The organism is Terriglobales bacterium (assembly GCA_035624455.1).
GTDB lineage: Bacteria > Acidobacteriota > Terriglobia > Terriglobales > Acidobacteriaceae > DASPRM01.
Genome location: DASPRM010000053.1, coordinates 1 through 44,184, shown reverse-complemented (window position 1 = coordinate 44,184; position 44,184 = coordinate 1). Strand labels below are relative to the sequence as shown.

The 44,184-nt window shown below is 59.1% G+C and carries 29 protein-coding genes; 17 read left to right on the top strand and 12 right to left on the bottom strand.

What is annotated here, in order from left to right; translation table 11 throughout:
- Positions 1–519 (bottom strand): aldo/keto reductase (locus VEG30_06160; protein HXZ79496.1); only part of this gene is annotated, 519 nt, incomplete at its 3' end.
- A gap of 104 nt (positions 520–623) precedes the next feature.
- On the opposite strand from VEG30_06160, the gene VEG30_06155 reads away from it, so the two are divergent.
- Positions 624–2,846 (top strand): sigma 54-interacting transcriptional regulator, encoded by a 2,223-nt coding sequence (locus tag VEG30_06155; protein HXZ79495.1) that lies wholly within the window; start codon positions 624–626, stop codon positions 2,844–2,846.
- A gap of 55 nt (positions 2,847–2,901) precedes the next feature.
- Here the strand turns inward: VEG30_06155 and VEG30_06150 are convergent, their stop codons facing one another.
- Genes VEG30_06150 through VEG30_06140 form a run of 3 tightly spaced genes read right to left on the bottom strand, consistent with a single transcriptional unit; the run spans position 2,902 to position 8,915 of the window.
- Positions 2,902–4,419, bottom strand: coding sequence for an efflux transporter outer membrane subunit (locus VEG30_06150; GenBank protein HXZ79494.1), 1,518 nt, complete (start codon positions 4,417–4,419; stop codon positions 2,902–2,904).
- Positions 4,416–5,708: an efflux RND transporter periplasmic adaptor subunit gene (locus VEG30_06145; protein HXZ79493.1), complete on the bottom strand. Its 1,293-nt coding sequence runs from the start codon at positions 5,706–5,708 to the stop codon at positions 4,416–4,418. Before VEG30_06145 ends, VEG30_06150 begins: the two co-directional genes overlap by 4 nt.
- A 33-nt stretch (positions 5,709–5,741) precedes the next feature.
- A complete protein-coding gene (locus tag VEG30_06140; protein ID HXZ79492.1) occupies positions 5,742–8,915 on the bottom strand; it encodes an efflux RND transporter permease subunit in 3,174 nt (1,057 codons plus the stop codon).
- 603 nt (positions 8,916–9,518) lie between these two features.
- Here VEG30_06140 and VEG30_06135 point away from each other — a divergent pair.
- Positions 9,519–11,192: an AarF/UbiB family protein gene (locus VEG30_06135; GenBank protein ID HXZ79491.1), complete on the top strand. Its 1,674-nt coding sequence runs from the start codon at positions 9,519–9,521 to the stop codon at positions 11,190–11,192.
- Positions 11,193–11,230: 38 nt separating this feature from the next.
- On the opposite strand, the gene VEG30_06130 is transcribed toward VEG30_06135, so the two are convergent.
- Both VEG30_06130 and VEG30_06125 read right to left on the bottom strand, forming a co-directional pair.
- A complete protein-coding gene (locus VEG30_06130; protein ID HXZ79490.1) occupies positions 11,231–11,971 on the bottom strand; it encodes an alpha/beta fold hydrolase in 741 nt (246 codons plus the stop codon).
- Positions 11,972–12,204: 233 nt separating this feature from the next.
- On the bottom strand, positions 12,205–13,134 hold the full coding sequence (locus tag VEG30_06125; GenBank protein HXZ79489.1) for a hypothetical protein: 930 nt from the start codon (positions 13,132–13,134) through the stop codon (positions 12,205–12,207).
- 115 nt (positions 13,135–13,249) lie between these two features.
- On the opposite strand from VEG30_06125, the gene VEG30_06120 reads away from it, so the two are divergent.
- A complete protein-coding gene (locus VEG30_06120; GenBank protein ID HXZ79488.1) occupies positions 13,250–13,777 on the top strand; it encodes a polyhydroxyalkanoate synthesis regulator DNA-binding domain-containing protein in 528 nt (175 codons plus the stop codon).
- A gap of 1 nt (position 13,778) precedes the next feature.
- Here the strand turns inward: VEG30_06120 and VEG30_06115 are convergent, their stop codons facing one another.
- Both VEG30_06115 and VEG30_06110 read right to left on the bottom strand, forming a co-directional pair.
- Entirely contained in the window at positions 13,779–14,273 is a 495-nt protein-coding gene (locus VEG30_06115; protein HXZ79487.1) for a hypothetical protein, read from the bottom strand.
- On the bottom strand, positions 14,270–15,988 hold the full coding sequence (locus tag VEG30_06110; protein ID HXZ79486.1) for a GMC family oxidoreductase: 1,719 nt from the start codon (positions 15,986–15,988) through the stop codon (positions 14,270–14,272). Before VEG30_06110 ends, VEG30_06115 begins: the two co-directional genes overlap by 4 nt.
- A 74-nt stretch (positions 15,989–16,062) precedes the next feature.
- Between VEG30_06110 and VEG30_06105 the strand changes: the two genes are divergently transcribed.
- Positions 16,063–16,533 (top strand): hypothetical protein, encoded by a 471-nt coding sequence (locus tag VEG30_06105; protein HXZ79485.1) that lies wholly within the window; start codon positions 16,063–16,065, stop codon positions 16,531–16,533.
- 47 nt (positions 16,534–16,580) lie between these two features.
- Here VEG30_06105 and VEG30_06100 read toward each other — a convergent pair whose 3' ends face one another.
- Complete coding sequence (locus VEG30_06100; protein HXZ79484.1) at positions 16,581–16,829, bottom strand: hypothetical protein; 249 nt, start codon at positions 16,827–16,829, stop codon at positions 16,581–16,583.
- A gap of 45 nt (positions 16,830–16,874) precedes the next feature.
- A complete protein-coding gene (locus tag VEG30_06095; protein ID HXZ79483.1) occupies positions 16,875–17,267 on the bottom strand; it encodes a hypothetical protein in 393 nt (130 codons plus the stop codon).
- A 426-nt stretch (positions 17,268–17,693) separates the two neighbouring features.
- Here VEG30_06095 and VEG30_06090 point away from each other — a divergent pair, with 426 nt between their 5' ends.
- The 12 genes from VEG30_06090 (at position 17,694) to ligD (ending at position 41,330) form a co-directional block, all read left to right on the top strand.
- Positions 17,694–18,140: a hypothetical protein gene (locus VEG30_06090; GenBank protein ID HXZ79482.1), complete on the top strand. Its 447-nt coding sequence runs from the start codon at positions 17,694–17,696 to the stop codon at positions 18,138–18,140.
- A 95-nt stretch (positions 18,141–18,235) separates the two neighbouring features.
- Positions 18,236–20,911, top strand: a complete 2,676-nt coding sequence (adhE, locus tag VEG30_06085) for a bifunctional acetaldehyde-CoA/alcohol dehydrogenase (protein ID HXZ79481.1) — start codon at positions 18,236–18,238, stop codon at positions 20,909–20,911.
- Between the two features lie 27 nt (positions 20,912–20,938).
- Positions 20,939–21,235 (top strand): STAS domain-containing protein, encoded by a 297-nt coding sequence (locus VEG30_06080; GenBank protein ID HXZ79480.1) that lies wholly within the window; start codon positions 20,939–20,941, stop codon positions 21,233–21,235.
- Position 21,236: 1 nt separating this feature from the next.
- Entirely contained in the window at positions 21,237–22,805 is a 1,569-nt protein-coding gene (locus VEG30_06075) for a wax ester/triacylglycerol synthase family O-acyltransferase (protein HXZ79479.1), read from the top strand.
- Positions 22,806–22,833: 28 nt separating this feature from the next.
- Positions 22,834–24,912: a (Fe-S)-binding protein gene (locus VEG30_06070; GenBank protein HXZ79478.1), complete on the top strand. Its 2,079-nt coding sequence runs from the start codon at positions 22,834–22,836 to the stop codon at positions 24,910–24,912.
- 20 nt (positions 24,913–24,932) lie between these two features.
- A complete protein-coding gene (locus VEG30_06065) occupies positions 24,933–25,724 on the top strand; it encodes an electron transfer flavoprotein subunit beta/FixA family protein (protein ID HXZ79477.1) in 792 nt (263 codons plus the stop codon).
- A complete protein-coding gene (locus VEG30_06060) occupies positions 25,724–26,710 on the top strand; it encodes an electron transfer flavoprotein subunit alpha/FixB family protein (GenBank protein HXZ79476.1) in 987 nt (328 codons plus the stop codon). The genes VEG30_06065 and VEG30_06060 overlap by 1 nt, the downstream gene beginning before the upstream one ends.
- 11 nt (positions 26,711–26,721) lie before the next feature.
- A complete protein-coding gene (locus VEG30_06055; protein ID HXZ79475.1) occupies positions 26,722–28,395 on the top strand; it encodes an acyl-CoA dehydrogenase family protein in 1,674 nt (557 codons plus the stop codon).
- 78 nt (positions 28,396–28,473) lie between these two features.
- On the top strand, positions 28,474–37,530 hold the full coding sequence (locus VEG30_06050) for an SDR family oxidoreductase (protein HXZ79474.1): 9,057 nt from the start codon (positions 28,474–28,476) through the stop codon (positions 37,528–37,530).
- Positions 37,531–37,557: 27 nt separating this feature from the next.
- Positions 37,558–38,313, top strand: coding sequence for a 4'-phosphopantetheinyl transferase superfamily protein (locus tag VEG30_06045; protein ID HXZ79473.1), 756 nt, complete (start codon positions 37,558–37,560; stop codon positions 38,311–38,313).
- A gap of 297 nt (positions 38,314–38,610) precedes the next feature.
- Complete coding sequence (locus VEG30_06040; protein HXZ79472.1) at positions 38,611–39,111, top strand: VOC family protein; 501 nt, start codon at positions 38,611–38,613, stop codon at positions 39,109–39,111.
- A gap of 242 nt (positions 39,112–39,353) precedes the next feature.
- Positions 39,354–41,330 carry a non-homologous end-joining DNA ligase gene (gene ligD, locus VEG30_06035; GenBank protein ID HXZ79471.1) on the top strand — a complete coding sequence of 659 codons (1,977 nt, stop codon included), beginning with the start codon at positions 39,354–39,356 and terminating at the stop codon, positions 41,328–41,330.
- Here the strand turns inward: ligD and VEG30_06030 are convergent.
- Positions 41,321–41,899 carry a hypothetical protein gene (locus VEG30_06030; GenBank protein ID HXZ79470.1) on the bottom strand — a complete coding sequence of 193 codons (579 nt, stop codon included), beginning with the start codon at positions 41,897–41,899 and terminating at the stop codon, positions 41,321–41,323. The genes ligD and VEG30_06030 overlap by 10 nt on opposite strands.
- Before the next feature lie 475 nt (positions 41,900–42,374).
- Between VEG30_06030 and VEG30_06025 the strand changes: the two genes are divergently transcribed.
- On the top strand, positions 42,375–43,322 hold the full coding sequence (locus tag VEG30_06025; protein ID HXZ79469.1) for a tetratricopeptide repeat protein: 948 nt from the start codon (positions 42,375–42,377) through the stop codon (positions 43,320–43,322).
- A 48-nt stretch (positions 43,323–43,370) separates the two neighbouring features.
- Here VEG30_06025 and VEG30_06020 read toward each other — a convergent pair.
- Positions 43,371–44,184: hypothetical protein (locus tag VEG30_06020; protein HXZ79468.1), on the bottom strand; the 814-nt coding region annotated here is incomplete at its 5' end.

The window sequence follows — 44,184 nt, the reverse complement described above, 5'->3', positions numbered from 1 at the left end:
CGGCGCAATCGTCTGCGCACGCTTCATTTGCTGCACATTAAAATTCGCTACCCCGATCCAGCGCACCTTGCCTTGCTCTTGCAGTCGCGCCAGCTCGCCCCAACCTTCTTCGATCTCGCTGTCCGGGTTCGGCCAATGAATCTGATAAAGGTCGATGACATCGACTTTCAATCGCCGCAGGCTGGCCTCGCATTCACGACGAATGGAATCAGCCTTTAGGGAGTGACCAATGGTTCCGCTGCCATCCCATACCATCGAGCATTTCGTGAACACATATGGACGAGACGCTCGTCCTTCTAGCGCCCGGGCAACGATCTGCTCCGAGTGCCCTAACCCATAAACGGCGGCGGTATCAATCCAGTTGATGCCGCGGTCCAGGGCTTCGTGGATGGCGGCAATAGAATCCTGATCGTCCTGCGGCCCCCAGGCAAACTCCCAGCCACCTCCGCCCATCGCCCACGCTCCAACCCCAACTCGCGTAATCTCCAGATCGCTATTTCCCAGCCTTTGTTTCTCCATGTTTCAGTACCTCCCCGCTCGCAATCATTTCCATTGCAACTGCTTTTCCAGTTAGAAACTCCGCCGCCATAGCCGGTAAACCTCCGGTAAATTCATCAGCTTAAGTGAATCCCGCGGCTTTGCCCGCGCGTCACATACATATGGCCTGGCAGGCGAAAGTCGAAACCTCGACAGCTTCCGACACCCCCGGCTTCAATCTCCAATCCCAGGACCTGAGAGGCAAACGCCTCGAGCAGATTCCTCCGATCACAAGTGATCCGGGAAAGATCGGCGCGGTAGCAGTTCACCGCTATGCTGAGCTTTTGGAAATCTCCAAGGCAGTCGCTTACCACCGCGATCTGGGCGAGCTATTTCAAAACCTGGCCCGCCATCTCCACTCGGTGGTCGATTTCCATTATCTAAGTGTGGTGTTGCACGACCCGCTGCGGAACGTCATGCGTATGCACGTCGTGGAGGCGGATGGGCTGGGCGATTTGCGTCCGGGGATGGAATTTTCGATTGATGAATCACCGTCTGGCTGGGTCTGGAACAACCAGCGCCCGTTGTTTGTTCCTGATATCGATCGGGAAATTCGTTTTGCCCGGCCCATACGTATCCTGCGGGAATACGGCGTTCGTTCTTTCTCTAGTTTCCCTTTGACCACGCCGCGACGCCGCCTGGGCGCATATACCCTTGGCAGCAGCCAACCCGATGCCTGCAGCGATTCTGATTTGGAGTTTCCGCTGCTCGTCGCCGAGCAGGTTGCCCTGGCCGTGGAAAATGCCTTGAACTATCAGGAAGCCACAGAGTTGCAGCGTCAAGTGACTCGCGAGCGCGACCATCTCAAGCTGCTGTTAGACGTCAATAACGCCGTGGTCTCCAACCTTTCTCCATCCGAATTGGCGCGCGCAATTCCCGCCAAAGTGCGGACAGCGATGCAGTGTGATGCCGCCTGCCTATCACTTCCCGACAGTGAGGGAACTCACTTGCAAATCCTGGGATTGGATTATCCCGATGCCCGCGGCTTCCTGCACGAAGACATGGTGCTTCCCATCGACGGTTCCAGTCCGGGCACGGCTTACAGCACGGGGCGGCCTCTGGTCTGGGGCAGCGCGCCTACTACTCTGTCCTTGATTGCTATGGAGGCAAATGCGGCGGAAGGCTTCCAGTCCGGATGCTTTTTGCCTCTGGTTCGCCGTAATCGCAAGTTGGGCGTCCTGCACTTACTCGATCGCAAAGCCAATGCCTTTGCCGAGCAGGATGTCGACTTCCTTTGCCAGGTCGCCACCCAGGTGGCAATTGCTGTTGAGAATGCCTTGGAGTACGGAGAGCTCAGCCAGTCACGGGAACGGTTAGCCAGCGAGCGGCTCTACCTGCGAGATGAAATCCGCACCGAACACAATTTCGAAGAAATCGTGGGTGAGAGTGCCATCCTGAAGCGCGTACTGAAGCAGGCCGAAACCGTTGCTCCCGCGCAATCCACCGTTCTCATACAGGGAGAAACTGGAACTGGCAAAGAGCTGATCGCGCGCGCCATTCACAACCTGAGCTCGCGGCGCGATCACATCTTCGTAAAGCTCAATTGTGCTGCTATTCCTTCTGGCCTGCTGGAGAGCGAGCTCTTCGGACATGAAAAAGGAGCTTTCACGGGCGCTATTACTCAAAAGATCGGCCGATTCGAACTGGCCAACACCGGCACGTTATTCCTTGATGAAATCGGCGACATTCCACTCGAGCTGCAGCCCAAGCTTCTGCGCGTTTTGCAAGAGCAGGAATTTGAGCGCCTGGGCAGTAACCGATCGCTTCGGGTCGATGTCAGGCTGATTGCCGCTACCAACCAGGACTTGGCCCGCATGGTGGAACAGAATCAGTTCCGCGCCGACCTTTACTATCGCCTGAATGTGTTCCCCATCAAGATGCCGGCACTGCGGGAGCGCGCCGTCGATATTCCGCACCTGGTCAAGCATTTCGTAGCCGTATATTCGGAGCAGATGAACAAAAAAATCGAGTACGTGCCGGAGGAAGTGCTGGAGGCCCTGGTTCATTACGAGTGGCCTGGAAATATTCGCGAGCTGCAAAACCTGATTGAGCGAGCGGTGATTCTATCTTCCGGTCCGGAACTGCATGTTCCGCTCGGCGAACTCAAGCCGATACACAAGAAGGCACCAGGAAAGACGAAGACTTTCGGGACGCTGGAAGAAGCGGAGCGGGAGCACATCACCGAAGTCTTGCGCGACACTCAATGGGTATTAGGCGGCAATGACGGCGCCGCCGCCCGTTTGGGAGTTCCCCGAACCACTCTGATCTACAAAATGCGGCGGCTGGGAATTCCGCGCCAACCGGAATAGATCATCAATAGATCATCGTACTCTCAAGGAATTCTGCTCTAGGTTGAGCTGCGTCTCACTTGGCTGCCGATTGTGTCGAGGTTCTTCCGGGAGCTTGCCTGCGGCTTACCTCGGTGAACGTGGGCAGCTGCGACGCATCCCAACCCCCTCCCAGAGCCTTGATTAGCAGAACAGCAGCCGTCATCCTGCGCCCCAGGATCTGAACCGCCACCCGCTCGTCGGATAGTGCTGTACTCTGGGACGTGAGTACTTCCAGATAGGTGGTGACACCACCGGTGTAGCGAGTCATCGATTGATTCAGCAATTTCTGCGCGGCTGCCACCGCTCCTTCCTGGGTCTTGCCTTCGTCCTCGAGGATTCGTTGCGCCGCCAGGTTGTCTTCCACTTCCTGAAAAGCTGTAAGCACAGTCTGCCGGTATGCCGCTGCGCTTTGATCGTAGGCGGCATAGGCCTGATCAGAAGCCGCGCGACGCCGCCCGGCGTCAAACACGGTCTGCACTACCGAAGCGCCAATGTTCCAGAAGCCGCTGGGACCATTAAACAGCGTGCTCATGGCGGCGCTTTCCACCCCACCCGAGGCGCTCAGGCTTATCAACGGAAAGTAAGCGGCGCGCGCAATCCCGATATTGGCGTTGGCAGCCGCTGCCCTGCGTTCCGCGCCCGCTACGTCGGGACGACGCTCCAATAGCAGCGAGGGCAGTCCGGGCGGAATCACCGGTGGCGGCGCCTGCAAGGGAGAGAATGCCAACTGGAAACTGGAAGCAGGCTTGCCTGCCAGCACCGCGATTGCGTGCTGAAACTGCGCTCGCTGCACTTGCACGTCAATCGCCTGCGCTCGCGTTGTCTCTAGCTGTGTCTGTGCCTGATCTACATCCACTTCGGATGCCACCCCTCCGTGAAAACGGTTTAACGTAAGCTGCAGAGCTTCCTGATAGGTCTGAACCGTGGATTGCAAGAGTTGTTCTTCCCCATCCAGGCTGCGCATCTGAAAGTAATCCATCGCGAGTTCTGCCTGCAGACTGAGCCTCACCGTCTCGAGATCCGCAGCGCTGGCCTGGGCATTTTCGCGGCTGGCTTCCACCGTTCGCCGCACTCGACCCCACACATCGGGCTCATACGAGACGTCCAGACCCAGGAGAACGTCGTTGTAAGTTTGACCCGACAACGTTTTCACAGCCCGGTTGGCAGATATTCGGTTGCGCGTCGGCGTGAATCCGCCGGTCACCGTCGGATAAAAATCCGCGCGATTGTAGCGAACTATGGCGCGAGCCTGAGCGAATTGCGCTTGCGCCTGCTTTAGGGTCTGGTTATTGACCTCAATCTGGCCTTCCAGCGCGTTCAGTTGCGAATCCTGAAAAACTTCCCACCATTTTCCGCGGATCATCTGGTCGCTCGGCTGTGCTACTTTCAGGTTGCCTGACTCCAGATACTGCGATGGAACTTCCGCCATTGCGGGTCGCTGATATTTCGGACCCACTGCGCAACCGGTGAGCAGAAGAGGTCCGAACAACACGACGAGCCAGCTCGCGTGGAATCTGTAGCGGGACTTGGCATGCTGGAAAAGGCTCTTCACTGTTTGCCTCCCGCGTGCTGCCCGCCCTGTTGCTGCTGCGGAGCACCGCCCGGCTGCTGCGCGGCGCCTTGAGCCTGCTGCCCGGATTGCGGCGCGGGCGTTGCAACCCTGACCTGTTCGCCATCGACGATGGAATCCGGTGGGTTCACGATTACCGAGTCGTTGGCGTTCAATCCGGCAAGGATCTCCATCCGATCTCCAAAATCGTGCCCCGGAGTTACCTGCCGCAGTTGAACACGATTTCCTTCTCCCACTGTCACCACTCGTAAACCTTCAGAGCGAAACATCAGCGCGCTCACCGGCAGCAGAAACGCCGAGGCTTGCGCCGGTACTTTCATGTGCACTTCCGCGTAGGAGCCGGACAGCAGTGTGCCAGTCGGGTTGTCCACTGCGATCTCGACCTGAAGAGTGCGAGTCGTGAGATTGATGGCTTCGGCGGTGCGCACCAGTCTGCCCTGGAACCGCCTCCCCGGATACTCGGCCAGCGTCAACTCCGCTGTCAGTCCGGGCTTCGCGGAAGGGGCGTAAGCTTCAGGAACATCAACGTACACCCGCAGCCTGTTTGGCTGAGCGATATGGAACAGCTCCGTATTGGGGACGCTGCTGCTGCCGGAATTGATCAGCGCTCCGATATCGGTATTACGCACCGTGATGATGCCGTCGAAGGGAGCATAGATTTTCTCGTACGCCTGCAACTGCTCGAGCTGGCGCACGTTTGCCTGATTTGACTGCACGATCGCTTTGTTCGCGTTATTAGCGCCGACGGCATTATCGGCATCCTGCTGCGCCACCGAATTCGTCTTCAGAAGACCCTGGTACCGGTTCGCCGTAATCTCCGAGAGCTGCAAGTTGGCTTGGGCGGTATTCAGATTGGCACGCGCCTGCTGTAATTGCTGATCCAGCTCCGGGGTTTCGATTTCCGCCAGCAGCTGGCCTTTTCTTACGTGGGTCCCGATATCCGCGTACCAGCCCTTCAAATAGCCATTGGTGCGAGCATAAATCGGAGCGCTTATATAAGGCTGAACATTGGCCGGCAGCACCAGCTCGTCCGAGGGAGCGGTCTTCTCCGGATGGACCACTGACACTACGGAAAGAGCCATTTCCGCCGTCTCCGAGCGTACCTGTTGCCGGGCTCGCACTCGGGGCACCACCCCGTACGCAATTGCTCCCAGAACAACAACGCACGCAATCGCTGCCACGATCCAGCGCCGGTGGGGATGATTCGGCCGCCTCAGCTCGCTCTTCGGCGTCGCACTCGTCGGCCGTTCTACGGTTGGTTCCACAAGCATATTTGACTCCAGAAGCCGCATTGGGACGTTCTTTTACTGCCCCGCGGCCTCGGTTGTGCGACCGCGTAAGCCGTGCAGCACGCTGAAAAAAACTGGCACAAAAAATAAGGTCGCTACCGTGGCGAACATCAGGCCGCCGATGACCGCGCGGCCCAAAGGCGCATTCTGCTCGCCGCCTTCCCCCAACCCGAGCGCCATCGGCACCATGCCGATCATCATGGCCAGGGCCGTCATCAGCACCGGCCGGAAACGAGTGAAGCCCGCGTCCAGAGCCGCCGCTACCGAGTCTTTGCCCTCGCCCATTTGCTCGGTCGCAAAGCTCACCACCAGAATGCTGTTTGCTGTAGCCACGCCCATGCACATGATGGATCCGGTAAGCGCCGGCACGCTCAGAGTCGTGCGCGTCATAAACAGGAACCAGGCAATTCCCGCCAATGCAGCCGGCAATGCCGAGATGATGATGAAGGGATCAAGCCACGACTGAAAATTCACCACGATCAGCAAATAGACCAAAATGATGGAGAACACCAGTCCACCCAGCAGCCCGACATAAGAGGAACGCATGGTCTGCACTTGCCCGCGAATCACCACTCGCGAACCGCGTGGCAAAGCGTGGCTGTTCTCTTTCACAATGCGGGCGATATCCCGCGAGACTCCCCCCAGATCGCGACCCTGCACTGAACCAAAAATATCGATCACCGGCTGAATATCGTAGTGCGAGACTACGCTCAGCCCGGCTCCCCGGTTGATCGCCGCCAGATTGCCCAGGATCTCGGAAGGCGCATTGGGATTCGGTCCGGTAACCGGAATGTTTTCGAGATCCTGCAGGCTGGTGACGCGGTACTGCGGCGTCTGAGTAGCAATGGAATAGCTGACGCCGTTCTTCGGATCGAGCCAGAACGTTGGCGATGTCTGAAAGCTCCCGCTCAGCGATATCAGCAGGTTTTGGGCAACTTCCCGCTGCGTGAAGCCGATTTCTTCTGCCTTGGTGCGATCTACCCAAATGTGCAGCTTCGGTTGATCGAATGGCTGCTGGATACGCAGGTCGGCAGTCCCAGGCACTTCCCGAACCTGGCTCAGCAGCTTGTCCGCGAACTGCCGATTGGCTTCGAGGTTGTATCCCGTGACCTGGATGTCAATCGGTGCCGGCAACCCGAAATTCAGAATCTGGCTCACAATGTCCGCCGGCAGGAGGTAAAACGCAACTCCAGGGAACTCCTTTGCCAGCCGCAGCCGCAGGTCGTGAACATATTTTTCGGTGGGATGGTGTTTGGGCGACAAGCTCACCAGGATGTCGGCGTCCGCTGTGCCGATGGGAGCCGAGTTGCTGTACGAGAGATTGATTCCGCTGTAGGGCAACCCAATGTTGTCGATAATCGTGCCTATTTCGTCTTGCGGTATCTGCTCGCGGATCGAGTGCTCCACCAGATCGCATAAGCGTGCCGTCTCTTCGATGCGCGTGCCCGTCGGCGCCCGCAAGTGAAGCTTGAACTGGCCGGCATCTACTGAGGGAAAGAAGTCCTGGCCCAGCCACGGCACCAGCCCCACCAGCGAGAGCACACAAATGGCGAGGAAGCCGAGCAGAAACACCCGCCGGTGCCGCAAGCAGCCCGCCAGTGCAGCATGGTAACGGTCACGAAAACGCTCGAAGCCGATCTCGAAAGCAGCCTGCATCCGCACCAGCGGATTCGGGCTATTCGCCGGCGGAATATGTCCCGCTTCCTGCTCATGGCCTCGCAACAGGTACTTGGCCATGGTCGGAACCAGTGTCCGAGAGAGTAGATACGAAGCCAGCATGGCAAATACCACTGCCTCGGCCAGGGGCACAAAAAGGTAGCGAGCCACGCCCGCCAGAAAGAACATCGGTACAAACACGATGCAAATGGAGAGAGTTGAAACAAACGCGGGAACGGCGATCTGCTGTGCACCGTCGAGAATGGCCTGCTGAATTTCCTTCCCTTCAGCAATATTGCGGTTGATGTTCTCGATTTCTACCGTGGCATCGTCAACTAGGATACCCACCGCCAGCGCCAGCCCACCCAGCGTCATGATGTTGATGGTCTCGCCCAGCGAGCTCAGCACGACAATCGAAGTCAGAATCGAAAGCGGAATCGAAACCGCGATGATCAGCGTGCTCCGCCAGCTGCCCAGAAAAATAAGAATCATCAAGCCGGTCAAGCAGGCCGCAATGATTCCTTCTTTGAGCACGCCCTGAATCGAAGCTCGCACAAACAGCGACTGGTCGGCCAACGGACGGATGTCGAGCTGCGGCGGAAGACCGGCTTTGATTTGCGGCAGCAGCTCCTTGATTCCCGAGATGATGTCCAGCGTCGAAGCATTCCCTGCTTTTTGAATGGTCAACAGCGACGCTCGTGAACCATCCACACGCACAATATTGGTCTGTGGTGGAAAACCGTCGCGAACAAAAGCCACATCCTGAACATAGATCGTCGTGCCGCCTACGCTTTTGATCGGGATGCGGTTCAATTCCGCTATAGTCTTAGGAGCGGCATTAATATCCACATCGTATTCGCGAGTGCCGATCTTCGACGTTCCTGCCGGAAGGATCAGATTCTGCGCGCTGATGGCATTCACCACGTCCAGCGGCGAAAGTCCTTTCGCTTGCAGCGCTGTCGTATCCAGGTCCACCTGCACCTGGCGCTGCTTACCTCCGTAGGGATAAGGAACCGCGGCTCCCTCTACCGTGATCAGTCGGGTGCGAACAAAGTTCAGTCCCAAGTCATTGAGCTGCTGCTCGGAAAGTCCGCTGCCCGACAACGCGAGCTGCAGAATCGGCACAGACGACGCGCTATAGCTGATGACCAACGGCGGCGTCGTTCCTGGGGGCAACTGCCGCAGCTGGGTCTGGGAGATGGCCGTGATCTGCGCAATCGCCCGTTCCAGGCTGGCGTGCGGCTGGAAGAAAACTTTAACCACGGCCACGCCATTCAGCGATTGCGACTCGATGTGTTCGATATTATCGACCGTGGTAGTCAGCGACCGCTCAGTAATCGAGATGATCCGGCCGCTCATTTCCTCCGCATTCAGACCGGTGTAGTTCCAGATAATGCTGACCACCGGGATATTTATGTTGGGAAAAATGTCGGTCGGAGTGCGAAAGATCGACAGGCAGCCCCATATCAGAATCAGGATCGCCGCCACCACAAACGTATAGGGCCGGCGTAACGCGAGTCGAACAATCCACATCTTCCCTGGCCTCCACCTCAGAGGCCTGGGCAAGTCCCAAACAGACTTTCTGGTCTACGATCCTCACCCAGGTTAACCACACCAATGCATCCATTCTTCCACTCGCCCCGCGGTGCGGCCGTATTCTCTAACGACTGCGAATTGTTCAAATTACGGAGAAGGAGGACCTGCTAATTCAACCCGGGTAAGTAGCTGGCGGCTGTCGGCAGATGTCGATGCTTCGACGCACCGCCAGGGGCGGGTAAAGCCGCAAGGCTATCGACCTCGTGATCGATAGCCTCGTTCTGTTCATCTCGGATTGTCCTGCCGTGGGACAGCTGCATGCTCCCCGCGCGCCCCGACCTCACGTAAGAAGCTGCAACCGTCGGCTGCTATTACAAACTGCGCACACACCCTCACCCCCACCTCCCCACACCACCCCACCGAATCCGGCTCGCTCTCGCCTGAGGGCAAATCCCTTTTCGGGCTTGGCGTGCATTCGTGTTCGCCGATCCTTGGCGTTCGCTCTGCTGACCAACTACGATGGACGTGCCTAGAGATATGTCGAGGACCCGAGCAGCGGATTCTAACCATCGGACGCCATCCGCGTTCCCTGTCCCGGGAGTGACTTCTATTCCATCCGACCTGGATAAGCTGCGGCCGGAGCAACTGCGCCAGGCCCTCGCGGGCCTGTTGCCCGCGGGCGCGACGCGGGAGCAGCGCATCTCCACTATTACCGCCGCTTTGGCAAGCCCCATGGGCCGGGCACTGCGTAACGAGATGGGAGCATGGATAGCCGACCACCTGGTTCCAGTCGACCAACTCGTGCCACAGGCATATGTGGCCTGGCGCCCACCGGTGCGGGATGCCATGATGTTTGTAGTCCGCCACCTTTCGGATGACCGTCTCGCCCCCAAGCTCCTGGAACAACTTGAACTGCCGGCCAGCACTCGGGCCGAAAAACGTCTGCTGCTGCTGATTGCGAAGGTGCCAGGCCTGCAAAAACTCGGCCAGGTAATAGCGCGGAACCGCCATCTCCGTCCCGCTCTGCGCAAGGCGCTCTCAGAGCTTGAAAATGGCATTCATGACGTGAATTTCGCCGGGGTGTCGACCCTGATTCACCAGCAACTGGGCTCCGCGCTCGAGAAGTATGCGGTGAAGATCGAGCCTGCCATCCTCTCGGAAGCCAGTGTTAGCGCGGTCGTCCGCTTTACCTGGCGCAATCCCGCAAGCGGGGACCGCGAGCGCGGTGTATTCAAAGTTTTGAAACCACATATTCCGGCTTACTTCCGCGAGGATATGGAGTTGTTGCACCAGCTTGCCCTGTTCTTTGGCGGCAGACACCACGAGTACGGGCCGGCGGTGCGCTTGATTCCCGATACCTTCAAAAAAGTCCGGCGCCTTCTTCAGCACGAAGTGAATTTTCCCCGCGAGCAAAAAACCCTGCTGGAAGCCTGGGAGCAGTACCGGCAAGTTCGCAGTGTCCGCGTTCCGCGCGTGATCCGCCCCTTGTGCACTGCCACCATCACTGCGATTTCCGAAGAAACCGGATCAAAGATCACTGACGCCGTGGTGCACATGCCGGCATGGCGTCGGGGCCTGGTCGCCGACCAGCTCATCGAGGCTCTGGTCGTAGTACCGCTCTTCGCCGCTGGCGAGCGATCCCTCTTTCACGCCGATCCTCACGCCGGCAATCTGCTCTACGACAGCCATTCGGGGGAATTAATCCTTATCGATTGGGCTCTGCGGGAAAAATTGACCCGCAGCCAGCGCCGTTACCTGGCGCTGCTGTTTCTGATGGTTGCCCTGCGCGATCCGGTCGGCGCTTCCCATGCCATCGCCACTTTGGCGGAAAGGCGAATCCCTCCTCGTTCCCGCCAGGGACGTATGATCCATGACCGCGCCAGCCGTTTTCTCGACCAGGTGCCCCTGAAACGTCTGCCCAGCGCCGTCGATGCTATGCAACTTCTGGAAGAGGTTGCGATGCACGGCGTGCGTTTTCCTTCGGCCTTGATCATGCTGTCGAAGGTGATGTTCACCCTGGATGGGATTCTGCAGGATATCGGTGGTTCCAGCTCCACCTTGGGACTGGTTGTGGCCCAGCATATTGCGCGCCGCTGGCTGAGCAACCGCAAGCTGTTCGCTTCCCCGCTCACTACCGCCGACTGGATCACAGTCCAGTGCAGTGCCTTACTCTATGGAAGCCGTCTCTGGCTCAAAAGCGAAAAAAATCTGCTGGATCGGTTCCTACCCGTGGCACCCCCGAATGGCAACCTGCCACAGCGTGCGCCATCTTGATGCGCATCCATCTGGGAAGTGGAACATGCTGAAGGATTCTAGCTGGAAGCCTCGCGGTCGCCGTCAACCGCTGCTTGGTTGAGCCGGTCGGCAACGATGCTATACACCGCAGGATTGAAAACCAGCCCAATGTGGGTGCCGGATACTTCGAAATCGTTTTTCTTGTCGCCCGTGCGGCAACAACGCCAATCCACAATCCCATCGTCGCGGGTGTAAATGGCAGTATGCATCACCCCATCACTCATCTCGCATCGCGCGGAGTTGACGAAGTCGCAGGTGCAGCGGGAGGTGTAGCAGTCGGGTAAAACGTCACGCCCATGCACATCGATAATATGCTGGCGAACCGCAGACGCCGCTCGGCTGATGCTCTGGTGCATCACCGCCCCGCGGAAAGGTGCGGCCAGGGTTATCACCGAGGCGATATCTTCCGGTCTCTGTGCGGCCAGCGAACGGGCCATTACCCCGCCCAGGCTGTGCCCAATCAGGTGCACCTTGCGCCGTGTCTGCTTGAGGGCCTTCTCGACGGTTGCCGTCAAACGGTATTTGATCAGCAGGTTGGGGCACTCGGCATTCAGCCCGATACCCGAGACATAGGAGCGGTAACCGATTCGCCCTAACCAGGAGCTGAGATGCGTAAGATAAAGATCGGTGCCCAGAAAGCCGGGGATTACCACCACCCCGGAATTATCGCCTCGCGGAATACCCATGCCATAAAACACCGGGGAAGCGTGCAGCAGCAGGAGCTCGGCGCCAAACAGCGCTTCCTTCCAGATTGGCATGTTACTGCCAGCTTCGTCGTCGGCGATCCTATCCTGGCGCGGTGCCATAGACGACCGTGTCTTAGCCCCTTTTTTTGTCACCCGGCTGTGACTATCTTCAATAACACACCACCGGCCCTGCTGCAACTATGGATGCTGGAACGGACGTGCCGGTGGTATCCCCAAGGGCACGTCCGTAATCATGCCGCGCCAAGCCCGATGGTCATTGCCAGACTGGTTTGCCCGTTTCACCATCAGGCAACAGCATGATGAGCAGCCTGCGCCGTCGCTGCTTTACGGCGAACCGGGTGCTTCACGCGGCGCTCGGACATATGTTTCGAGCCGGCGCGAGGCTTTACGACCGAGTCAATCAGCGCCTTTTCAGCGTCAACGAAGCTCTTTACCCCTTCTCCCGTAATGTTCGCCATGGGTATAAGGCGGGCGGGATTCAGTAACTCCATCGTCCGCGTTGCCGCCTTCAGATTGACATTCATCTGCTGGCCGGCCGTGTCCAGCAGCTTTTTCTGAGCGTCGATGAAGGCGTTACTGGCATCGCGCGCCAGCTTGGCCAATGCGGTCTTTTTGACCATCCGGGCCGTCTTATCTGGCCTGCCCGTAGTCACCCGCGTGGTTTCCTCCGCCACCACGTCCAGGAACTTCTTCTGCGCGTGGACAAAGGTTTCCATCGCCTGCCGGGCAAGATCCACCAGATGCGTGCCTCCGGTAACGGACTTCTTGGTTTCCTCCAGCCACTCCAGCGTCTGCTTGCTGGTGATCTTCAGGAAGTCCTCGTGCATCCCAAGGAAAGTTCCGATCGAGCGCCGCACCAGGTCGGTCATTGCGACCGCAGGCACGGAGCCCGCGACCCGCTCCTTGATCCCGGTCATCACAATCTCGTTCTCCTGCTGCGCCAGGTTGAGCAGGATCCTCTGCGCCTCGATGAAGCTCGAGGTTCCTTCCACCGCAAGCTCGCGCAGGATGGCGATGGGGGAATGCTCTGGGTCTGACAGTCCTTCCCGCAGGCTCTTCATGGCAACCGCGTTCTGGCGCATTGCCAGATCAACCAGGATTCGTTGCGTTGCAAAAAAGCTTTCGACTCCCTGCTGCACCCACCCGGACAATAATCCGAGAAAAGAAGAGGGATGGGTGTGAGCGGTGGGGCCGGGCTTGGTAACTCTTGGCATGATGCCCTCCGTTCTTTAATGCTGCACTGCAGCATCAACTGCAATCTAGTATTTATATGGATTTGTGTCAATATAAGAACCTCAATTATTGCGGTGCGTCAGGAGAACCGTTCCGGTGAAAACATCCGCTATTGTCATCCGCAAGTATGGAAACCGCAGACTCTACGACACATCCACCAGCCGCTACATCAATCTTGACGACATTGCAGCCTTGGTCCGAAATGGGAAAGAAGTCCAAGTCATCGACGCCAAGACCGGCGAAGATCTCACCCGCCTGACCTTGACCCAAATCATCTCCGAAGACGTCAAGAACCAACCCTCCGGCCTGCCCCTGGAACTCTTGCGTCAATTGATCGTTGCCACCGACCAGGTGGGACGGGAATTCGTGATGTGGTACTTGAAATCTGCTTTCAGCGCTTATCAAAAAGTGCAAGGTGCTCTGGACAGCGGCTTATCAGAAATGCGTTCCGCCGCCTTGTCTCCGCTGGAGACGGTCAAGAACTTCCTTCAGGGGCGAACCTCGGAACCGCCGGCTGCGAGCGAATTGCAACTGCTCCATGCCCGAATAGCCGAGTTAGAAAGCCGTCTGCAGAAGCCAAGAGAGAAGCCACGAGCCAGGTCCAGACGGCGCAAGAAGCGTTAACCTACGCGGGACCAGACGGGATCCTCGTGAGGGTGTATTTCTCGGACTCTTGCGATTCGCCCTTCTTCCAAAGTATTTCAACTTCCATTTTTTGATTGTCGACAACCCTGTAAGCGATTTTTTCTACGTGCGCCAGAGTTGCATCTTTCAAATTCGTAATGTCGAACATTTCGAATTCAAAGACTCCGGACCGTCCACCTTGCTTCAGCCGAAGGCGCGGCTGGTTACCGCTATTGCAAAAGTGGGTCATCAACAGGCTGTCGCCGTCTGGGTAGATTACGGAAAGCTCTTTGCCGAACTGCTCAGTCACAATCGAACCGTTGGAAGCAAGGTCATAGGACATCTCGATGGGGAGAGTTCTTCCACCCGATTGAATCTGCCATCTTCCACGCAAACCCTTAAATGTCTCAAAAGCGTTTGGAGAACTCTGGGCTGCTGCCGCAAATGGAAACCAAATCAACAACAGCAGCAGGCCAACTCCCCGAGATTTCGTCATGTCTCGCTCTCCACTATCCTAGGTGCTTTAGCAACTTCGTCGATCTTCGCACTCGATCCGAACTCCTCTTCTGCAGCATCATTCCATATCGTCTCTGACGCGGGAGGAATAAAGCTTATGGCTCTTTCCGCCAAAGCCGTAATCGTGAGGCTCGGATTCACACCCAGATTCGCCGCAATCACCGAACCATCGCACACATACATATTGCGATATCCGAACACACGATGCTGACGGTCAACCACACCGGTCTGGCGCGAGTCCGCGATCGCGCAACCTCCGATACAATGCGCGGTGCTGGGCACATTGAACAGCACCTCTGGCAACATGCTCATGGCTGTCCCTCCGGTCAGCCGCGCGAACTGCTCGGCAAATTGGTTGGCCTGCGGTATGAACGTAGGCACCTTCTTGCCATAGCTAACCAGAAACTTTCGGAATGGCCAAAACCATGGCCGTTCCCAGCGCATACTTATGTGTCCCTCCAGGGCTTGCATGCAGAGCAGGATGATGCACTCTCTGGCCCAACCGTGGGGCCAAAACAACCTTAAGGTTTTGAGGGGATGCCGCAGGAGCGACGCGGCCACATTCCTCATCCATAGCGCGACCCGCAGTGGTCCCGGGCGCCCGCCGGTAAGGATGGTCGCCAGCAGGCTCATCGCGTCCGAACCGCTCGGGTAGCGCACCGCTTCTATATGGGTGTGCTCGTCAATGTAAACTCCTGACCCGATCGCCACGCCCTTCGACAAATCCTCGCTGCATCCCGGTATCCGCACCCCAATCAATGATTCGGAGTTCGTCCGGACACGCTGGCCCAATTGACCGCTGATCGCGGGCAGCGACCCTTTCTCTTTCAAGTGGAACAGCAACTCCATCGTCCCCAATGACGATGCCGCAAATACCACGCCCCGGCATGTGAACCTTTTCTTTGTCAGAGATACCCACGCAGTCGAGCGGACCGCGCGCACTTCATATCCCTGGCTTCCGTCCCGAGTTCCCGCGAGCGGCCGCACATCCACTACCCTGGTTTCCGGGAACACCTGGGCCCCCTGCTTCTCGGCCAGGTACAGATAATTCATATCGAGGCTGTTCTTGGCGCCATGCGGACAGCCCATCATGCATCCCCCGCAAGCAATGCACGTAGTTCGCGGCGGGCCCTCTCCTCCGAAAAAGGGATCGGGAAAGGTCTCCCCTCCTGTCTCTCCCTTCGCAGGTTCGAAGATAGCCACGCTGGTTCGATAGTAAGTGTGACCAATGCCGGTGGCCTCTGCCACTCGGCTCAACAGGTTGTCAGCCGGCCCTAGAATGTGATTCTCTCTCACTCCTAGCATGCGCGTGGCCGTGTCATAGTGAGCCGGCATTTCAGCTTTCCAGTCGGCCAGTTCCGCCCACGATCCCATGTCCCAGATCTTGTCGGGAGGCCGCAGCAACGTAGCAGCATAGGTGATCGAGCCCCCGCCCACCGCGCAGCCATGCAGGATGGTCACGTGACGAAAGAAACGCATGTTGAAAAATCCGCGCAACGCCAGCTTCGGCCGCCAGAACCAGCGATGCAACCACCAGCTTGTCGGCGGGAAGTCCTCGGGTCGCCAACGCCGCCCCATTTCCATCACCCCGACGCGGTAGCCCTTCTGCACCAGGCGGTAGCTGGCGACACTGCCTCCGAAGCCGGAGCCAATTACGATGAAATCGAAATCGAATGCGCGATTCTCCGGCCTCATGGCTGCCGCGCTTTACTTTGGCGGGAAGCAGGACTACTGTCGGCAGCCGTTGTCTTTCCCTTGTGCGGGTGACTATGCGAACTTTGGCCGAGGTGGAAGAAGCCAGAGCGCTCATGACCGAAGCTCGCGAGTGGTCGGTGGTGCGCTGGTTGCGGGAAAAGAAAAGGGTGCGCCGAGCCGCGGACAAAGCGAACGCCGCTCTCGACCGGCTCGAGCAAGAGATCAAAGTGGGCTGGAGCAACCAACTGAAGGCCGCCTACAGCGCCGTTTCGCCGCAGTCGGGTGATACACCTCGACCCGGAGCGGGGCAGCGGCCAGTGCCAGACGCTATCGATGCTCAACTGCTGCTCCTGGCCAGGAAAATCAGGGAAGCCGATGATGCGGCTTATCGTGCCCACTTGGATGCGGAGGCCACGTTTGATGAGGCTGAGAGACAATTGAGCACCCGTCTGGCGCGCGAGGGATGTCAAAAAGCTATCGATTCCTGGAACCTGCACGAAAAAGCCATTGCCAGGGCAGAGGCAGCCATCAGCTCAGACAGGTGAATCGGAAATCCCGAAAGCGGAAAGGAAGACGCAAGCCACCCCATCCCCTACGTCCAGCATTCCGTCAGCAATTCGCGCCACCAGAATTCCCGCGCATCCATCGCTGCCTCGTGCGCGCTCGTTCCAGCTTCGTAAGCCTGGCGAAAATCATACCTCCAGTTGTCCTGCCACAGGCGCATTTCTGCGTTCATGGACAGCAGTACCGCGCGGACGTCTTCCAGCCAGGTCTCGTAATCTGGCCTGCCTTGCAGCTCTGACACGGACGACAAATCTGGATACTGCTTCACGCTCGACATACACGCCTCACCAAGCTGATTCCTTTTCCCGGCACGGCTGCTGACTCACGCGGCGGCGATCTTGATGGCTCTATCCGAGCTCCCAACCTGCGCCGGCACCCTCGTAGCGAGGACTTCAACTGCGGGCTTCGTCTTAACCACTGGCGCTGGCTTAGCTTCCATCTTCGGGCTGGGTTGCCGTTCCTCAAATAGCAGCCTTCGCAGGGAGCGGAGATCATTCAGAATGCGCACGCTCTTCTTCATGTGGACTTCGAGCTTTTCCAGGTTGTAGAAAGCTAGACGCAGAGCGTCCAGGCGGCGCGGAGCTTTAGAAGTCGACTCTCCCTCTACATCCTCATTAATAGCCTTTTTGGTTTCGTCTACCACCTCGGACAAAAGGCCGAGAAAATCATAGGCGCTCTCGATACTGTCGAACGGACTTCCAGGCTGATGATTCATACCGGCTCTCCGTCGTGCTCCCGCGAGAAGGGTTGATGACTGTGGACCAGGTTGACAGAGGTGACAGAGTGGCCTGCGCTGATCTTTTCCCTTATGCAGTTTTCCCCATACGCGGGCTCCCGTCTGTGATGCGAGGCACCTGGTGCGGTGATAATGCCCCCACACCTGGGTTTTTTGGTTATACTTATGATGATGATTACGATGAAGCGCCTCGCCGGACAACATCTGTCTCCCCCGACACCCGGGGCTGCGTGATGGGAATTTGAACGCGTGCTTGTGATCACTCTCACAGACCCTGGGGCTCGTGCAAACCATAATCCAAACTGCCAGCCGGAAACGGGTCCGTTCCGGCTTCCACGACGCTACTTCCGATTGCACGCGGTCCTTCAACACACAGACGCTTTTGTGTAGAGCAGGGAGGTGGCCATGAGCGGAACAGCAACAGTTAGCGCTCCCCCCGCGAAATTCCAGAGAGTCGGTCAGGCAATGAGTCATCCCAACCATCCAACATCCAGCGTGGAGTACGGCAGGAAGCTCTTGAGCTCCGCACTCGAAGGAGCACGTTACGGCGGAGAAACCTATCTCCACGGCAAACCTCTGAATCCCTTCCTTGCCGAGTCCGTTCGCGGTGCGCTGAAGCCTGCCATCGTTGGGCTGTGTGTGAGCTTGTTGGGTTGCTGCTCCGCGAAGCGTCGTAGCTCTGCAAGCCGGGCGATCGCCTACGGCCTGATCGGTGGTGTGGTCGGCTTTGGCGCCAGCATTGTCTGGAGGAGCCGGCTATTGGCGGCGAGTGTTGCCTCGGGAGCCATGCACAGCGTCAGCAGGGCGCGTGATGAGCATTGGCTGGAACAGAACCCAATCGACTACGCCTAGGAAATCTCTCCCTGCTCCATCACGCGACTGTTTAGTGCTCGATGCGGGGAGGCAGGTTGATTGCAAATTGCTAAGAACAGCATGACGGAGGCCGCATGATCACGAGCAACGATGTGCAGGAGCGAACCCGCGTTTCGCAAGCAGAAAATTCTGGCGTGCTCAGTCCGGAGCGCATTGCCTGTCTCGAAGGACTCGTCCGTCAAGCCCGCGCCGCTGCCGCCGTCTTTACTCAATTCACTCAGGAGGACGTCGATCGCATTGTCAAAGCCATGGTCTTGACCGGACTCGACCAGGCTCAGTATCTGGCCCGCCTGGCAATCGAAGAAACCCGCCTGGGTGTTCTCGAAGACAAGGTCATCAAGAACATGGTGGCAACGGAGTTTGTCTACAACTACGTTAAGGACAAACCCACCGTCGGCGTCATTCGCGAGTTTCCTGAGCGTGGTCTGGTGGAGATGGCGGAACCGATCGGCGTCATTTTTTCTCTCATTCCCATAACCAACCCGACCTCCACCGTCCTCTTTAAATGCATCATGGCGATCAAAACCCGGAACGCCGTTATCTTCAGTCCGCACCCCAGCGCCTGTCATTGTGGCTACGAAGCAGTGCGGATCATGTATGAGGCGGCGCTCAAGCACGGCGCTCCCGAAGGCGTGTTCACCTGCCTGGAAGCGCATACCCTGCAAGATAACGCCTATCTGATGCGCCACAAAGATATCGGACTGATCGACGCCACCGGCGGCCCCGGCGCCGTGAAAGCTGCTTACAGCTCGGGCAAGCCCGCGCTGGGCGTCGGGCCCGGCAATACTCCCGTCTATCTGGAAAAAACTGCCGATCTGGACATGGCGGTGGTCGACATCATCACCTCCAAGACTTTCGACAACGGAACCATCTGCGCCTCCGAGCAGACCGTAGTCATTGACGACGAAATTTATGACCTCGTGTTGAAGAAGTTCGCCGATCTCGGGACACACATCTGTAACGAAAACGAAACCGAGTTGCTGGGGCGTACCGTCATCGATCCCCAAACCGGCTTCATGCAGCCCATGGCCGTCGGGCAGAAAGCCACCGACATCGCCCGTGTGGTTGGTCTTTCGGTTAAGCCCGATACCAAGCTACTGATTGCTCCCATTCACGGCGTAGGCCGCGAGCACCCTTTGTCTGTCGAGAAATTGTTTCCCCTGCTCGCAGTCTATCGCGCGAACTCCACCGATGAGGCGCTCAAGGTCTGCCTGGATGTGAATCATGCCGGCGGCCTGGGACACACCGCCGTCATCTTTTCGCACAACGACGACATCATTCGCAAGTTTGGTGAACTGATCAATGCCGGGCGAATCATCGTGAACTCCCCCGGATCCATTGGCGCCCTGGGCGGAGTCTACAACGACATGGTCCCCACCTTCTCATTCGGCTGCGGAACCGGCGGCGGCAACAGCACCACCGACAACGTCAATGTCTATCACTACCTGAATATCAAACGCCTGGCTCGCAGGACACCTGCGCATATGTGGTTCCGCGTTCCCAATCAGATTTACTTCAACATGAACGCCGTCGAGAACGTGCGCCAGTTCCCGAGCAAGTCCACCATCATTATTACTAGTGCGCCGTTGGAGCAGATCGGCCACGCCGATACCGTCCGGCGCTGCCTTCCTCCACAGACCCGAGTCCACGTGCTGGTCATCCCCGACGCCGAGCCCGAGCTTAAGGTCGTCACCCAGGGCGTCGAAACTCTCAACTTCTACAAAGCCGACCAGATCATCGCCCTGGGCGGCGGATCGGTAATTGATGGGGCCAAGATCATGAAGCTCAAGTACGAGTCGCCGCAGGCTGACATTGACGAACTGGCCGCTCCCTTCTTAGACCTCCGCAAGCGCGTCGTCGAGTTCCCAACCGACAAGACTAACCATGCGCGCCTGATTGCTATTTCCACTACCAGCGGAACTGGAAGTGAAATAACTCCCTTTGCCGTCCTCTTCGATAAAGCACGCGGACGCAAGGTGACTCTCGCTGACTACTCACTGAGCCCGGATGTAGCCATCGTCGATCCGCAATTCGTCATGTCCATGCCCAGAGCTCTCACCGCAGATACGGGGGTGGACTGCCTGACCCATGCCCTGGAATCCTGGGTTTCCGTCTACGCCTCTCCTTACACCGACGCCAACGCCCTGCAAGCGATTCAACTGGCATTCAAGTACCTTCCCATCGCCTATGAGCACCCCAGGGATGAAGAAGCGCGTTTCATGATGCACAACGCCGCCTGCATTGCGGCTATGGCTTTTGCCAACGCGTCGGTCGGCGTGAATCACGCTCTGGCGCATGCCTTCGGCGCGCGCTTCGGTGTTGCGCACGGACGCGCGAATGCCCTCATGTTGCCGCACGTGATTGCTTACAACGCGTCGGTCCCCGCCAAGTTCAAGCCGTCCCCCAACCAGCGGGCATATGTCGCACCCCCAAAATATGCGACCGCGGCGGACACGCTTGGACTTGGCGGTCAATCGGTCGAAGAAAAAGTTAACAACCTCATTAGAGCCGTAGAGGCATTGCTTGACCGCGTGGGAATGCCCCGCTCCATCGCCTCCCTGGGAATCCCCAGGGAAGACTTCGAGCGGGCGGTACCGGAATTGGCCAAGGCCGCTTTTGACGATCCTTCCTGGCTGTCGAATCCTCGCATGCCATTGATCAGCGAATTAACAGGATTGTTCTGGAAGGCCTATGAGGGCCGCCGCGCGGCCGAGGCGGTCACTGCAGTTCAGCAAAAACAGACGGCATAAGAAATGGCTGTGATTATGACAATTCCAATGTCACTGAAGATTGACGGAGAGTGCCTGACCCGTGCTTTGCAATCTGCCGAGGAGCAGTTGGACAGGGCCGAAGGCAAGTTAGCCTTGGATTTCTCGTCGGTGCGCCGAATCGATCCCAACGCGCTCGCCGCGCTGGCGAAATTCGCCGGCAGCGCCGACGACAAGGCCATCAAGGTCACATTGCACGGCGTGAGCGTCGATGTTTACAAAGTGCTTAAGCTGTCCAGGCTAACGTCCCGCTTTTCTTTTGTAAGCGACGACGCCCACCTGGCCGCACCAAGCAAGGAGAGCTGAGATGCAGCACGACGTTCTCGACAATCGCCTCTCATGGGGTGACACCGTTTTCCTGAACCTGGAGCGCAAGGACATGCCGCTCAACGTGGCCAGTGTCTGCGTGTTCGATGGGCAGATTCCGTTTAAAACCTGCATCCGTTTTGTCGAATCGAAACTGCCGCTTATTCCCCGCTATCTCCAGAGACTAGTGGCTCCCCCGCTGAACATTGGCCTGCCCAGTTGGGAATTCGATCCCAACTTCGACATACGCAACCATGTGTTCGACGTGACCCTCAAGCGTGGCTCCGAGGCGGAGTTGAAGACCTTTGCCGGAAAAATCTTCAGCAAGGTCATGGACCGCCGCCGGCCTTTGTGGGACCTCACCCTGGTGCACGGTCTTACAGGTAACCGCACTGCCCTCATCGCCCGCATTCATCACTGCGTCGTCGATGGCATCGCCGGAGTGGGCATCATGAACGCTCTCCTCGATGCCAGCCCGGAAGTGCAGCCACTGCCTCGAAAGAAACTACGCCTCCAGGTCGCCTCACCACGCAATGCCTGGACCTCGCTGACCAACAGCGTCATTGATTCCTATTCCGATTTCGTCAGACGAATTCTTTCCGCTTACGAAGACCTGCTGAGCATAGCCGAGCGGGCTGCGGCCACTGGCGCCAGTACCTCAACCGATGAATTCTTTCATCTGCTGCCGGAAATCACGGCATTCACCGAACGGCTGCGATTCAATCTCCCTTACCGCGGACCGCAAAAGTTCGCCTGGGCAGACATTCCTCTGGATGAGGTCAAGGCGATCCGGCATGCTTGCGGAACCAGTGTGAACGACGTCATCCTCGCGCTGGTGACGGCTACCTTCCGCCGCTACTGCGAACTCCATGGCGATCCGGTAAAAGGCCGCCTGCTCCGCATCATGGTTCCGGTGAATCTGCGCGGGAATGGCCAGCCCAACGAGATGGGAAACCGTATTTCGCTGGTACCGGTCACGATTCCCTTCGATATTCGCAATCCTCGAAAGCTGCTCGCCGCCGTTCATAAGAGAACTGAGTTTCTCAAGCGGTCGCACGCCGCCGAGCTGGTCAGTCTGGCCGGCGGTCTGGTCGGAATGCTTCCCACTTCGTTGCAGGCTTTCGCCGGTCCCATTGCCAGCCAGCTTCCGATTACGCCGTTCAATTTAGTTTGTACCAACGTGCCGGGACCGCAATTCCCCCTCTACCTGATCGGCCACAAGATGCTGCAGTGGTACCCCTACGTCCCGGTCGGCGGCGAAATGGCCGTCAACTGCGCCATTCTGAGCTACAACGGAGCCATGTACTTCGGGTTCAGCGGCGAGGTACACGCGGCGCCGGATCTGCGGCGCCTGGAAACACTCTTGTCAGCAAGCTTCAAAGAACTGAAACAGGCGGCAGGGCATCAGCCGCCACGCAACAAAAGAAAGAAGCGAATTGAGGCCTCGAAGCCGGCCCTCGCAAAACCAAAGAAAACTCCCGGCCCCGTTCCCGCCCCTGGCGCCAATCTGCCCGCGACGCCCGGGCTGGCAGTGCAAGCGGAAGAAACTCCCACGCGATTGATCGCTTAGCAATCGCCACGGGGAGGAGTTGGAGACCATGGAAAACCTCCCGTCAGCAGCGCAAGTCTCCAGTTGGTTGATCCCGGGGCAAGTTCTGTTCCTCATGATCCACATTCTTGCGGTCGCCTGTTTTGCCTACATCGTGGCTCGACGCCTGGCGCCACTGCTGCAAGCGGAGCGCGACTTCCGTTTCGATCAGCCCTGGGCCCGCTTGCGAATGGTCTTCAAGTATTGGCTGGGACAATGGAAGCACCCACGTTACCGCACCGCCGGAACGCTTCACATTCTGATCTTCGCCGGATTCATCCTGCTGGCCATGCGCGCCTTCACCGTGCTCTTCGTCGGTATCTGGCCGGACTTCGCCATGCTCTCCGGCAAGGCCGGCCAGATATACGACCTCATCACCGACTACGCCTCTACCGTCGTATTCGCTTGCATGATCGTGGCGATCATTCGCCGCGCCGTCTTCAAGCCTGCGCGTTACGCGGTGCCGGCAAAGTTCGGCAAAGGCCATCCCATTGACGCCATCTTCTTATTAGCGCTGATCGCCATACTCATGCTGGCGGACAGTTCCTTCGCCGCCGCCAAGACCGCCGGTGAGTCCCATCTCGGCCAACCCGCGGCGGCTTTGGCCTTCTTGTCCCTGCCTTGGATGTTGCAGATCGCCTTCGCTTCCGCTTCGCTGACAGCTCTGAGAAATCTCTACATTGGCGCCTATCTCCTGCATGAACTGACTTTCTACTTCCTGCTCTGCTACCGGCCGTTTGGCATTCAGTTTCACGTGGAGACCTCGCTGTTCAACGTCTACTTCGCCAAACTCGACCGCGACGCGCTCAAGCCTGTCCGATGGGGCATCTCCGACGATCAACTGGATCAGGTGAAATCTTTCGGCGTGAAGAAATTTGAGGACTTCACCTGGAAGCACATGCTCGACTTCTACAGCTGCGCCGATTGTGGCCGCTGTTCGGATAACTGCCCCTCCAACTCGGTGGGCAGACCATTGTCTCCACGCTTTCTCACTATTAAGGCGCGAGATTACGCCTTTCAGCATTACCCAATGTTCGGCAGCTCGACCAACAGCACGCCCCTGGTCGGGAATGTCTATTCCGAGGATGAGATCTGGTCCTGCACTACCTGCGGCGCCTGCGAACAGGAGTGCCCGTTGCTGGTGGAATACATCGACAAGATCGTCGACCTGCGCCGCGGCCTGATCGATGAAGGAAGAGTGCCCCAGTCCTTGCAGAAACCGTTGAAGGCTCTGGAGAGCCGCGGTAATCCCTACGGCAAGATGGAAAAGAAGAGGGCGGACTGGGCCACTGCCCAGGAGTTCCAGCAAGCCTGCCAGGTCAGGATTCTCGACCAAAAGAATGGCGCCAACACCCTCTTCTTCGTAGACAGCATCACCTCTTACGACGACCGCATGCAGTCGATTGGCCGGGCCACAGCCAGAATCCTCGACCACCTAGGCGAGAATTTCGGAATCCTCGGCGCGAAGGAAAAAGACAGCGGTCATGAGGTTCGGCGCTTCGGCGAGGAATTCCTCTTCGCCTCGTTGCGCGACCAGAACGTCGCCGCGATCAAGGCTTCAGGAGTCAGCCGCATCGTCACCGCCGATCCCCACGCCTACAACGCGCTGAAGCGCGACTACAAAGACCTTCCCCCGGTCGAGCACATCAGCCAGGTGATCGCCCGCGGAATTAAGACCGGCAAGCTCAACTTTCACCCGATCGCAAACAACGATAGCGTCTACGCGTTCCACGACCCCTGCTATCTGGGGCGGCACAACCAGGTCTACGACGAGCCCCGCGCTGTGCTCGATGCCATCCCGGGCCTCAAGCGGATCGAGATGACCCGCTCGCGAGATCGCTCCTTCTGCTGCGGTGGCGGTGGACTGATGTTGTTCTACGAACCCAAGGAAGATGAGCGAATCGGGGTAAAGCGTGTCCAGATGGCGGCCGAAGCTGGGGTCAACGTGATCGTAACCGCCTGTCCGTTCTGCATGGTGAACATTGAGGATGCCATCAAGGTTGCAGGCCTGGAAGGAAAGATGACCGCCATCGATCTGGCGGAACTGGTCGACCAACACATCGCCCGCGAAGCTGCGCAAGCGGCGTGAATAACAGTTCGGAGGTAAACGTGGAAATTCTGGTTTGCGTACGAAGAGTGCCCGACACATCGGAAAACGAGATTCAGCTCAACCGCGCCGGCAACGACATTGAGCGCGATGACCTCGTCTATTCCATCAACGAACCCGATAACTATGCCGTCGAAGAGGCGCTGCAGCTGGTCGCCAGGCTCGGCGGCAACGTCACCGTCGTTACCGTGGGCAACGAGGACGACGAGGAGGTCCTGCGCCGCGAGATGGCCATGGGCGCAAACCAGGGCGTGCTGATCTCGGATGAGGAATTCACCGGATCAGACGGCAAAGGTATCGCCACCATCCTCAAAGCTTTCATCGACAAGGGTCACTACGACCTGATCCTGACCGGCGTTCAGGCGGAAGACGGCGGCGCCCAGGTTGGAGGCATGTTGGCCGCCATGCTCGATTATCCGTTCGCGTCTCTGGTCAATTCCATCGAGGTCCTCGACAGCAAGAAGCTGAAGATCAGCCGCGAAATCGAGGGCGGCAACAAGGAGATGAATGAGATCGATCTCCCCTGTGTGCTCTCGATTCAGACCGGGATTAACGAACCGCGCTACGTCGGGATGCGCGGCATCCGCCAGGTAGCGTCCATACCGATTCCAACCTTCGCCACTTCCGACCTCGGTCTCGATCCAGGCACGGTGGGCGAGACCGGCGCCAAAGTGAAACGTCTCGACTATTTCGTGCCCGCGCTCGGCAAGGGAGCCGAGATGCTGCAGGGCAGCCGCGAAGAAAACGCCGACAGAGTTCTTGAGCTAGTCGCAGCCAAAGGAGGGTTGAAGTAATGCCTCGAATTTTTGCTTACATCCTGCACAAAGATGGTGTGCCCGCTGATCCCGCGGCGGAACTGGCGGCAGCGGCACGCAAGATTGATGCCGGCGCATCTCCCGTCGCCATTCTCACCGGTTCGGGTCCAGACCTCGAGTCCGCGTGCAACGCCCTCCGCGCTTCCTATGCTGAAGTCTGGAAGATCTCGAATGAAGCTCTCGCCTATCCCAACGCTGAGTTGGTCCGCAAAGCCCTCGTAGGCGTTGTGCCTGCCGGCAGCATTCTCTTGGTTGCGCACGAGCACTTCGGGATCGATCTGGCCCCGGGACTCTCCATCAAGCTGAAGTCAACATTCGTCTCCGACGTAACCGCAATCGACGGCCTGGATGGTGCCCATCTCAAAGTCGTCCGCCAGGAATTCGGGGGCCAGGTCAGCGCCCACGTGGCTTGTGACACCTCAGCCGGTGCGGTTGTCAGCGTGCGTCCTGGTTCGTTCAAGCCGCTTGAGGGCCCCGCCGTAAATGGCCAGGTGCTCGACAAATCGGCAGCCATTGGCACATTAACCACTGGCCGGCGTTATCTGCAGACCATCGCGGCCGAAGCTGGCGATGTCGATATCACCAAACACAACGTCCTCGTATCCATCGGTCGAGGTATTCAGAAACCCGAGAACGTTGCCATCGCTCAGGAACTGGCTGACGCGCTGGGCGCAGCGGTTTCCTGCTCACGACCCGTAGTCGATGCCAAGTGGATGGAAAAATCCCGCCAGGTCGGTTCTTCCGGCAAGACTGTCAAGCCCAAGGTCTATCTGGCGTGCGGCATCAGCGGCGCGTTCCAGCACCTGGCCGGTTTGAAAGGCAATCCATTCATCGTCGCGATTAACAAAAATCCCAAGGCTCCCATCTTTCAGGTAGCGGATGTCGGCATTGTCGATGACATCCTGGAATTCCTGCCCGAACTGACCAACAAAGTCCGCGAAATGCGCAGCGTTTCGGCAAAGTGAGGAAAACAGTAATGATCCCATTCAAAACCCTGAAACTGAGTTTGAAATCCTTCAAAGACTTCGCCAAGAAACGTCTGCCCGACGAGAAGCTCATCGAGTTGGACGAAAAAGACGAATGCCCCATGGAAATCGTCCGCTACATGTGCAATCCCGATCAGCTCGGCATTCAGTTGCTCTTCGTTCCCGAAGATTGCGGCGGCTTAGGTGGCGGCGCCTTCGATGTGTACCTCATCTGCGAAGAAATGGCGCGCGTCGATCTGGGTGTGGCGACATCGGTACTGGCCACGTTTCTGGGCAGCGATCCCATTACCGTCGGTGCAACTCCCGAGCAGAAAAAACACTGGCTGACGCGTATCGCGGAAGAAGGATTGTTGTTCGCCTACGGCGCCACCGAGCCCGAAGCCGGCAGTGATCTGGGAGCCCTGCGCACCACCGCGGACCGTGTCACCGAGAATGGCCGGGTGGTCGGCTACAAGATCACCGGCAACAAGCAGTGGATCAGCAATGGTGGCGTGGCCGATGCCTACACCATCCTGGCCAACACGCCCGGCGGTCCCAGTTGGTTCATCGTGGAAAAAGGGGCCAAGGGCTTCACCCACGACAAGCCCGAAAACAAGCACGGTATTCGCCTCAGCAACACCGCCGCACTGGCGCTCGACAACGTCTATGTCGATGCCGATCGTCTGGTCGGCGGCGTGGAAGGCCAGGGCCTGAACCAGGCGCAGGCTGTCTTCGGCTACACCCGCCTGATGGTTGCGGCCTTCGGACTCGGAGGTGGCTGGGCGGCGCTGGATCGTGCAATTCCCTATTCCACAAAACGCATCCAGGCAGGAGCGCCGCTCTCCGAAAAGCAGGGATACACCCACAAACTGATCGTCCCGCACGTCGCCCGCCTCGAAGCTGCCCGGGCCTATATCGAAGAAACCGCCGAGCGCATTGACGCCGGAGAAGGCACCTTGAACACCGAAGGCGCCATTGCCAAGTACATGGCCACCGAGGCCGGCAATATGGCTGCCGAAGCCAGCATCCAGGCCCTGGGCGGTTACGGCTACACCCACGAGTACATGGTGGAGAAGATCAGCCGCGACGTTCGCATCACCATCATCTACGAGGGCACCTCGGAAATCATGGAGATGACCATCAGCCGTGACCGCTGGCAGCTCCATCTGAAAACCCGCGGGCAGTACTATCACGAGCAAGCGCAAAAAATGGAAGCCCTGCACGCCCAGCGCCCCAACGTCGGTGCCAACATCGCCGCGCTGGCTCTGCATGCACTTGCGGAGGTAATGGAAAAGGCCAGAGTGGCACGTCTCACCCGCTTCCAGCACATTCTCCTGCGTCTCGGCGAGTTGATCGCCTACGCCGAGTGCGCCGGATGCCTGGCCCGCCGTGCCGCCGCGACCGCGGATAACAAGCTTAACGAAAAAGCCAACCGGCGCTTTGATCCCGACGCTTTGGCAGCGCTGAGCCGAGTCTTCGCCCGCGACGCTGCCCTTAAGGTCGCACAGGAAGGCCTGCGTTTGTCGATCGGAGCCGCCAGCCTGAGTGCGGCGGAGATCCCCGCCTTCGAAACAAGTTTGGGTTTCCCTGCCATTCTTCAGGCGCAGACTGGCCTCATTGCAGATATGGATTACATCGCTGACGTCTTATACAACCGCGCGCAGAAGCGCGCGGCAGCCGCCTAGCATTCATAAATCTTCGGCAGGCATCCGCCTGACTCTCAGCCACCCGGGTGCCTCGGGTCAAAAAGCAGGAGCGTCATCATGGAAAGCACCGCGCATCGCGCCATAGCGATTGTGGGGGCAGGAGCCGTTCTGCCCGATGCCCGCGACGTTGCCGCCTTCTGGGAGAACGTAAAGAAGGGCCGCTACAGCATCTCCGACGTCGATCCCGAGCGCTGGGATCCGGCGCTCTATTACGATCCCGATCCCACCGCGCCGGACAAGACTTACTCCAAGATCGGCGGCTGGGTGCGCGAATTCACATGGGATCCCATGAAGTGGAAGCTGGCCATCCCGCCGCGCGTCGTCGATGCCATGGATGGAGCGCAGAAGTGGGCCATCGCCTGCGTCCGCGAGGTGCTCCTCGATTACGGCCATCCCCAGCGGCCTCTGGATTTCGATCGTACCGCCGTCATTCTCGGCAACGCCATGGCGGGTGAGAGACACTATCTCACTTCATTCCGCATTTATTTCCCGGAGTATGCCCGCGAACTGGCCGACAGCCCGAGCTTTGCGGCGCTTCCAGAATCCGTGCGTAGGGAAATCACTTGCGAACTGCACGACCGCATTGCGCAGCATCTGCCTCCCGTGACCGAAGACAGCATGCCGGGTGAACTGGCCAACTGCATCGCCGGACGCCTGGCCAATGTTTTCAATTTCCATGGTCCCAATTTTGTGTGTGACGCGGCGTGCGCCTCGGCCATGGCCGCTATCAGCGCTGCGATTGAGGGGCTGGTGCAGAACGAATTCGACGCCGCGATCACCGGCGGTATTGACCGCAACATGGGCGCTCCCACCTTCGTGAAATTCTGCAAGATCGGCGCGCTCTCGGCTACCGGCACGCGTCCCTATGCTCTGGGAGCCGACGGCTTCGTGATGGGCGAAGGCGCTGCCATTTTCCTGCTCAAGCGCCTGGCCGACGCCGAGCGCGACGGCGACAAAATCTACGCTGTCCTGCGTGGCATAGGCGGATCGAGTGATGGCAAAGGCAAGGGGATCACCGCTCCCAACCCACTCGGCCAAAAATTAGCCGTCGAACGTGGCTGGCAGAATGCCGGACTATCACCCGCCACGGCCACCTTGTTTGAGGGACACGGCACATCGACGCGCGTCGGCGACGTCGTCGAAGTGCAGGGTCTGGCTGACGTGATCAACAGTGCTCATCTGCCGCCCGCGTCCGTAGCCTTGGGCTCAGTCAAATCGAATATCGGCCATCTCAAAGGAGCCGCCGGTGCAGCTGGCTTGCTGAAAGCTGCGCTGGCGCTTCGCGACAAGGTGCTTCCACCCAGCATTCATTGCGAGCATCCCAATCCGGATATCGACTTCGCCCACTCCCCGCTCTACGTCAATACCGAACTGAAACCTTGGGACATCCCTCCAGACGGCGTTCGGCGCGCGGGTCTCAGCGCCTTCGGTTTTGGTGGCACCAATTTCCATGCCGTCCTCGAGGAGCACATCCCCCATCGCCTCACCGGCAATGGCAAGCGCTCGGTGGCAGTCGGCAACATTCCGTCTTCAACATTTTCTGAGGCTGGTATGACTGCGAAAAATATAGCTCCCAACCTTGCATCTTCTTATAAGGCCCCCTTCCGCGGCGCCCTCTTGATCGGCGCAGCCTCCTCCTCCGAACTCACAGAGCGTTTGACCGCAATAAAGAAGGAAGCGGACGCCGGCCGTGCCCCGGCCCCTGCGCCGCCCGCCGAATCCGACTTGCGTGCTCCCGAGCGCCTGGCCATCGACTATTCCAATGCCGCCGAATTGGCGGAGAAAGCAGGCAATGCTCTCAAGGCATTGGCTGCCAATCAACCGCCGATCTGGAAAGCTCTGCGTGCGCAAGGCATTTTCCGCGGCCAGGGGCTGGCGCCCAAAGTGGCATTCCTCTATCCCGGGCAGGGCTCGCAATACGTGAACATGCTCAAGCCACTGCTGAAGATCGAGCCCATCGTGGCGGAAACCATCGCGGAAGCCGATCGCGTAATGACGCCGCTGCTCGGCAACCCGCTCAGCGAGTTCGTCTTCGTTGACAGCGCCGATCCCAACGCGGTCGCGCAGGCGGAAGAAGCTCTCAAGCAGACGGCAATCACCCAACCTGCCGTCCTGGCGACCGATCTCGCGCTCACCCGTCTTCTTGCGGCTTACGGCATCACACCCGACTTCACCATGGGCCACAGCCTCGGAGAGTACGGAGCCCTTGTCGCTGTCGACGCTCTGCCCTTTGCCGACGCCCTCGAAGCTGTCAGTGCTCGCGGACGCGAGATGACGCACGTTGCCATGGCCGATAACGGCCGCATGGCCGCCGTTTTCGCTCCACTGGAGGAAATCGAGCGCATTCTGAAGACCATCGACGGCTACCTGGTCATCGCCAACATCAACAGCAACCACCAGGCTGTAATCGGCGGCACCAGCAGCGCGGTCGAGCGCGCTATGGAAGTGTTCCAGAAGGCTGGATACGAAGTAGCGGCACTACCCGTCAGCCATGCTTTCCACACCTCGATTGTCGCTCCCGCCAGCGAACCCTTGCGCCGCGTGCTGGAGCGCCTGCATCTGGAATCGCCGCACCTTCCCATTGTCGCGAACACGAACGGCGAGTTTTATCCCACCGGACCGAATGTCGTTCCGCAGATGCTGGACATTCTGGCGCAGCAGGTGGCGGCTCCCGTGCAATTCGTGAAAGGCCTGCGCACCCTCTACAACGCGGGCGCGCGCGTGTTTGTCGAAGTTGGACCCAAGAAGGCCTTGCAAGGATTTGCTGAAGATGTGCTCGGGGCTGATGTGGTTTCCATCTTCACCAATCATCCGAAAGTCGGCGACATCCCTGCATTTAACCAGGCTCTGTGCTGCCTCTATGCCTCGGGATTGGGCCGTGGAAGAGCCGAAGTTGTGGCAGCAACCGCGGCATCGATATCGGCTCCCGCCGCCGCTCCGGTGGATACATCCAAACCCGCGGTTTCCGCACCGCCGCAACCTCCAATCCCTGCGGTGGCACAGGAAGCCGGAACGAGCGTCTGCTCTTCGACGCCCGCCACTCTCTCCAGCGACCGCTACGTCGAATTAGGGCGCATCTTCGCTGATGCCCTCGAACGTGGCTGGCAGATCACCCACGGGCAGGAGCGTCCACACACTGACGCTCCCGTCGCCATCACCGGCGCGGCCTTAGGCCTGCCGGGCACGGATCACATCTTCGACGACCAGAACATCGGCCGCATATTGCGCGGCGATCAATTCATCGACTCCATCCCCACGCGCCTGCGGCGCGCCATGCTCGACAAGCACATCACGCGGCTGGTGAAGAGCGATAACGGCGGGCCCACGTTTGAGACCATCAACAACATCGCCGATGTGATCAAGCTGGCAGGACGCGGCGGCGTTTTTGATCTGGAGCATGAATTCGGCGTTTCCAACGAGCGTGTGCTGGCTCTTGACCGCGATACTCAACTAGCCATCGCGGTCGGCCTCGACGCGTTGCGCGATGCCGGCATTCCTCTTGTTCTGCGCTACAAAACCACCACCAAGGGCACCCAACTGCCCGACCGCTGGGTATTGCCCCAGGCTTTGCGCGACGATACGGGTGTAATTTTCGCTTCCGCTTTTCCCGGACTGAACTCCTTTGCCGACGAAATGTACCGCTACTACACCGACCGCGAGCACCGCGAGCAGCTCTCGCTTCTGCAGGACCTGCTCGCCCACGCAGTGGAAGTGAATGGACATTCCACAGTAGGCCTGGAAATCTCTCGCCGCATCGAAGAGTTGCGCACCGCCATCGAGAAAAATCCCTATGATTTCGACCGCCGCTATCTGTTCCGCGTGCTCCCCATGGGACATTCGCAGTTCGCCGAATTCGTCGGCGCTCGCGGCCCCAATACTCAAATCAACTCCGCCTGTGCCAGTACCACGCAAGCCCTATCGCTGGCGGAAGACTGGATCCGCGCCGGACGCTGCCGCCGCGTAGTCGTCGTTTCCGCCGACGACATCACCACCGATCAGTTGATCGACTGGATGGGCGCCGGCTTCCTGGCCACCGGCGCCGCTGCGACCGATGAAGTGGTCGAGGAAGCCGCTATCCCCTTCGACCGCCGCCGCCACGGCATGATTATCGGCATGGGTGCGGCAGGCCTCGTGATTGAGAGTGCGGATGCTGCGCGTGAGCGTGGCATCCAGCCCATCTGTGAAGTGCTGAGCGCTGTGACTGCCAACAGCGCTTTCCATGGCACTCGTCTCGATGTTGACCACATCAGCCAGGTGATGGAGCAGTTGGTTCGCCAGGCGGAAACCCACTACGGCGTCCGCCGTCACGAGATCGCGCCCAAGACAGTCTTCATTTCCCATGAAACCTATACTCCCGCCCGGGGCGGCAGCGCCGCGGCCGAGATTCACGCCCTGCGTCATGCTTTCGGCGATTCTGCCGACAAAATCGTGATCGCCAACACCAAGGGTTTCACCGGCCATGCCATGGGCGCCGGAGTGGAAGATGTCTTGGCCGTCAAAGCGCTGGAAACCGGAATCGTGCCGCCGGTCGCGAACTTCAAGGAAGTAGACCCTGAGCTGGGCTTACTGAACCTTTCTAAGGGCGGCATTTACCCGGTCGAATACGCCTTACGCCTGGGCGCCGGCTTCGGTTCGCAAATCAGCATGACTATCTTGCATTGGGTGGCAACCCAGGATGGTGTTCGCCGCAACCCCAATGCACTCGGCTATGCCTATCGCATTGTGGATAGGAATACCTGGAACAGCTGGCTCTCTGGCTTGACCGGATCTTCCAGCACCGATCTGGAAGTCGTCCAGCGCACGCTGCGAGTGCGCGATCGGGGCCCGATGGCACGTTCCGTCGAAGCCGCTCCCGTTCGCATAACGCTGGCTACCGGCCCTGAAGTACCAGCAGTTCAGGAAGCGCCGCTGGCGCCAGTCGCGAAAGCCACCGCACCCGCGCCAGTCGCGGAAGGCACCGCGCCGCCGCGTGCGGTTGCACCGCAAGCGCCGCCAGTTCCTCGCCCGCCTGCCCAGCCCAGCGTGCAGGTGCAGCCTGCCGCGCCGACACCTCCTCCTTCACCGGCGAAGCCCGCGGCGGCGGACACTACTGTGCAAGAGCGCGTCCTTGCCCTGGTGGCCGAGAAAACCGGTTATCCGGTTGACATGCTCGATCTGGACCTCGACCTCGAGGCCGATCTCGGCATCGACACGGTTAAGCAAGCCGAGGTCTTTGCCACCATCCGCGAAGCTTATGGCATCGCTCGCGACGATCAGATCAAGCTGCGCGACTTCCCCACTCTTGCCCACGTGATTCGTTTTGTGCATGAACGGCGTCCCGATCTTGTAAGTGCACAGTCGCCCTCGACCGCAACTGTCATAGCGCAACAGCCTGTAGAAGAGATCATCGCGCCGGCAGCTGCGCCTGTCCCCGCTCAAGCGGCTGCGCCTCCATCCGTAGCAATCTCTGCAAAAGACGCCAGCGGCGACTCCGTGAAGGAACGCATTCTGGCTTTAGTAGTCGAAAAGACCGGCTATCCCAAGGACATGCTCGATCTGGATCTCGATCTCGAGGCCGATCTCGGCATCGACACCGTTAAACAGGCTGAGATGTTCGCGGCGATCCGCGAAATCTACAACATCCCGCGCGATGAGAACCGCAAGCTGCGTGACTATCCCACCCTGTCGCACGTCATCCGCTTTGTTTTCGAGAAGCGTCCGGACCTCGCTACCGCAACGCCATCGCCGGCGGCCCCACAACCACTACAAGAGGCGCCCAAGCAAGTAGAAGAGAGAAAGAGCGCCGCACCAGCTCTGGCAGTTCCGGCGAAAGGCGCCGGCGACTCTGTAAAAGACCGCATTCTGGCCTTAGTAGTCGAAAAAACGGGCTATCCCAAAGACATGCTCGATCTGGATCTCGATCTCGAGGCCGATCTCGGCATCGATACCGTCAAGCAAGCCGAAATGTTTGCCGCCATTCGCGAAATCTACAGCATCCCGCGCGACGAGAACCGCAAGCTTCGCGACTATCCCACCCTCGCGCACGTCATCCGCTTCGTCTACGAGAAGCGGCCTGACCTGATCGAGGGTGCCCCGCCGTCCGCCAGCACAAGCCAGTCCACGACCGCTGCCGAAACGGCCACCGTACTCGCAGTCACACCACCGGTTGTCACACCCTCAGCGACCGCAACCGCGGTGAGCGCTCCAGCGATCACCGACGAAGCGATTAAAGAGAAAGTCCTGGAAATCGTGGCCGAAAAAACCGGCTATCCCAAAGACATGCTCGATCTCGATCTGGACCTCGAGGCCGATCTCGGCATCGACACCGTCAAGCAAGCAGAAATGTTTGCCGCCGTGCGCGCGGCCTACAACATTCCGCGGGATGAAAATCTCAAGTTGCGCGACTTTCCGACTCTGGCCAGCGTGATTAAGTTCGCGCATGACAGAGCTGGACTGGCAGAAGCGCCCAGTGCAGTGCCCGTGGCCGCATCGGAGAAGCCGGAAGCCAAAGCACAGAAGCCGGTGGCAGTATCTCCGACGGCCGCGAAAGCCCCGCGCCCGCCACTCGCCAGTCTTGACGCTGCGAATTCCATTCCGCGCCGAGTGCCAATTCCGATCCTGCGCCCCGCACTCACGCTCTGCAAGCCGACTGCTGTCGCGCTCGAAGCCGGCCGGCGCGTCCTCATCATGCCGGACAAAACTGGAGTAGCCGACGCCCTCACCCAACAGCTCAAGAAGCTCGGCGTGGAGGTCCTCCGCATCGACGCCGCTCCCGATGCCGACACCCTCGCGGCCCGCCTCAAGGAATGGACAGCCGCAGGCCCGGTGCACGGAGTGTACTGGCTGCCCGCGCTGGACAACGAAGGTCATCTCAGCGACATGGATCTTGCTACCTGGCATGCAGCCGTACATGTGCGTCTCAAATCGCTCTACACGACCATGCGCACTCTCTATGAGCAGATCGCCAAACCAGGTACCTTCCTTGTCTCCGCTACTCGCCTCGGAGGTCAGCATGGTTACGACGAAGCGGGCGCGATTGCGCCGCTGGGCGGAGCAGTCGTAGGCTTCACCAAAACTTATAAGCGCGAGAGGACCGACATCCTCGCCAAGGCCGTCGACTTCGAACCCGAACCCAAGGCCGCCGAAGTTGCCGATCTACTCATCCAGGAAACACTACGCGATCCTGGCGCAGTCGAGATCGGCTGCAAGAACGGATTGCGCTGGACCGTCGGCCTCCACGAACAACCGGCAGCTGACGGCCAGCCAGGCATGACGCTGGATGAAAACACAGTCTTTCTGATCACCGGCGCCGCAGGCAGTATTGTTTCCGCCATCACCGCTGACCTTGCGACAGCTTCGGGCGGCATCTTCTATCTGCTCGATCTGGTGCCCGAACCCGATCCCAACAACCCTGATCTCAAGCGCTTTGTGAACGACAAAGAGAATCTCAAGCGTGATCTTTTTGCTCGCATCCAGGCACGGGGCGAACGTGCCACGCCTGCGCTGGTTGAGAAAGAGCTCGCGGCCCTGGAACGTGCGCAGGCAGCCTGCAGCGCGATCGATGCGGTTCGAGCCGCCGGAGGCACGCCGCATTATTGCAGCGTCAACCTCACCGATGCCGACGCCGTCGCCAAGATCATCAACCAGATCCGCCAGCGGCACGGCCGCATCGATGTGCTGTTGCACGCCGCGGGCATGGAGCGCAGTCACCCCATGCCGGATAAGGACCCGCGCGAATTCGACTTGGTCTTCGACGTGAAGAGCGACGGCTTCTTCAACTTGCTGCACGCCATCGGCGACATGCCTCTCAAGGCAACAGTCGCGTTCAGCTCGATTGCCGGGCGCTTTGGCAACCCGGGACAAACTGATTACAGCTCCGCCAACGATCTGTTGTGCAAGATCACATCCAGCTTCCGCACTACCCGCCCGGAGACCCGTGGCATCGTCATCGACTGGACGGCATGGGGCGGGATCGGCATGGCGACGCGCGGTTCAATTCCCAAAGTCATGGCCATGGCCGGCATCGATATGCTGCCACCGGAAGCCGGTGTCCCGCTGATCCGCCGCGAGCTCACTGCCGGTGCAACCCGCGGCGAGATCCTGATCGGCCAGCGTCTTGGCATTCTCATGAATGAATGGGATGCCAGCGGTGGAATTGATACCACCACGCAGACATCAAGCGAGAAATCACTCCACATCTCCGGAGCAGGACCAGGGCCAGCAACAGGAACAGGAGTGATGCTTGGCAAGATCACTGCCGCCGGCCTGCACAGTGGCTTCGACATCGAGACGACTCTGAATCCAACCGTTCAGCCTTTCCTGCATGATCATCAGATTGATCGTACGCCAGTGCTTCCTGGCGTCATGGGCATCGAAGGCTTCGCCGAAGCTGCCCTTGCCCAGCTTCCCGGCTGGCAAATCGAAGCCTTGGAAGACGTGAACTTCCTTGCTCCCTTCAAGTTTTACCGCAACGAGCCACGCACGCTACGGTTCGAGACTCTAATTCACCCACAGAAAGACAGTCTGCTGGCGGATTGCCGTTTGATCGGCAGCCGGACACTCCCCAATCAAACCGAGCCGCAAGTCACCACACACTTCACCGCACGCGTGACGCTAACCAGGCGAGCGCCCGGCGCGATGAGTCTGCCTCCATTAGGTACTCCTGCTGGCGCCGTGGTCGAATCCGACGCAATCTATCGCGCTTATTTCCACGGACCGGCCTATCAGGTCGTGGAGCGGGCATGGTGGGACGGGAACCGCATCATTGGACGCATGGCGAAGAACCTGCCCACGAATCACGTCCCGCCCGAGTTGCCGGCGGTCGCTGCGCCACGGCTGATCGAACTCTGCTTCCAGACAGCCGGACTTTGGGAGATGGGCGTTCAAGGCAGGATGGGCCTGCCGCGGCACATCGATCAGGTCCGCATTCTGCGCTCGCCAGACCAGGCGCAAGGACCTCTGTTCGCAGTCGTCACCCTGATTTCTGGCGGCTTCGATGCGCAGGTGCTCGACACGGCTGGGAACTGTTACATCGACCTGCGCGGATATCGCACGGCGAGCGTTCCCAATGCAGTCGATCCCAAGGCATTGCAAGCACTCCAGCGTGCCATGAGCCTGGAAGCTGTTGCGGCATAACCGCAGGTGCCGATGGTGATGGCGCGTATGCTGAACGAAGTTAAATCGGCGCCGATCGCAGATCCCGGCGAACCCGCCGCTACGAACGTCTGTTGGTTCGAGCAAACGGAAGCAAGTGTTCCGGCTGAAGAAGACTGGCTCAGCCCCAGCGAAGCCGCCCACCTGCAGCGGCTGCGCATTCCCAAGAGACGCTGCGACTGGCGTTTGGGCCGTTGGACAGCGAAGCAAGCCGTTGCCGCCTATCTGAATCTCTCGCACGAAGCAGATTCCCTAAGAAAAGTAGAAATCCGCCCGGCGCCCTCCGGCGCGCCTGAAGTTTTCATCGCGAACCGGCCGGCGCCTGTTTCCATCTCACTCAGCCATCGAGCCGGGACGGCCGCGTGTTTGGTTGCCCGCCATGGCACCGATCTGGGTTGCGATCTGGAAGTTATCGAGCCTCATACTGATGCTTTCATCCGCGACTTCTTCACCACAGACGAGCAGTCCGTGATTGCCCGCGCTCCAGCCGCCAGCCAACCTCTTATAGTGGCTCTGCTCTGGAGCGCGAAAGAAAGCGCGCTAAAAGCCCTGCACGAAGGCCTTCGCCTGGATACGCGCGATGTGCGCGTCCTGACTAACGAGACTGACTTCAACCCTCTTCCTCCCGCGGACGCGCAGACTTGGCGTCCGTTGCAAGTCTCGGCTCCGAATGATCTCCTCTTTCATGGTTGGTGGCTGCACGGCGACAACCTCGTGCGGACGCTCGTTGCCTCCCCCAGACCTGCTCTCCCAAAGACCATGTAGGACAGGCGATCTCGCCTGTCCCGGTCTTAACCCAAAACCCGGATTGTAACCACGTGGGAACGGACGTCCCGTCCGTTCAGGTCGAGGCATAGGCTCCACAGCCTGGGGTGGCCACGTTCGCCCTCTTTCGAGAGACGTAGGAGTCGAGCCGCAGCCTCGACCATCCTCGCTGTGCGCACTTTCGCGCTGCACGGCTGACCCACGATAAAGGGTCAATTTCGGCCATTTCCAGGGCGAAAACAGGAATGCGCCCCGGATGGCTCTTCGCTAAAATGTCGTGCCCTCGAAAGGAGCATCATGGCGAAGAAGAAAATCGACCCCCTCAACAAGAAGAATTACGGCGCGGTTTCGGCAATGCTTACAGTCTCCGATGTGGCGGCGGCTGCGAGCTTTTATCAGAAGGCGTTTGGTTTTACCAGGCGCGGCATCATGAACGGCCCCGACGGCAAGCCGATTCATGCCGAGCTTACATTGCGCGGCGCGACATTAATGCTGGGACCGGAAATGCCCTCCATGGGAAGAAAGTCAGCGAAGAACATGGGCGGTTCGCCGGCGAGCCTCTTCATCTACATGGAGGATGTGGACAAGGCCTTTGCTAAGGCGACTAAGCTTGGGGCTGCCGCCAAAGGTCCCGTGATGGACATGTTCTGGGGCGACCGCTGCGGCACAGTCATCGACCCGGATGGTTATACCTGGATGATCGGCACCCACAAAGCTGAGCCCTCTATGAAGGAAATGAAAGAAAAGATGATGCAGCAGATGCAACAACAGCCGACTGGAACTCAAAACGCCGCTTGAGCGAGTCAAGACTCGGCTTTGGTGGTCTCAGCCCCTCCCTTATCCGGCAGAGATCGCCAACGCCGAGCCTTGAACACACGCAGCCCCTGAAGCTCGCGTGGGAACGGACGTCCCGTCCGTTCAGGTCGAGGCGAAAGCCTCGACAGTAACAACAGAAAAGTCGACTGCCATCCTCAATGCCGCCATCGACAACCGACGATCCCCTGTGCGCATCTCTGCCATCTGTGCTTAACTGATGTCCCATGCCCCTCGAAGAATACAAGCGTAAACGGCGTTTTGAAGACACGCCTGAACCTCCGCCCAAACTCGAGCCCAGCGATCAGCATCGCTTCGTGGTGCAAAAGCACCGCGCCACCCGCCTGCACTACGACTTCCGCCTGGAGATGGATGGCGTGCTGAAGTCCTGGGCCGTGCCCAAGGGCCCGTCGCTCGATCCTGCTGACAAGCGGCTGGCAACCCAGGTCGAAGATCACCCGGTCTCCTACTTCGATTTCGAAGGCATCATTCCACCGGGAAATTATGGGGCCGGCACTGTCATGGTTTGGGATGTGGGCACCTTTGAACCGCTCGGTGACGCCGACGCTATGATGAAGAAAGGCGATTTCAAGTTTCGCCTGCATGGACAGAAGCTGAACGGCGACTTCGTGCTGGTGCACATCAAGTCGCGGCGTCCCGGTTCCAAGGGCACCGAGTGGCTCCTCATTAAGCATCGCGATCAGTACGTGCAGAGTCCCTACGACGCCAATGATTATGATTATTCCGCTCTGACCAAGCGCTCTCTGGCCGAAATCGCCGGCGACGAGGGAGCTCGGGAATGGCAGAGCAGCCGTCCCGCTGCCTCGCGCGGCAAGCCCAAAGCTCCCTGGCTGGCGGAAGCCTTGGCAAAACGTCGCCAGCAGGCGGCGGAGGAAAGCGCAACCAAAAACGTCGCGCCACCTAAGAAAGCGCCATCCAAAGCGGCATCGGCTACGACAACGCGAACGTCAGCTTCCAGGCAGACGCGTTCCAAAAAATCCAGCGCTAAATCGAACACGCGCTCCAGCGACTCAAATTCGGAGGGCCACACAGAGCGCGCCGAAACTCCTGAGGCTGCCCCGAATCCCGCTCCAGCGCCTGTCGAGTCCCGCTCTCGTGCTGTCGATCCGCGTGGAGCGGGATTGGGCGGGGTAGTTACTGCAAGCGAACCCTCCTCTCCACTCGCTTACATCAAGGGCGTCCAGCCAGGTCCTATGCCCAAGGCCATCACTCCCATGCTCGCCACCCTCACCGACCGTCCTTTCGACGACGAGAACTGGCTTTTCGAAGTCAAATGGGACGGCTATCGCGCGCTTGCCTACGTCGACGGTGGCAAGCTGCGGCTGGTCTCGCGCAATCAGAACGATCTGACCGCCGGCTATCCCGAGCTGCGCGATCTGCCGGCACACGTCAAGGCGCGAACCGCGATTATCGACGGCGAGATCGTCGCCCTCGACGAGCAGGGCCGCTCCTCTTTCAGCCTGATGCAGCAGCGAACCGGGCTGCGTCACGGTGGGCACCGCACGGCTCCCGACTCGCGAATTCCCGTGCTCTATTACGCCTTCGACCTTTTATATCTCGACGGCTACAACCTTATGCGCGTGGATCTCGACCAGCGCAAGCAGCTACTCAAAGAATTCGTCACTCCCGGGGCCAGTATTCGCATTTCCGAGTACTTTGTGGGCGCAGGTACCACGCTCTACGAAGCATGCAAGGAGCACGGACTCGAAGGCATCATCGCCAAGCGGCGTCAATCCTGTTACCTCGAGAAGCGCACTCGCGAATGGCTGAAGCTCAAGATCACACAGCGCCAGGAGTGCGTTGTCGGCGGCTACACCGATCCTGCCGGCGGCCGCGAGTATTTCGGCTCCGTCATTCTGGGCCTCTATGACGATCAGGGACGGCTGATTCACGTCGGCCATGCCGGATCAGGATTCAACTCCGCCACTCTTGCTGACACATGGCAGCGCCTCAAGCCTCTCGCGACCACCACAAATCCTTTCCACGGCAAGGTAGAGAACCTGGGACGCAAGCCGCACTGGGTTCGCCCCGAGTTGGTGGCGGAAATCAAATTTACCGAATGGACGCATGAGGGCCAGAGCGGCTCGGTCAAAATGCGAGCGCCGGTATTCGAGGGTCTGCGACTGGATAAGAATCCCCGCGAGTGCGTACTGGAGTCCGCCGTCCCTGCACCTCAGGTGTAATGGTTTGAACCCGACCTTGCGGACAGGGTCGGAAAGGCTCCATTTGTCCGACACTGACCGTCGAAGCCACCGCCGGGGCGTCCCAGCCACGTGTAGCCGAGATTAGCATCGACATGGAAGCGCTTGAGAAGGTCCTTGCTGGCGAGCAGCGTAACCACGTGGTCCACCTCGCCCGAGCCTTCGACCAGCCCCGCGGTGGGGAGCTTGGCGGAGTACTCCACGGTGAGTGTCGGCTGTCGCTTCGCCTGGTGCAGGAAGCGCCAGCGAACTCCAGGGCTGTTATCGCCCACACCGACGTAATGCACGGAAGCGTCGTGCTGCCAGGGATTCCCAGCCCAGTCCAATTCCATATCACGTAGTAACCCGAACTTCAGCAGACCCTGGAGCGACTGCTGCCGGGCGGCGGAGTTAATGCCGAATTCGATCTCGAGCACTCCAAACTGCGTGGTCTCGGCCGTGTTGGTGACGGTGGGACGGTTGGGCGTCGCTGTTAGGTCAACCGCGGGCTGCTGGCCACGGCAGTCAACTGCAGTCAGACACAAGAGCAGTAGGGCCGTCGTGAGCTTCATGGCCGGGTGTCTCCCGAACGGATTGTTGTCAGGGACAGCAGTTCGTTGCTCAATCGAAGCAATAGGCGAACCGTAACACTGAAGCTCAAAGGAGCCGGCGTCTCCCGCCTTCCTCAATCAGAACTGGCGAAACCAGATGAGATCAGAAGGCCGGTCTCCGAACGGGATGCTGTACGCTCCCAAGTTATCGACCTGCAGCACGCTGTGCAAGGTCAAGTCTTGGCTACCACGCCTCAGGCGGCTTGAGTATCACTTGGGCGGCCTTCTCACCATCTCGCTTCACCCGATCTCCCGCTATCCTTCCCCGGTTTGCACTACTATTTTTCACTTTCCGATTACTTGACACCCGTATGCCTCCGCGCTACTGTCAGCTCAATTAGTGCCGTAATTCCGTACTTCATTGGGGCGGCCAACTTACCAGCTTGAGGATGAGCAGGGTTCCCGTCCTTGATGTTCGGTTGTGGGGTAGGGTCCTATGCGTTACTCTCCGCCTCCGTCCCGGTTCGTGCTCTTCCTGGTAGCAATTTTCTTTGCCTGCCCCGTCGGCTTTGCCCAGACGCCGAACATCGACAAGGTTATCCGCCAGGCCAATGACGGCAACCAGGCCGCCAGGTTCAACCTCGGCCTCTACTATCAGACCGGCAAGGGAGTGCAGCAGAGCTTCACCGAAGCCGCCCATTGGTATCAGAAGGCAGCCGACGCGGGCTTTTCGGCGGCGCAGACAAACCTGGGCAATCTCTATCTCTCAGGCAAGGGCGTACCTCACGATGAAGCGCTGGCCGCCAGGTGGTACCTGCGCGCCGCGGTTGACGGATTCGCTCCCGCGCAAACCAACCTGGGCATGATGTGGGCCGAAGGCCGCGGCGAGCTGAAGAAGGATCTCACCGAAGCCGTCCAGTGGTACCGCCGCGCTGCCGACCAGCATTACGCTCCCGCGCAATCCGCGCTTGCCTTCATGCTGCTTCACGGTCTGGGAGTGCAGAAGGACGAAACGGCCGCCGCTCACCTCTATCAGGCAGCCGCCAAGCAGGGACTGGTTGCCGCCGAGGAAACGCTGGGCTGGATGTATGCCCACGGCGTCGGGCTGCACCAGGACTACGCTGAATCCGTGAAGTGGACCAAAAAAGCGGTGGAGCAGAAGTCGGCCTCAGCCATGAACAATCTTGCCGTCGCCTACGAGAAGGGGCGTGGAGTTCCCCTCGATCTCAGCCAGGCTTTCGAATGGTACCGGCGCGCCGTCGAGGCTGGCTCGCTGGAAGCGCAGCATAACTTGGCCGTCATGTACAACGAAGGACGTCTCCCCAAGGATAACCCCGAAGCCGCCCGCTGGATGGTTAAACTCCAGGGACAAGGGCGCGGCGGCTCCGCCGACTCTTCCGCCCCAGAGCAACTCCTGCCGCCCCCGGCAGGCGATCATCCTTAGTTGTTCTAGCTGAAACTCGATCTGACAAAGACCCATGTTAGGCGGCAGTTACTTGTGCTCCGCCTCCGCTTCGCTTTGCAGGGCTCCGCTCCGGCCCATGGTTCGCAACACCTTAAAAGGGAAACGGGCCCTGCATGCTTCATCCATTGGTGGTAACCCAAACTGTGACGCCATCACCTGGTCGGCGGCCATGCATCCCGAGAGCAATTGCTCGCGAATAGTCCGAGGAGAAAGCGAGAGAAGATTGGCAATGTCGGCTGTTTCCTTTTCCGGCTTAATCAGAGCGATCATGTAAGGCCGTGATGCCACGTAGTCTTGCCCGGGATCGTGGTTATACGATTCGACCGGGAACGTTGACGTAGGCGAAAGATCGAGGTGGCGGCGTGAATCCGAGTCCCTCCCACTCGCCATATTCTCGTACAGCTCTAGCCGCCACTGCAGCATGTCGTTCGCAATCCACATGGAGTCGAGGTCCGAACGGTAGGGTGTGTCAACCATTAAGGCAATAGTCCTACGCATAACCTTCGGGCCTTTCGTAATCAGCATCGTGCCTGGCCGGCAGCAGCTGCTGTCAGCAACTGGGACGAAGTCCGCTCCACGAGTATAAGGACTGGTGACAATCACGAAAAGTTGCTGTAGCGACTCGTGCGCTGGTGTTGCAGTCGCATCGTCGCGACACTCTGGCAATGAGAGGTCGCATTGGATGAAGTAACTCGAAACAGGGGTGACGTGACGGAGGCTGCCATCACTGAATTGACTAGCGTGGCGGCTGTTGGGTTCCTCGTTATCGTCAGCAATTCTTGGCATCCGTCCGATTACGGGCATGATCGAACTTGCGTACAAATAGTCCATAAAACGACCG

Bases quoted from the DNA above. Each gene is read 5' to 3' on its own strand.
- VEG30_06115 (HXZ79487.1), bottom strand. From the start codon at position 14,273: ATGACGAAATCTCGGGGAGTTGGCCTGCTGCTGTTGTTGATTTGGTTT.
- VEG30_06080 (HXZ79480.1), top strand. From the start codon at position 20,939: ATGTCACTGAAGATTGACGGAGAGTGCCTGACCCGTGCTTTGCAATCT.
- VEG30_06025 (HXZ79469.1), top strand. From the start codon at position 42,375: ATGCGTTACTCTCCGCCTCCGTCCCGGTTCGTGCTCTTCCTGGTAGCA.
- VEG30_06095 (HXZ79483.1), bottom strand. From the start codon at position 17,267: ATGAATCATCAGCCTGGAAGTCCGTTCGACAGTATCGAGAGCGCCTAT.
- VEG30_06145 (HXZ79493.1), bottom strand. From the start codon at position 5,708: ATGCTTGTGGAACCAACCGTAGAACGGCCGACGAGTGCGACGCCGAAG.
- VEG30_06045 (HXZ79473.1), top strand. From the start codon at position 37,558: ATGCTGAACGAAGTTAAATCGGCGCCGATCGCAGATCCCGGCGAACCC.
- VEG30_06040 (HXZ79472.1), top strand. From the start codon at position 38,611: ATGGCGAAGAAGAAAATCGACCCCCTCAACAAGAAGAATTACGGCGCG.
- ligD (HXZ79471.1), top strand. From the start codon at position 39,354: ATGCCCCTCGAAGAATACAAGCGTAAACGGCGTTTTGAAGACACGCCT.
- VEG30_06060 (HXZ79476.1), top strand. From the start codon at position 25,724: ATGCCTCGAATTTTTGCTTACATCCTGCACAAAGATGGTGTGCCCGCT.
- VEG30_06090 (HXZ79482.1), top strand. From the start codon at position 17,694: ATGAGCGGAACAGCAACAGTTAGCGCTCCCCCCGCGAAATTCCAGAGA.
- VEG30_06130 (HXZ79490.1), bottom strand. From the start codon at position 11,971: ATGCCAATCTGGAAGGAAGCGCTGTTTGGCGCCGAGCTCCTGCTGCTG.
- VEG30_06075 (HXZ79479.1), top strand. From the start codon at position 21,237: ATGCAGCACGACGTTCTCGACAATCGCCTCTCATGGGGTGACACCGTT.
- VEG30_06030 (HXZ79470.1), bottom strand. From the start codon at position 41,899: ATGAAGCTCACGACGGCCCTACTGCTCTTGTGTCTGACTGCAGTTGAC.
- VEG30_06055 (HXZ79475.1), top strand. From the start codon at position 26,722: ATGATCCCATTCAAAACCCTGAAACTGAGTTTGAAATCCTTCAAAGAC.
- VEG30_06050 (HXZ79474.1), top strand. From the start codon at position 28,474: ATGGAAAGCACCGCGCATCGCGCCATAGCGATTGTGGGGGCAGGAGCC.
- VEG30_06140 (HXZ79492.1), bottom strand. From the start codon at position 8,915: ATGTGGATTGTTCGACTCGCGTTACGCCGGCCCTATACGTTTGTGGTG.
- VEG30_06110 (HXZ79486.1), bottom strand. From the start codon at position 15,988: ATGAGGCCGGAGAATCGCGCATTCGATTTCGATTTCATCGTAATTGGC.
- VEG30_06070 (HXZ79478.1), top strand. From the start codon at position 22,834: ATGGAAAACCTCCCGTCAGCAGCGCAAGTCTCCAGTTGGTTGATCCCG.
- adhE (HXZ79481.1), top strand. From the start codon at position 18,236: ATGATCACGAGCAACGATGTGCAGGAGCGAACCCGCGTTTCGCAAGCA.
- VEG30_06100 (HXZ79484.1), bottom strand. From the start codon at position 16,829: ATGTCGAGCGTGAAGCAGTATCCAGATTTGTCGTCCGTGTCAGAGCTG.
- VEG30_06125 (HXZ79489.1), bottom strand. From the start codon at position 13,134: ATGCCAAGAGTTACCAAGCCCGGCCCCACCGCTCACACCCATCCCTCT.
- VEG30_06105 (HXZ79485.1), top strand. From the start codon at position 16,063: ATGCGAACTTTGGCCGAGGTGGAAGAAGCCAGAGCGCTCATGACCGAA.